General features: G+C 41.1%; 42 protein-coding genes and 2 tRNA genes (2 of these 44 only partly in view). 21 read left to right on the top strand and 23 right to left on the bottom strand.

The window, feature by feature from the left end:
• From FN809_RS09715 to FN809_RS09655, 13 genes are all read right to left on the bottom strand, one after another.
• A protein-coding gene (locus FN809_RS09715; RefSeq protein WP_246095565.1) for a DUF2752 domain-containing protein crosses the window boundary here: on the bottom strand, nucleotides 1-220 show its 5' portion. Its footprint begins 104 nt before the window's first position; the window shows 220 of its 324 coding nt (coding positions 1-220); it begins with the start codon at nucleotides 218-220; its stop codon lies beyond the left edge, outside the window.
• A gap of 41 nt (nucleotides 221-261) precedes the next feature.
• Nucleotides 262-948 (bottom strand): hypothetical protein, encoded by a 687-nt coding sequence (locus FN809_RS09710; protein ID WP_142533324.1) that lies wholly within the window; start codon nucleotides 946-948, stop codon nucleotides 262-264.
• Between the two features lie 35 nt (nucleotides 949-983).
• Nucleotides 984-5,876 carry an nSTAND1 domain-containing NTPase gene (locus tag FN809_RS09705; RefSeq protein ID WP_142533323.1) on the bottom strand — a complete coding sequence of 1,631 codons (4,893 nt, stop codon included), beginning with the start codon at nucleotides 5,874-5,876 and terminating at the stop codon, nucleotides 984-986.
• Nucleotides 5,842-7,170 carry a toll/interleukin-1 receptor domain-containing protein gene (locus tag FN809_RS09700; protein ID WP_142533322.1) on the bottom strand — a complete coding sequence of 443 codons (1,329 nt, stop codon included), beginning with the start codon at nucleotides 7,168-7,170 and terminating at the stop codon, nucleotides 5,842-5,844. Before FN809_RS09700 ends, FN809_RS09705 begins: the two co-directional genes overlap by 35 nt.
• A gap of 57 nt (nucleotides 7,171-7,227) precedes the next feature.
• Entirely contained in the window at nucleotides 7,228-8,892 is a 1,665-nt protein-coding gene (locus FN809_RS09695) for a nucleoside kinase (protein ID WP_142533321.1), read from the bottom strand.
• A gap of 66 nt (nucleotides 8,893-8,958) precedes the next feature.
• A complete protein-coding gene (gene uvrA, locus FN809_RS09690; protein ID WP_142533320.1) occupies nucleotides 8,959-11,814 on the bottom strand; it encodes an excinuclease ABC subunit UvrA in 2,856 nt (951 codons plus the stop codon).
• A 393-nt stretch (nucleotides 11,815-12,207) separates the two neighbouring features.
• Nucleotides 12,208-13,254 (bottom strand): lytic transglycosylase domain-containing protein, encoded by a 1,047-nt coding sequence (locus tag FN809_RS09685; protein WP_142533319.1) that lies wholly within the window; start codon nucleotides 13,252-13,254, stop codon nucleotides 12,208-12,210.
• 192 nt (nucleotides 13,255-13,446) lie between these two features.
• Nucleotides 13,447-14,541, bottom strand: coding sequence for a 4-hydroxythreonine-4-phosphate dehydrogenase PdxA (pdxA, locus tag FN809_RS09680; protein ID WP_142533318.1), 1,095 nt, complete (start codon nucleotides 14,539-14,541; stop codon nucleotides 13,447-13,449).
• Between the two features lie 124 nt (nucleotides 14,542-14,665).
• Nucleotides 14,666-16,102: a leucyl aminopeptidase family protein gene (locus tag FN809_RS09675; RefSeq protein WP_142533317.1), complete on the bottom strand. Its 1,437-nt coding sequence runs from the start codon at nucleotides 16,100-16,102 to the stop codon at nucleotides 14,666-14,668.
• A gap of 197 nt (nucleotides 16,103-16,299) precedes the next feature.
• Entirely contained in the window at nucleotides 16,300-16,704 is a 405-nt protein-coding gene (locus tag FN809_RS09670) for a hypothetical protein (RefSeq protein ID WP_142533316.1), read from the bottom strand.
• Nucleotides 16,704-17,702, bottom strand: a complete 999-nt coding sequence (locus FN809_RS09665; RefSeq protein ID WP_142533315.1) for a DUF4837 family protein — start codon at nucleotides 17,700-17,702, stop codon at nucleotides 16,704-16,706. Before FN809_RS09665 ends, FN809_RS09670 begins: the two co-directional genes overlap by 1 nt.
• A 50-nt stretch (nucleotides 17,703-17,752) precedes the next feature.
• Nucleotides 17,753-18,934: a lytic transglycosylase domain-containing protein gene (locus tag FN809_RS09660; protein WP_142533314.1), complete on the bottom strand. Its 1,182-nt coding sequence runs from the start codon at nucleotides 18,932-18,934 to the stop codon at nucleotides 17,753-17,755.
• Nucleotide 18,935: 1 nt separating this feature from the next.
• Nucleotides 18,936-19,832: a hypothetical protein gene (locus tag FN809_RS09655; RefSeq protein ID WP_246095563.1), complete on the bottom strand. Its 897-nt coding sequence runs from the start codon at nucleotides 19,830-19,832 to the stop codon at nucleotides 18,936-18,938.
• A gap of 163 nt (nucleotides 19,833-19,995) precedes the next feature.
• On the opposite strand from FN809_RS09655, the gene FN809_RS09650 reads away from it, so the two are divergent.
• Together FN809_RS09650 and FN809_RS09645 are read left to right on the top strand one after the other, a co-directional pair.
• Entirely contained in the window at nucleotides 19,996-21,798 is a 1,803-nt protein-coding gene (locus tag FN809_RS09650) for an Ig-like domain-containing protein (RefSeq protein ID WP_142533312.1), read from the top strand.
• Between the two features lie 248 nt (nucleotides 21,799-22,046).
• Nucleotides 22,047-22,892 carry a DUF3108 domain-containing protein gene (locus tag FN809_RS09645; protein WP_142533311.1) on the top strand — a complete coding sequence of 282 codons (846 nt, stop codon included), beginning with the start codon at nucleotides 22,047-22,049 and terminating at the stop codon, nucleotides 22,890-22,892.
• Nucleotides 22,893-23,022: 130 nt separating this feature from the next.
• Here FN809_RS09645 and lpdA read toward each other — a convergent pair whose 3' ends face one another.
• Complete coding sequence (gene lpdA / locus FN809_RS09640; RefSeq protein ID WP_142533310.1) at nucleotides 23,023-24,414, bottom strand: dihydrolipoyl dehydrogenase; 1,392 nt, start codon at nucleotides 24,412-24,414, stop codon at nucleotides 23,023-23,025.
• A gap of 367 nt (nucleotides 24,415-24,781) precedes the next feature.
• On the opposite strand from lpdA, the gene FN809_RS09635 reads away from it, so the two are divergent.
• From FN809_RS09635 to FN809_RS09625, 3 genes are read left to right on the top strand one after another with little or no spacing between them, the layout of a single operon-like run.
• On the top strand, nucleotides 24,782-25,858 hold the full coding sequence (locus tag FN809_RS09635) for a DUF1573 domain-containing protein (RefSeq protein ID WP_142533309.1): 1,077 nt from the start codon (nucleotides 24,782-24,784) through the stop codon (nucleotides 25,856-25,858).
• Nucleotides 25,859-25,897: 39 nt separating this feature from the next.
• The gene (gene meaB / locus FN809_RS09630; protein WP_142533308.1) at nucleotides 25,898-27,013 is read left to right on the top strand and encodes a methylmalonyl Co-A mutase-associated GTPase MeaB; all 1,116 of its coding nucleotides are present in this window, start codon (nucleotides 25,898-25,900) and stop codon (nucleotides 27,011-27,013) included.
• Nucleotides 27,014-27,019: 6 nt separating this feature from the next.
• Entirely contained in the window at nucleotides 27,020-28,117 is a 1,098-nt protein-coding gene (locus tag FN809_RS09625; RefSeq protein ID WP_142533307.1) for a TlpA disulfide reductase family protein, read from the top strand.
• A 119-nt stretch (nucleotides 28,118-28,236) separates the two neighbouring features.
• On the opposite strand, the gene FN809_RS09620 is transcribed toward FN809_RS09625, so the two are convergent.
• Complete coding sequence (locus FN809_RS09620; protein WP_142533306.1) at nucleotides 28,237-29,163, bottom strand: cation diffusion facilitator family transporter; 927 nt, start codon at nucleotides 29,161-29,163, stop codon at nucleotides 28,237-28,239.
• Nucleotides 29,164-29,360: 197 nt separating this feature from the next.
• On the bottom strand, nucleotides 29,361-30,950 hold the full coding sequence (locus tag FN809_RS09615) for a LamG-like jellyroll fold domain-containing protein (protein ID WP_185957522.1): 1,590 nt from the start codon (nucleotides 30,948-30,950) through the stop codon (nucleotides 29,361-29,363).
• Nucleotides 30,951-31,165: 215 nt separating this feature from the next.
• Between FN809_RS09615 and FN809_RS09610 the strand changes: the two genes are divergently transcribed.
• A complete protein-coding gene (locus tag FN809_RS09610) occupies nucleotides 31,166-32,179 on the top strand; it encodes an SRPBCC family protein (protein ID WP_142533304.1) in 1,014 nt (337 codons plus the stop codon).
• 46 nt (nucleotides 32,180-32,225) lie between these two features.
• Entirely contained in the window at nucleotides 32,226-32,888 is a 663-nt protein-coding gene (locus tag FN809_RS09605; RefSeq protein ID WP_142533303.1) for a ferredoxin--NADP reductase, read from the top strand.
• A 9-nt stretch (nucleotides 32,889-32,897) separates the two neighbouring features.
• On the opposite strand, the gene FN809_RS09600 is transcribed toward FN809_RS09605, so the two are convergent.
• Nucleotides 32,898-33,299, bottom strand: coding sequence for an acyl-CoA thioesterase (locus tag FN809_RS09600; RefSeq protein WP_185957521.1), 402 nt, complete (start codon nucleotides 33,297-33,299; stop codon nucleotides 32,898-32,900).
• A 109-nt stretch (nucleotides 33,300-33,408) separates the two neighbouring features.
• On the opposite strand from FN809_RS09600, the gene rlmN reads away from it, so the two are divergent.
• The 3 genes from rlmN (at nucleotide 33,409) to FN809_RS09585 (ending at nucleotide 35,770) form a co-directional block, all read left to right on the top strand.
• Complete coding sequence (gene rlmN / locus FN809_RS09595; protein WP_142533301.1) at nucleotides 33,409-34,452, top strand: 23S rRNA (adenine(2503)-C(2))-methyltransferase RlmN; 1,044 nt, start codon at nucleotides 33,409-33,411, stop codon at nucleotides 34,450-34,452.
• Between the two features lie 72 nt (nucleotides 34,453-34,524).
• Nucleotides 34,525-34,845, top strand: coding sequence for a single-stranded DNA-binding protein (locus FN809_RS09590; RefSeq protein WP_142533300.1), 321 nt, complete (start codon nucleotides 34,525-34,527; stop codon nucleotides 34,843-34,845).
• A gap of 103 nt (nucleotides 34,846-34,948) precedes the next feature.
• Nucleotides 34,949-35,770: a hypothetical protein gene (locus FN809_RS09585; RefSeq protein WP_142533299.1), complete on the top strand. Its 822-nt coding sequence runs from the start codon at nucleotides 34,949-34,951 to the stop codon at nucleotides 35,768-35,770.
• On the opposite strand, the gene FN809_RS09580 is transcribed toward FN809_RS09585, so the two are convergent.
• The 4 genes from FN809_RS09580 to FN809_RS09565 form a co-directional block, all read right to left on the bottom strand.
• The gene (locus FN809_RS09580) at nucleotides 35,762-36,787 is read right to left on the bottom strand and encodes a glycosyltransferase (RefSeq protein ID WP_185957520.1); all 1,026 of its coding nucleotides are present in this window, start codon (nucleotides 36,785-36,787) and stop codon (nucleotides 35,762-35,764) included. The genes FN809_RS09585 and FN809_RS09580 overlap by 9 nt on opposite strands.
• Before the next feature lie 226 nt (nucleotides 36,788-37,013).
• Complete coding sequence (locus FN809_RS09575) at nucleotides 37,014-38,099, bottom strand: HU domain-containing protein (RefSeq protein WP_142533297.1); 1,086 nt, start codon at nucleotides 38,097-38,099, stop codon at nucleotides 37,014-37,016.
• Between the two features lie 92 nt (nucleotides 38,100-38,191).
• Nucleotides 38,192-39,181: a lysylphosphatidylglycerol synthase domain-containing protein gene (locus tag FN809_RS09570; RefSeq protein WP_142533296.1), complete on the bottom strand. Its 990-nt coding sequence runs from the start codon at nucleotides 39,179-39,181 to the stop codon at nucleotides 38,192-38,194.
• Nucleotides 39,168-40,151 (bottom strand): lysylphosphatidylglycerol synthase transmembrane domain-containing protein, encoded by a 984-nt coding sequence (locus FN809_RS09565; protein ID WP_246095562.1) that lies wholly within the window; start codon nucleotides 40,149-40,151, stop codon nucleotides 39,168-39,170. The genes FN809_RS09570 and FN809_RS09565 overlap by 14 nt, the downstream gene beginning before the upstream one ends.
• A gap of 147 nt (nucleotides 40,152-40,298) precedes the next feature.
• On the opposite strand from FN809_RS09565, the gene rsmA reads away from it, so the two are divergent.
• Nucleotides 40,299-41,081: a 16S rRNA (adenine(1518)-N(6)/adenine(1519)-N(6))-dimethyltransferase RsmA gene (rsmA, locus tag FN809_RS09560; protein ID WP_142533294.1), complete on the top strand. Its 783-nt coding sequence runs from the start codon at nucleotides 40,299-40,301 to the stop codon at nucleotides 41,079-41,081.
• Nucleotides 41,082-41,109: 28 nt separating this feature from the next.
• The gene (mgtE, locus tag FN809_RS09555) at nucleotides 41,110-42,474 is read left to right on the top strand and encodes a magnesium transporter (protein WP_142533293.1); all 1,365 of its coding nucleotides are present in this window, start codon (nucleotides 41,110-41,112) and stop codon (nucleotides 42,472-42,474) included.
• A gap of 160 nt (nucleotides 42,475-42,634) precedes the next feature.
• Here the strand turns inward: mgtE and FN809_RS09550 are convergent, their stop codons facing one another.
• Entirely contained in the window at nucleotides 42,635-43,987 is a 1,353-nt protein-coding gene (locus FN809_RS09550; RefSeq protein WP_142533292.1) for a saccharopine dehydrogenase C-terminal domain-containing protein, read from the bottom strand.
• A 160-nt stretch (nucleotides 43,988-44,147) separates the two neighbouring features.
• On the opposite strand from FN809_RS09550, the gene mutS reads away from it, so the two are divergent.
• The 8 genes from mutS to FN809_RS09510 all read left to right on the top strand — a co-directional run bounded on the left by mutS (nucleotide 44,148) and on the right by FN809_RS09510 (nucleotide 55,514).
• Nucleotides 44,148-46,772 carry a DNA mismatch repair protein MutS gene (mutS, locus tag FN809_RS09545; protein WP_246095560.1) on the top strand — a complete coding sequence of 875 codons (2,625 nt, stop codon included), beginning with the start codon at nucleotides 44,148-44,150 and terminating at the stop codon, nucleotides 46,770-46,772.
• A 164-nt stretch (nucleotides 46,773-46,936) separates the two neighbouring features.
• Nucleotides 46,937-47,009: transfer RNA gene (locus FN809_RS09540), tRNA-Gly, on the top strand.
• A gap of 45 nt (nucleotides 47,010-47,054) precedes the next feature.
• Nucleotides 47,055-47,138, top strand: a tRNA-Leu gene (locus FN809_RS09535).
• A gap of 502 nt (nucleotides 47,139-47,640) precedes the next feature.
• Complete coding sequence (locus FN809_RS09530; RefSeq protein ID WP_142533291.1) at nucleotides 47,641-49,203, top strand: cellulase family glycosylhydrolase; 1,563 nt, start codon at nucleotides 47,641-47,643, stop codon at nucleotides 49,201-49,203.
• Between the two features lie 11 nt (nucleotides 49,204-49,214).
• Nucleotides 49,215-50,078 (top strand): alkaline phosphatase family protein, encoded by an 864-nt coding sequence (locus FN809_RS09525; RefSeq protein ID WP_185957519.1) that lies wholly within the window; start codon nucleotides 49,215-49,217, stop codon nucleotides 50,076-50,078.
• Between the two features lie 138 nt (nucleotides 50,079-50,216).
• Entirely contained in the window at nucleotides 50,217-51,977 is a 1,761-nt protein-coding gene (locus tag FN809_RS09520; protein ID WP_221929399.1) for a sodium:solute symporter family protein, read from the top strand.
• 12 nt (nucleotides 51,978-51,989) lie between these two features.
• Nucleotides 51,990-53,165: a glycoside hydrolase family 130 protein gene (locus tag FN809_RS09515; RefSeq protein ID WP_142533288.1), complete on the top strand. Its 1,176-nt coding sequence runs from the start codon at nucleotides 51,990-51,992 to the stop codon at nucleotides 53,163-53,165.
• A 72-nt stretch (nucleotides 53,166-53,237) separates the two neighbouring features.
• A complete protein-coding gene (locus tag FN809_RS09510; RefSeq protein ID WP_142533287.1) occupies nucleotides 53,238-55,514 on the top strand; it encodes a GH92 family glycosyl hydrolase in 2,277 nt (758 codons plus the stop codon).
• Nucleotides 55,515-56,042: 528 nt separating this feature from the next.
• Here the strand turns inward: FN809_RS09510 and FN809_RS09505 are convergent.
• A complete protein-coding gene (locus tag FN809_RS09505) occupies nucleotides 56,043-56,240 on the bottom strand; it encodes a hypothetical protein (RefSeq protein ID WP_142533286.1) in 198 nt (65 codons plus the stop codon).
• Nucleotides 56,241-56,347: 107 nt separating this feature from the next.
• Between FN809_RS09505 and FN809_RS09500 the strand changes: the two genes are divergently transcribed.
• Nucleotides 56,348-57,671, top strand: the beginning of a protein-coding gene (locus FN809_RS09500; protein ID WP_142533285.1) for a SusC/RagA family TonB-linked outer membrane protein. The gene runs 1,763 nt beyond the window's last position; only the first 1,324 of its 3,087 coding nucleotides appear in the window; the start codon lies at nucleotides 56,348-56,350; its stop codon lies off the right edge, out of view.

Genomic DNA, 57,671 nt, shown 5'->3' with positions numbered 1-57,671 from the left:
TTTTAAACGACATCAGTAGTTCGCCACGTGCTAAAAAACCAATGGCATGTCCCAGTCCGCACCCCGGACAAAAGCCTATGCCGCTGTTTTTTATAAGGCATAGGGAGTAATGCCCACTCGCATAGGGGTCGGACCAGGCCATAAGGCCCAGGCCAAGCACCCAGGCGATGGCCTCGAAGTATTTTTTAAAATATGTGATAATTGTTTTAATAGTCATCATTCAGTTTATAATTTCTACATTATTACAAGAATATCAATATATTAAGAATTTGTTTGATGCAGGTATCCTCCCTGCTTTAATTGTTGCTCCAATTTTTCGAGGGCTTTTGCTCCTTTTTTGATGTCTTTGAGCCACTGTCTGTTTTCTAATGATAATTGATAGCGCCTGAAATATTCGAACTTGAGAAGTTGAAGAAAGGTTGGATTAGGAGTGGTATTAACGGGTTTATGATTTATGATTGTTTCAAAATAGTTTATTCTTTCCGTTTCTGCCGTTGCTCTGGTCTCCATCCAGCGTTCGATCAATTTTTCTGTTTTAATACGCTTAAAACACATAAAAGCATAAGTTGTGGCCGCGACTATGCCTAAAGTTATCAGACCAATATATATGTCTTCAATTTTTCCGGCGTAATAGGCATCTGTCGGTAAAAATTTGCTTATTGCACCTGATGTTGTCAGAATAACGGTTAAACATAGCAGCATAAAAACCGACTTGTTTGCATAGGAAGTAAGTTTCTTGTATTTGTTTTGGTAGTCAATGGCATCCCGATCCTTCTGGTTATACATCCGGGCGGCAGATTGCACCGCGCTATTGTTGAGAATACAGGAGAATTCGGGTGCTGTATGCTTATATTTTGCAGCATGCGCTTTAATATCTAAGATATAATCGTTGATCTCTATGTACCCTATTATTTGTATGGCCTTATCTATCTGTTGATTGGTTTCCATAATGGCTATATGTTTCAATGATAAAGTGGTGGGCATCAATCCGGGTCAAGCGTATCTAATAAGTTTGCTGCCATGTGATATTCATAAAAACTGCCTATTTTTGTTGAAAGAACTGTATCTAAGTATTCCCTGCAGGCTTTAATATCGCCATTGGCATACTTATACAGCGCTGCATAAAAAAACGCTTCGCATCGGAGCGATTGATAGGAACTTATGTTGGAGAAGCCGTGCTTTTCAAATGCTGTTTCCTTCGCCAATGGCTCCAAGAGGGTTTTATCATCTACATGTCCCAGGTAATATCCAATCAGCATCTCTCTAAAAACCTTAAAATCATTATCCATCAGGCGGTTACTCCAGGTTGTTCTGTCAATTGATGCCCATCTGTGGTTTAGTTTGTTCTCGGCCTCTTCCTTTTTTCCGTTCTTCATTAAATGAAAGTACCTTAACATCAGGATGTAATCCTTATAGTCATGATCTTCTTCGATGAATTTATTACAGCAGTATTCGGCATCAGGACTATTCAGTAATACTTTAACCATAGCCAGTTGAAAGTAATACCAAGGTTTGTCGTCCGGGTAACGTTCTGCAATGGATGATGCTTTGCTTAATTCTTTTTTGGTTAAATAAAACATGAATTGATCCCTCAATATACCTGTAGTGTCTTTCTCTCCGGATGATTTAATAATCAGTATTTCTTCAGCGGCTTTTGTATTGTTAGTTTGTTGATAAAGGTTGTACAAATAGGAAATTGCATTTAAATTGTCAGGCAAATTATCCGCATTTGCCACTAAGCTTTTTAAAATTCGGATGCCCGTATCCACGTTATTCTTCCAGTCATCTTTGCCTGTGTAAAACGATAACCTGTAATAGGCCTGGCCTCTGTGATAATCTATCCATGCTTTTCTGGCTGTTATGTTCCCGGGAATAGATGCTTCGGCTTTGTCTAAATAGGCTAAGGCAAGTTTAATCATTTCATAATTGTTTTGAGAAGCCAGGTGATACCCCATATAATAATTTACCCAGTAATGGTCGGGATAAAGGTTGGTGAGATCAATCAATAATTCATTACTCCATTTAAAACCATAAAAATGCTGACGAATTAAATCTATAACTTCTTTATACATGATAGAAATATCGTCGGAAGGCCACTCTTCTATGGCCTTTATAAATAGCTTTTTAATATGTGAAATATTTTTTGGCGAAGTGTACCTGACATTATTTCGTAAAAGGAGATATGCAAATAAGTATTCATCCTGAACGGACCACCCAATATTTTTGGGCAGTTTGTTTAATTTATCAATAAGCTCATCCGTATTTTCATAAAAGCTTTTCTGCTGATAATAATTCAATAATAGGATAAGTGCCGATCGGTATTTTTGAGGGTTGTCGGTATAATTGGAGTTGTTAATATATAGCTCCAGGTCTCTTACTTCGCTCCGGTAAAGGAGTGTGGCATCTTCAATCCTGCCGGGCCGAATTTTAAACGACAAGATATTATCAATATCGTACAAAATATTGTCCGGATACATGGATAGGAATATTTTTTCCGCTTCTTTAGGATTTCTGCTAACCGCTTTTTTAAATAATTCTTCGGCCTGATCGATCGCGTTAACGTTTAAATTATTGATACCTTGTTTTATCCAGACGGATATTCTGTTGTTGGAGTGTAGGGATGTTGTATCGAAGCGCGCAGCTTGTGTTTTAATTAGAGATTTTCGAACCATATGAATATCCAAAGGATGAAAATCTGTTTGAAACCAAAAAACCAATGACTTTAACATCCAGTTGGTTTGGTGTATTGTGTTCTCAAGCGGGATTGCGCTTATAGCTTTGTCATACTCCCGCTGGTCGATGAATTCATTCTCCTTCTGCTCTGCCAATAATACCGAACGTAGGATGTTTTTTAAGTCGGTAACAGAATAGGTGTTTTTTAGCCATTGCGAATAGGCTGTGTCATTTGTTAGTAATTCATCATTAGTCCATTGGGGCGTAATCCAATAAGTGCGAAATAAAACGGCACGATTATATAAAAGTTGCGACAGATCAGAAAATATTGCGTCTGGGTTTAGTGCTACAGGGCTGGCCAGCGGGTTTGATGCACTTTGATTTAGAATTTCAATCCGTACTTCGTTTTTGGCCAAGGTTTCACTAATATGAAATTTAACAGGAGGAACGATAAAGCCAAACTTCTGGTTTAGCCGACTCCTAATTCCATCGATAGTGGAAACAAGTTCAGGTTTTAGTGTATAAGTATACGATTCGTAAAAATGGGTGTTTAGATTTTTGGCCGTATAAATTCTTATTTTAAAATTTTTGGCAGATTCCTGCAAGTTTAGGGTTTTTACATAGTGCTTTGGCTCATCTGAAGGTATATGTATGGTGATAGGAGCATGCTTGTTACCATACAATTCAATATTATCCATATGTGGGTTCAGGGTGTGGTTAATGGCACGCTTCGCTGCTGATTGACTGCTATCTTTAGGATAATTGGCCAGGTAGTCGAGATACAAGGGCAAGAATTTTAGTTTATGATTAGAGCGTACAATTTCGATTAAATCCTTAGTTACTCCCTCAATGCCATTTCGAGCCCTGAGAGCTTCGAACGTGGTAACTGAATCTTTTTTGTAGGTTTCAGCAAGTAATAGACGTGTTACCTCATGGTTAATCAGTAATTCGGGATGATCCAGCAATTGATTGGCAAACAGGAATGCCATACCCTTTTCTCCGGGGTAGGTATAATAATGCCCGGCAACAGCAAATACGGGTTGTGTCCACTTGGGAGCCAGGTAATATGGCCCGCCATAGGTAAGTTCATTAACGGGTATCCATTCCTTTTTTCGATCTTTAACGAAAACCTTTAGCCTTGTATCTTTTTTAATGTTTGCAATGCTTATTAATGTCCATCCTTTCTTTAGTAGCGTTTTATAATGATAACCCTTCACATCAGGTGTTTTAATTATCATTTGATTAATATTTAGAGCATTATCTGTAATAAATTTAACTTTATCCGGAACCGGGATCCCCCAAGATTCAGCAAGTTCGTGGGCGTATGTTTTCCAATGAAAGTTGAAAGTCTGGTAATAAAAAAAGTAATCCGGGTGATGACATAAGGTTAATGGCCATTCTGGTTGATCCTGCACTAATTCAATCTTACCTGAAGGGAAGGTTAATCCATATCTGTCCGGGATATATGCCTCATACTCCCTTAATAAAGAAATCAATGTATCGGTGCTGGCTGCACCACCTTTCCACCACAGGTAATTTACTGCACCGGCAATAAATTGTTCTTTCAAATAATTTTTTCCATTAAGATACTGGAGGGTATCGAATTTGCCCCGGGTTCTTTTAAATTCTTCTCTTTGCTCTGCCTCAATTTTTTCTAATCTCTTTTTTGCTAACCTTGCATTTTCTTCCGCAATAATTTTCTGAGTATCGGCTTTCTGTTTCAGCTCTTCTGCTTTTTTTCTTAAAATCATGGCTGTGTTCCGCTCTGCCTCTGCTATCTCTGTTTGCTTATCGGCTTTTTGCTTTTCATCTCTTAGTGATGCGGAAGTAACTTTTAATTCTATGTTTTTTTCTTCTAGTGCCAACTGCTGAGTATCTTCCTTTATCTCCCAAATAATGATTAAGGGGATTGCCACCACGATAATCATACCGGCCACTGCCATGAAAGCCATTTTTATTCTCTTTTTCCGGTCCAGTTTTCTTTGTCGTTCTTTTTTTCTGGTTGCGATGATATGTATTAAACGGTCGTGTATAAGCTCTACATGATCCCTATCCGACCAAATTTCTTTTCTAAGAATCCTACGGTCGATTAATTGCCTTATCTCAGCTTCAGTGATTAGCTCTGAATCTATTAAGTCTGCTATAGGTTGCAGCTTCCTGTGACCATCGGCAGTAAGCATCTTCTCTTCGATTAGTTGTTGTGCTTCGGGCGACAGGGACTTGATATTCTGGAGATAGAATTCTTCCATAATATCGGCTACCTTTATATTTTTAAGCAGTTCATTAGTTATTTTGGGTAACTTATTGTCAAGGCGCTTTTTATTTATCTCGTCACAAACCAGGCTCAGAATAAAGGGCTCATATTTTTCCTGATGTAAACTGCTTGCCTCCGTAGCTTTAACTTCTTTGCCTTTAAGTTGAATTAGCTGCAGTATTTTTTTGGCTTCTTTTTCGTCAATGATGTTTTTTCCCGGCTTAAGGATGGCATCCAATGCCTGTTTTTTGTTCATTTGAACTATGCGAAACCTGCTGCGCTTTAAAGACGGTATCTGCCTGCTTAATGTTTCCAACTGGGGCAAATAATCTTCGCGCAAGCTTATCAGGACTCTGTAATTCTGAGATTTGCCGTCCAAAGATTTTGCTTTATTACGGGTAGTGTTTTGATAAGAAAGCGGTGTTTGATTTTCGATAAAATCAGTTAGCTCGGTAATCAATTCCTGGGTGCTTTGGTCTTTGGAGCTTCCCCGGGTAAATAATTCCTCAAACTGATCGAAAATAAATACAGGTATGGCATAACCGTCCAGGATTTTGTGCGAATGAAAATATTCCCAAAGCGTTTGTGATTCGAATTTAGGTAGTGATGGGTCGATGCTATTAATTTTCTCAATTATTTCATCCTTCAGGCTGTCCACGACACTTTTGCCTTTGATGTCAAAATTAAACCGCAGGTCGATGGGGAAATAGTCAAGTTTTCGAAGCTTAGGCATCAGCCCCGCCTGAATCAATGATGTTTTTCCGAGGCCGGATTGACCGGTTAAAGTGGTTATCGTATTTCTTTCTACTAAATGGAGCAGTTCAGTTATATCGCTGTCCCTGCCAAAGAAATAATCCTTGTGGGCTTCGGCAAACGGAGAAAGGCCAAGGTAAGGATGATCACTATCCACGGCTCTAACCGGAATGTTTTGCATCGCTTTCGTTTTCATCGCTAATCGGTTTTAGTCGTGCCTTGAGCACTTGAATTAATTGAGGAGTGTCAAGGGGAGCGATAGTTAATTGACGGAAATTGGAAGGTATGCCAATGTCTGTAACCTGGGTATCGTCTATTATAATAGGGTGTATAAAGGAGTGGGTGTCGGATTCCTCCTCGCGTGTTTTTCTTCTGGCAATAGCGCGATCCCATTCAATACTATACACATAGCTTTCTTTGTTGGAGATTGAGGATTGCGAGATGACCGGGATAAAGAGATCACATTCTCTTATCTTTTCAATGATTTGCTGCCTGTAATTATCCCCGGAGTGGAGTTGATCTTTATCTAACCAAACGTTAAATCCATGAGCGAGCAGTTCATTGTATAACGCAAGAACGGTATCTTTATCGTGGTGACTATAGCTAATAAAAATGGCACCATTATATCTCATTTGCTGGTTTGTACTGTTTTGTTGTATCCATTTATTGTATAGTTCGTCGATAAACTTAATGGGGTTGTCGTATTTCTCTTGCGACAGACATACAATGCTGGTTTTAAAATGTTGCAAGAAATGGGATAACTTAATGTCTTTGTGGACATAATTATCAGCTATGTATTTTAGTTTGGAATCAATGCTGAATGGTTCGTGGGTTACCGAGCGGATAAAAAACCGCAGTAACCAGTTGGGAAAGTCACAACCCAAAAAAAGCAAACGTTTTCTTTCCAATTTATCAAACAGGTACCTGCCTACATTATTGTCGTCGTTTAACGAAAAAATATACTCTAAAACTTCCTCTTCGGTAATAGCACATGTTTTATTGAAAGAACCTAATATTTTAAATACCGTGGGTCCAACATTGTCAGTATCCTCTTGAATTAATGTTTGCGCTATGGGTGGTTGGGTATAATAAATCGTGTTTACTTTTTTGGGAGGGGTACAGCGTTCACGTTCTAAAATTTGCTCAAAAATGGGATCGAAATTCGTTGAGATAAAAAAGTTAAACCCGGTAATTCTCGCCAACTTTTCAATATGATCGACTATTAAAATATTCTCTTTGTCAATGTCCTCTAAAAAGTCCTCAATCTCATCCATTAGGGTGCTGTTACGTTGGTTTTCCAGAACAAACTCCCTAAAGTTAAGCCCCTTTACATCAATGTTTAGCTTTGTACCCAGCTTTTGCGTTATATACGCATACAGAGGGATGTGTTCATCCCCCTTTTTAATGATAAGTAAATCGTTGCCAATAACCGGAACAACTTTGTTCTTGCTTATTAACTTTAATATCATATCCCAGTCAATGTTGCTCATCACTTTGGTAATTTAACAATCCCTAAGTTAAGTATGATGGCTAACATTGTCAAGGCGTTAATATACAAAACTACTTCCACCTAAAAACTCCCGTATAATGGATGTTGGTGGTATGTTCTCGTCGGGTATTGGTTTAAAATAGCTAAAGAAATTCAGCAAGCGATTGGCTTCGGCATATTCTGCTTTGTTGCGCGTTACTTCCAGCAATATGGGTTCGGCACGTTGTTTTAGCACAGCAAACTCATACAGTAGCGCCGTGTTAAACATCACATCGGCTTCCTCCTGATAGGGAAAGATATGTTTGTCTTCGCCCCGTCGCACACTCTGCCATCGCGATAAAGTTTCCTGCGCCGAATAATTACGGTATTTGTAGTCGCGCACAATGCGTCGTATTAGGCGATTATCGGTTGTTGGTATGCGGTTATGATCGTCGATATTAATAGAGGTTAACGCCGAAACGTAAACTTTAAATTTAACTGAGTCGGGGATATTGCCGGTCAGTTTTGGGTTTAAACCATGTATGCCCTCAATAACCAGTATGTCGTCCTGTTTTAACTGCATGCGCGTATCGTTGTAATAGCGTTTGCCCGTTTCAAATGAAAATAATGGCAGTTGAATTTCTTCCCCTTTTAAAAGAAGGGATAAATCTTCGTTTATTTGTTTAAGGTCCAGCGCTTCCAGTGCTTCATAATCATATTCTCCGTGCGCATCAAGGGGGGTGTGCTCGCGATCTACAAAATAATTATCCAGGGATAAAGTATGTGGTCTGAGTCCGTTTACCATAAGCTGAATAGCCAATCGTTTACTAAAGGTGGTTTTGCCGCTGGAGGACGGACCACTGATAAGGACAATACGGGGTCTGTTTTCGCGCTGTGCGATCATATCAGCGATATGTCCGATTTTTTTTTCGTGGAAAGCTTCAGAAACTTTGATAAGACCTTCGGCCTTGTTATTTTTTTGTAGAATATTCAAATCGTGTATATTGGTAACCCGGAGTACTTTGTTCCAATCGCTGTATTCCTGAAATATCTCAAACATCTTATTCTGAATAATGAGATCTTCCAGCACTTCGGGCTCAAAGCGTTTGGGAATCTGAAGCAACATTCCGTTGTAATATTTATACAGGTCAAATACTTTTAAATAAGCCGTTGATGGTACCAGATAGCCATAAAACGAAGCAATGGTGTCATTAAGCTGATAGTAAGAGGAGTAATTATGCCCCTGACTTTCCAGTAAACCTATCTTATCTATAAATCCCTCTTGTTCAAATTGCTTTATAACAATATCTGTTTCTTTTTCGTGATATTTAAAGGGTATATCTTGTGCAACAAGCATACGCATATAATCTCCCAATTCTGTAATCTGATCGAAGCTGACATCCTGGGCACCATTAAGTTCGCAATACACGCCCTTAGAAACGGAATGCTCTACACGAAGTTTAGCGCCGGGCAACACTTTTTTAACCGCATAATACAATAAAAATGATAAACTACGGATGTACATGCGCATGCCATCGGGATGCGTAATGTCAATAAATTCAACGGTTTTGGGATGGAAGACCTCGAAAGATAATTTCTCCAGGTTATTGTTTACCAAAGCACCCAGTATTTCACTTCGCAGTTGTATGTTGTGGTCTTGGGCAACTTCCTTTAGGGTGATACCCCTATTGTAGCTTTTGTAGGTATGGTTGTTTAAACATTTGATTTCTATTTGCTTACTCATATTTATTTGCTTTAGATTATTGCATGTGATGTGCTGAGCAAATAAAGATAGCGAACATTCATCAAATTATTGGCTTTCAAGTTCAATATTTAAATACTGTGCCGTGTAGCTTTCTTTGTTTTTGGCCACCTTTTCCGGGGTTCCCTGACACAGTATTTCACCACCTAAACGCCCACCTTCTTTTCCAACGTCGATAATATGGTCGGCTACTTTAATTACATCCATGTTGTGTTCAATTACAATAACGGTATTTCCTCTGTTTACCAGCCGTTGCAGTACAGCCAGTAATACCCTTATGTCCTCAAAATGTAGCCCGGTAGTTGGCTCATCAAGAATATAAATGGTGTTACCGGTGTCTTTTTTTGCCAGCTCCGAAGCCAGCTTCACTCGCTGCGATTCGCCTCCCGATAGGGTGGTGGAGGGTTGTCCGAGGGTGATATATCCCAGCCCCACTTCCTTTATTACTCTAAGCTTTTGCACAATTTGCGGAATGCTTTCGAAGAAATCTACCGCCTGGTTGATGGTCATGTTCAACACATCGCTGATAGATTTGCCCTTATAGCGAACCTCCAGGGTTTCCCTATTGTATCGTTTACCGTGACATTCGGGACATTCTACCATCACATCAGGTAAAAAGTTCATTTCAATTACCTGAACGCCACCTCCTTTACATGTTTCGCACCGGCCTCCCTTCATGTTAAATGAGAAGCGTCCCGGCTTGTAATCTCTTATCTTTGATTCGGGCAGGTTGGTAAATAGTTTTCTTATCTCGTCGAATACTTTGGTGTAGGTAGCCGGGTTGGAGCGGGGTGTCCTGCCCAGGGGCGATTGATCCACTTCCACCACCTTATCGACCAAATTAAGGCCGTCAATTTTTTTGTACGGTAAGGGGTCTTTTACCGATTTGTACACATGCTGGTTTAATATGGGGTAAAGTGTTTCGTTTATCAGCGTTGATTTGCCACTGCCCGATACCCCGGTTACACAAATAAAAGTACCCAGCGGAAAGCTAACGGTAACTTCTTTTAAGTTGTTACCACTTGCCTTGTGCAATACCAGTTTTTTTCCATTCCCTTTTCTTCGTTGGCGGGGTATTTCAATGGCTTTTTTATTGTTCAGATAATCGGCTGTTAATGTGCTTTGCTGTATTACCTGTAAAGGTGTACCATGCGCCACCACTTCGCCACCGTGTCGCCCCGCATAAGGCCCCATGTCGATAAGATAATCCGCCTGCATCATCATGTCCTTGTCGTGCTCTACCACCAGTACGGTATTTCCGGTATCGCGCAATTGTTGCAAGCTTTCAATCAGCCTGTGGTTATCGCGCTGATGCAGGCCTATGCTGGGCTCGTCTAATATATACAGTACGTTAACTAACTGTGAGCCTATTTGTGTGGCCAATCGTATCCGCTGACTCTCGCCCCCCGATAAGGTTATGGCGCTTCGGTTTAAGGACAGATAACCAAGCCCCACGTTTAATAAAAACCCCAACCTATTGCGTATTTCTTTTAATATTTCGGTGGCAATGGCCTTTTGTTTTTCGCTCAGGCCGGCTTCTACATCTTCAAACCACCCGGCCAATAAGCTTAAGTCCATGCCCGACAAGTCGGCTATGTTTTTATCCTTAATTTTAAAGTGCAGTGCTTCCTTGTTAAGTCTTTGCCCATTGCACACCGGACAGGGGGTAGAGGAGATGAATTGTCCTGCCCATTTTTTTGCTTTTTTACCCGTATCGCTGCTTTGCTGTTGCAGAATGTATTTGATAACACCATCGAAACTAATAAAATAATTGGCACTTCCCAGGGGAGTGTTTTTTAAGGTGATGGGTTCGCTTGTACCGTTCAGAATGCTATCCAAGGCATCTTCGGGAATTTCTTTGATAGGTGTTTTTAGGGTAAAACCATGTTTTTGGGCTAAAGCTTCTATTTGCCAAAAAATAAGTGTGTTTTTGTATTTTCCCAATGGGGCAATCCCTCCTGCGTAAATAGTAGCAGAATCATTGGGTATTACTTTTTCAATATCAACCAGATTTATACTGCCCAACCCTTTACATTTGTTACAGGCACCTTGCGGCGAGTTGAAAGAAAAGGAGTGTGGGGCAGGTTCGTTATAGGAAATACCCGTTGATGGACACATTAATTTCTGAGAGTAAAATTTGGCTTCGTTACTTTCCACATCCAGCATCATCATTATGCCCTTTCCGTTTTTCATGGCCAGGTGTAAGGAGTCGGAAAGGCGTTTTTCATCTTTATCAGCTACTTTAATACGGTCGATAACCATCTCGATACTATGGTTTTTATACCTATCGAGTTTGTAACCATGCTCCAGTTCTACTATTTCACCATCCACTCTGGCATGCAGGTAGCCTTTTTTTCGGATTTGTTCAAAAAGCTCTTTGTAATGTCCTTTTCGGTTTTTTACCAAAGGAGCCAATACCATCACTTTTTTACCCTTAAAGTTATCTTTTATCAGCGAAAGAATTTTTTCGGTGGTATATTTCACCATTTTTTCGCCGGTGTTGTAGGAGTAGGCATCCGCTGCACGGGCATATAAAAGCCGCAAAAAATCGTAAATCTCGGTAATGGTACCTACGGTGGAGCGTGGATTTTTATTGGTGGTTTTTTGTTCGATGGAAATTACGGGGCTTAGGCCTGTAATCTTATCAACGTCAGGTCGTTCCATGTTGCCCAGGAATTGACGTGCATAGGCCGAAAACGTTTCGATGTACCTTCTTTGTCCTTCGGCATAAATAGTATCAAAAGCCAATGATGATTTACCACTCCCGCTTAAGCCGGTGATTACAACCAGTTTATTTCGCGGAAATACCACATCAATATCTTGCAGGTTATGTACTCTAGCACCCAGCACAGAAACTATTCCGTCCTCAACAAAATCAACTTCGGCTTGTTCCGATTTATTCATTTTCGTACCCATGATAATACTTAACTCAAAAACGGGAATATTGTTTTATATCCCTGACAAATCCATACTTCTATGCTCTTTAAACACATAAAATGTGCCTCAAGCGTTCAACTCAATTTGTTTTAAAATAATATGCCAGCTAATAGTAGACCTTCTTATTGACTGAACTATCCATGAGTTTTAGGAAATAAGAATAAAGCGCAGAGCTTTGTTTCGTCCCAGGTGATTAACCCACAATCTGTAGATCAGGCAGCAGCTACTGCCGAACTATACTTTATTGATAAAAAACAATAGGGAATTACGAGTCGACAAGCTGAGCTCTCAATTGATTTCAGGTTGTCAAACTTCGTTGTTACCGGGGTAAATATAGTTCTGTAATCATTCAATTTAAAATTATTGCACCTGTAAGCCGGAGGTTTTTAACGGGATGTTGTTTCCACTAATTTTGTTGGGGACAAAAGTTTCGGCAGGCACAATATTAGGTTCTATTTTTTGTTGGGTTGCGATTTGTACAGGTAAATCAATTTCGTATTTCGTTTTACGACTATTGCTTAACTTATTTTTCCGCAGCCAGGGATTTAAATCTTTAAACTCTTTATAGGATATGCCGTTGCTTTTGGCAAAATCGGCAATATTATTTATTGTGCTGTCCACAACTATTTTGGTTGTTTTTAGGTTAGGGTATAAGTCTTCTTCATCAACATAAAATCCGTACCGGTTGGGATGGGATAAAATTTCTTTCAGGGCAATTATCCTATACACATATCTACCGGTTTCCTCGCCTAAAAGTAAATCGTAGTAATTGTTGGCTTTTTGTAAGTTTAATTGTCGATTGATACCCGTTTTACCTGCATTGTACGAGGCGGCCACTAAACTCCAGTTTTGATAGCTTGCATACGATTTTTTAAAATACTTGCATGCTGCTACCGTTGCTTTTTCAAGGTGATAGCGTTCGTCTACTTCGCTGTTTACCTCCAGGCCGTATTCGCTTGCAGTTGATCTCATAAATTGCCATATTCCGGCAGCACCGGCAGGCGAAATAGCACGAGGCATCAAACCACTTTCGATAACGGCCAAATATTTAAAATCGTCGGGTATATTGTGCTCTTTTAAAATAGGCTCAATGATAGGAAAATATCTGTTACAACGCTTAATAAAAAGTACCGTTTGCGATTGCCAATAAGTGTTTACCAATAATTCACGATCCAGACTTTCTTTCACCCAATGTTTCTCAAAAGGAATCTTTTCACCCGCAAAATTTATTCCCTCCGGGATCTTTAAACTAAAAATAGAATAACTATTTTTAAATGTAGGTGTTTCATTGGCGGAAATACTTGGTTCCGTAGAAAAAGTAAATAATTGTGTGACTATATAAATGGCAATAATACTGCTCGATATAGATAAAAACTTAATATAAGCTGATGTTTTTTGATTTTTCATAATCTCTCCCGCTGTTAAATCCGTTCTGTTGAAGGTGTAAAGGTATTCAATTAATTTGATAAAGTAAATAATGCTCCTGCACGTTAACTATGAGCAATACGTGTAAGTTATCCTTTTGTTGCAGTAAACCTGTTTATAATACAAATTTATCTGTTTTTTGTATGTGCACAATGATGCTTCGCCATCAAAAGTTTATTCTACTTTCTTCTTCGATCCTCTGTCGTTATACTTGTCATCCATTTTATTGATATCGTACGATTTAAGCGGATTTTTTGCCAAGTCTTGGTTTCTGCTTCTGTTCCTGAAAATATCGATGGCGGCGTACACGGCTTGTCTGAATGATTCCTCGTCGGCCATTCCTTGTCCAACAATATCAAAGGCCGTTCCGTGATCGGGTGATGTACGGACAATAGGTAATCCGGCGGTAAAATTAACCCCGGAGGAAAACGAAATAGTTTTAAACGGAATAAGACCCTGATCGTGGTACATGGCTAGTACAGCATCGAACTTGGCCAGGTTGTTGGATCCAAACAAGCCGTCGGCAGCATAAGGTCCCAGCGCCATTATTCCTTTGTTTTTAGCTTCTTCAATGGCCGGGATGATGATTTCCTGTTCCTCTTTGCCTATCAAACCATCGTCACCCGCATGCGGATTAAGACCCAGCACGGCTATACGTGGTTTGCGTATGGTAAAATCCTCCTTTAACGTTTGGTTGAGCGTTTTTAACTTCGCCAGAATTTTTTCTTTGCTGATGTTGTTCGAGACTTCGGTGAGTGGAATATGACCTGTTACAACACCTACTTTTAATACATCGCTTATTAACAGCATAAGTGAACCACCTCCGCCAAATTCAGCTTCGAGATATTCAGTATGTCCCGGAAAATTGAATTCCTCCGATTGAATATTGGCTTTGTTGATGGGGGCGGTAACCAGTACGTCTATTTTACCTGCCTTTAAGTCGGCAACGGCTTGTTTTAATGCTTTGTAGGCACTCTCGCCTCCCATTTTTGTTACTTTGCCTAACTCTACGCGCACATCGTCGTTAACACAATTGATAATATTCGCCCGTTTAGGGTGAGCTTCTTCGGCGCTCTGGATGTTGTTAAGATTAAAGTTGCTAATGTTTAATGTTTTACGGTGGTAGGCAGCTACTTTCGAAGAGCCATAAACGATGGGTGTGCACATATCGTACATCCGGCTATCGCCAATAACTTTAAAAATAATTTCATATCCTATACCGTTTATATCGCCGTGGCTAATGCCTAATCGGATTTTATCTGTCGTCATCTATTATCTGTTTTTTGTGCCGAATTTACTTTAGACCGGTTAATGCTAAAATAGTATTCGGATAATTTATTTTGCATAACAGGGTTAAATATCGCCATTTTTATGTAACTATAGCCTGAAACGATTACATTTTTATTTTTGATTTCAGAAACTGGTAAAGTAAACGCACCCCTACACCCGAAGCTCCTTTACCACGATAACTGCTTTGTTTTAGATGAAAGGCCGGTCCGGCTATATCGAGGTGAATCCAGGGGTATTTTACAAATTTCGACAAAAACTTACCGGCTGTTATTGCGCCTGCTTCTCTTCCGCCGAGGTTTTTCAGGTCGGCAATATCCGATTTTATCAGCTCGTCATAATCACTCCAGAACGGAAATTTAACGATACGTTCGTGGGTTGCGAATCCTGATTTTTCGAGTGCTGCAAAAGTTTTGTCATCTGCCGTTCCCATGGCTACGGTGCCATAATCGCCAATGGCCATTACAGCAGAGCCGGTGAGTGTGGCCAGGTCTATCACCAATTCCGGTTCATATCCGTTGGCATAGCTCAGTGCATCGGCCAACAGGAGTCTACCTTCGGCATCGGTATTGATTACCTCTACGGTGAGACCATTGTGCATCGTAAGCACATCGCCCGGTACATAGGCATTTTTACCCGGACGATTGTCGCTGGCGGGCACCAATCCGATAACATGTAGGGGGAGCTTGTTTTTTGCAATGGCCACCATTGTTCCTATAACAGAAGCAGCACCGCCCATATCACATTTCATGCTGTCTAAGCTTCCGGGGGGTGTTTTCAGGTTGATGCCACCAGTATCAAAAACCACCCCCTTACCCACCAATACATAGGGTTTAGTGCTGACGGTATTTTCGGGTTTCCACTCCATCACCGAAAATGTAGGTGGATCTACGCTGCCTTTGTTCACCGCCAAAAGTCCGCCAAACTTAAGTGCCTCTATCTTGGCCTTATTAAAAACTTCGGCTTTTAAACCGTCTGTTTTTGATTGCTCTAATATAAAATCGGCCAATTGTTGTGCGTTTAGTTTATCCACGGGTTGGTTAACTAAATCGCGCGTAATAAAAACTGCATCAATTAAATTATTCAGCTCATTTATTTCGCACCCGTCAACAGCAGCGCTTACTATATTTATATCCGTCAATTGAAATTCGTCCTCTTTCTTTTCGGTTTTATATCTCAAAAAGCTATAGGCGCTCAGTGTTATACCCTCGGCCAAAGCAATGGTTTTACGATTGTTTCCGATGATGTCAATCAACGAAAGCTGGCTGGCTTCCTCACTCTTCAACTTGCTAAAAATACTGTTTCCATCTTTTCTAATCTTCTCGTTTTCATCGTCACCCTCTTCGTTTGTAAACCGTATAAAAACTTGTTGCGAAAGTCTGTTCAGATGAATCAGGGTATGCTTCTTGCTGGTTTTACTTTCGATATATTTAATTTCCTCTTCAGAAAATTTAAAGTCCTTTAAAGCTTTTAACTCATTCACCAAAAAAACCAAATGGCCTTGGTGGTTTATATTTATGGATTTTTTTATTATTGGACGCATATTTTTGTTTTTATATAGATTTTAATGTGTTTATATCTTAAATATCAGGTATGCGGTATGTTTTTCTGTCTGGTGTTTTTTTTATTTTATATGTAGTTCAGGCTAAGGTGATTCATACCTTCAGCTGCCCCTTATTTTATTGTAATGCCTGACAGCTTAAAAGTGCAAAATCTTACATAGAATCATTGCTTGTTTTTTTACCCTTCCAGCTCCCCTTGTTCATGATCTTTATTTGCTTGCTGCCTAAAGTAATCGCGGGTGATTACTTTTTTTAATTCGCGGTGGATAATCAGTTCCGTTAGCACGTGGTCGTACTCCTTGTTGGGCATTTGGCTTTCGTACAACTTTATGTCGTTTTCGTTAATGTCGATACGGTACAAAAAGTGCATAAACCGATCTAATTTATCGGAGATAAGGTAAGCGACATGATCTTTCATTTGTTCAAACAGCTCTTCGTAAAACAGCTGGGCGCTGCCCGTAAAGTGAATTTCCAGACCAAACTCGCCAAAATCTTTTTGTATCTGTCTTCCTGTTTCAACTATCAGCTCGTTACGACGTGAAGCTTGCACGAGATCTTTTCGCGAAGTAGCGGGAAAGGCCATTACTTTTCTTTTTTTAGGGGTTCGTAGGAACGTAAAATAGCTTCCAGCTGACGAACCATATTTCTCTTCTTAGGTTTTTCGGGGTTGTAGGAATATCCCTCCGTAATTATCATGGTGTTGCGTTGTTTGTTATGATGAGCCATGCTGATAAAAGGGCCGCCCATCATATCGCCCTGTACTTTCCAGAGGCCACGTAATACAACCACATTGGTGTCAGAGGGAATTTTAATAGTCTGGTAGTTAACCGGAAATTGATGCTCGGTAGTCATATACGATCCTTCGGAAGGACCGGGAATCCTGTTCATCAATACCTCGTCTCTTTTATTTAAGAGGTACTCTCTTGAAAAACTTCCTTCGCCCACATAATCTATCTCGTAAACTATCAATCCCAAACTTGAGTTGTGTGTTTCGTGCGACATCCATAAAAAATCATTCTCCTCTTTCCTCAGTTTAAAATCACGTGGTACGGTCATGGAGAAACCAAACTTATCTTCTATTTTTGTTTTTAAGTTTTGGTTAAAAGTGCTTTTAAAGTAAGTTGATAGGCGTTCCTGCTCCGCTTTGGCAAAGAATCCTACCAATTTAATTTCGTTTTTTTCAACCATCTTTTCCATGCTGTCGGTATCCTTGGCATATATCCGCACCAAGGCCTGCTGTTTGGCCCACGTTCCTTTGAAAAACTGGATGCCTTCTTCCTTTATATTCGCTCCTACTTCAACAATAATCAGGTTACGATAGGTTTTTAAAAAATCGGATAGTGATCTGTGTGGGATAACCGACACATCGAACATGGGCTCTTCCTGCGGCAGACCAATCATGGGCTGAACCATCATGTCCCACAATTTTTTGCCTGCATCCGTTTTTTTAACAGCATCGTTCATTACAATAACCATTACTCCTGCATTTCCCGAGGGGTTGGGTTTATCCGAATTGGGTTGCGTTTTGCAACTTATCCCAACTATCGATAACAAGCATAATAAATAAACGTATGGCTTCATGTTTTATATTTTTTCGAGGTTAATATTTTTGTAAAGCAGTAGCGACCACGCTATTTGCGTTCGGCTAAATTATCAATTTCGTCTTTGATAAAAAAGAACTTTTGCGGGTTCTTTTGTTTCCAGATAATTAGTTCCTGACCCGGATGCAAATTCCTGCTTGTTATACCGTTCCATTTTAGAATATCGTTGATGGTACATCCATGCTGAATAGCTATTTTATGAAAATATTCTCCTTTGGCAACAATATGCACCGTTTTTTCTGAAAAAGCACTTTCCTTAGGTGTTTTTTTGCGCTCGGGCATTTGATATAAAAGAGCTTCGTTTTGTACAAATGCCGTGATGTACTTTATTGGTAATAGTAAGCGGACAGGCTTGTCACCTACGGGGATGGTTTGCTTTATAAAAACGGGGTTTAAAAAGGTAAGATCGTCCATGCTTATGCCCACCACGTCTGATATATGCTGAAAAGTGAGGCTTTGCTGAACCATAACTGTATCCAAATCGCGATAGCTGTATTTCGGAGCTTGTACCTCAATATCGTAGTTAGCATGGTAATGCATCACATAATTGGCAGCGATAAAAGCAGGTACGTACCCTTTAACCTGATCGGGCAGGTAGGGGCGCAACTGCCAATAATCTCTTATCCCACCCGAGCGCTTAATGGCTTTTTCCACCACGCCGGGGCCTCCGTTGTATGCGGCCAGCGCCAACTGCCAATCGTTAAAAATACGGTATAGATATTCCAGGTATTGGCAGGCAGCTTCGGTGGCCAAAACCGGGTCGCAGCGTTGATCCATATAGGTGCTTACGTTTAAATTGAACATGCTGCCGGCATGATACAGAAACTGCCATAAACCCATAGCGCCTGAAGTTGACTTGGCGCGCGGATCCAGCGCGGACTCGATGACTGCCAAGTATTTTAATTCGAGCGGCAGGTTGTATTTGTCGAGGTATTCTTCGAATAGTGGGAAATAGAGTTTGGAGCGACTGATGATATTGGCCAAATGCTTACGCCGCTTAACTGTATATACATCAATATAAGCCTGTACGCTAGGGTTATAGTTTAACAGAATGGGTGTTTGGTAATTGAGCACATGTATCCTTTTTTCTATCATCCATTCCGGAAACTGAGGAATAGTGCCGGGCTGCGCTTGTACACCGCCAATGATGAAAAAGCACACGTAACAAAGCACCCTTGTTTTGTTACGAAAATAACCGATAACATTCCTCATTTTAATTGAGATTGAAATGGAGTGTGCCTATGTTGCGGCCATCGGCAAAAACGTCGGCAATATACTCACCACCGGTTAGTTCGCCTGCATCTACCTGATAGTACAGGCATACATCCAGCTCCTGGCCTCCGTACTCTATGGTGCGCATGGCCGAATAATTAATCTTCTGGTTTTCGTGTTCAAATAAATCGTCTTTACTATGATACAACAAGGCTCCATCGGGGCGTAATATCCGCAGATAAATATTTTTTTCGCCCACCTTGGCCGTTATGTTTTTCTGTATCGAAAAGCATATTCTAATTTTTGAAATGCGCGATGTTCTTCTTGTTGAACGCCCTTTTGAGTTTAGGCCCTCGGCTTCCATATTAAAGGTTTCCAGTTTAGAGGCTATCTCCACCTTTTCTTGCAGCGTTTCCTTCACTACCTCCAGTTTGCTGTAGGTACTTTGCATTGTAGTTACCTTTTTTTTGTATTGCTGGTTTTCTTCCTGAAGTGCTTTGTTACTTTGATTGAGCGAATCAATTTGCACTATGTAATTTTTCATTACCCTGCGCAAACTTGTAAGTTCTTTTTTGTATTCTCTTATTTTGGAAGCATTGGTTGCTTTTATGGTCTGAATCTCCTCGATAAGGTGCGATATTTTTTCGCGCTCCCTCTCCAACATGGTGTTAAGCGTGTCGCTGCTGGTTTGTAGCGAGTCGTAATCCAAGGCCAGATTTTCAAACTCATAGGTCAGCATTTCCTTTTCTTGTACCATTTCATCTACCAGCACTTTCATTTCGCTCCGGTTTTTGAAATAGAGTATGCCTAAAATTACGATAAGGGCTAATGATACTGCACCAATAATTAGGGTGGTTCGGTGCAATTTATGTGGCTTGTTGTTTTCTGTATTGTTCATTGTTAAAATTGTGCTTTGTTGATTAATAACGGCAAATTTAGAATATTTAGTGCATTACCAATAATGGACCACTAATAATATCATATTATTTTAATCATTTGGCCTTAAGAATGTATAATTGAATTAAATTTGTGCCTTCATCTAATTTAGATATTATTGTAAGATGCGACATTATATTTTTGGTCTTCTGGCTATGCTGCTACTCCTGTACTCTTGTGCTAACCCCGGATATCCCACTGGCGGCCCTAAGGATATGGACCCTCCCAAAATAAAAAAGTCCACGCCTAAACCCAATGCTTTAAACTTCAATAAAAAGCAAATCACTATTGAGTTTGACGAAATTATAAAGCTGAATGATGTATATCAAAAATTTGTAGTTTCACCACCCTTAAAAAAAAGACCCACTATTGTAGAAAGGGCGAATAAGCTTTCTATTGAATTCGACGAAGAGGAGGTATTGCAAGAAAATACCACCTATACGCTGGATTTTGCCGATGCCGTTGAAGACAATAACGAAGGCAACGCTATTGAATCCTTTGTGTTTTCGTTTTCAACTGGCGAGGTAGTTGATTCGTTTGCTATTATGGGCAATTTATGGGAAGCATTTGATTTGGCACCCGTAGAAGGAGCTTTGGTGATGGTGCATAAAAACCTGAACGACACCGCCTTTACCCACGATGTGCCCGTGCGATTAGGAAAGACGAACAAAGAGGGGCGTTTTGCTATTCGTAACTTAAGCCCGGGTAATTACCGGGTTTACGCTATTGAAGACGGTAATCGTAATTATATGTTCGACCAACCCGGAGAATACATCGCCTGGTTAGATACCATTGTTTCGCCTGCCATGGAATATGTAGAAATGCCCGACACTATAGCACCCGACTCGGTTATTTATAGCGAGGAGCTGGTTTATACGCCCAACGATTTAAAGTTGTTCCTGTTTAAGGAGGAGAGCACCCAGCAATATCAACTGGGCGAAGAAAGAAAGGACTCCAATACCTTAGCCTTCTTTTTTAACCTTCCGTTGGAGGATTTTTCTTTACAACCGGTTTTAGACGAACCCTTTGACGAAGACTGGGCCGTGTTTGAACCTACCGCTAAAAATGACACCATGTTTGTTTGGATAACGGACAGTGCATTATACAAGAGGGATACCTTAACGATGGCATTTTCGTATTTAGGATTGGATTCCTTAAACAATCCGGCTCAAATCAACGATACGGTCAGAATGTATTATTTTGAGCTTCCTAAAAAGAAAGAAAGCCGCAGACAGAAGAAGGGCGTTCCTGAGAAAGTAAAAACATTACAACTGGCCAGATCCCCTTCTACGGTAGATGTATATAGCAGTTTCGACTTTATAATGCCTACGCCGGTAAAACTGATGGATGAAACAGCTATCGGCCTCCTTGAAAAAGTGGATACCCTATGGGAAGAAAGAGATTTTGTTTTACGTCAGGATTCCACTTTCAAACGCCGCTACTCGGTAAGTAGAAAATGGACCCCGGGTGCGAATTATCTTTTAAGCGTTGATTCGGCCGCCATAGAAGATGTGTATGGCCTAAAAAACGATTCGATAGGAAAAAAGTTTAGCGTAAAAACCCTGGAGTCCTACGGTGTATTGTTAATTGACCTGGGGTATGGCGAGGACGATTGGTTGTTGCAATTGCTGGACAACTCCGAAAAGGTGGTGCGTCAAAAATATGTACCCAATTCAGGGAAGGTGGGTTTTGAGTATCTTAATGTGGGTAGCTACAGCTTAAAACTGGTACTGGATAGAAATAAAAATGGCAAATGGGACACAGGCAACTACGCCCGGAAACTGCAACCCGAACAGGTGTTTTATTATCCTGAAAAAGTGGATGTCCGAGCCAATTGGGAGGTGGTAGTGAAATGGGAGCTGGAGAAATTTGATATATACGATTTTGTAGAAAAAAACAGAAGACCCAAGAAGCGGGATGAACTGTAGTTATGTGTTCAGTTTGGAGTAATCATTGAAGAGTAACAAGCTGAATCCTATGATTTCCTTAGGCTTTTAAAATAGCTTAACCACTATTTTAGGCGGGGATGTTGTGTAGTAAGTGTACCTCTAAAGAGGTAAAGCATGATTATGCGGTATGTAATGTAAACCGGACGCTCCATAGTTCTCGTTATTTACTTAGTAACAACTTTGTGTCGGAACTGAAGAATTAATAAGTAGGATTATTTTATAACTAGATGAGAAATTGGAAATGTGTAGTTTATAAACAAGGTTATATGGTGATATGGGCCATTTTGCTTGGTGTTTTGCCGTTTTCGGTCAAGGGGCAGTGCGAAGTGAAAAACTACACTTTTAAGGCGGGCGAAACGGTTACTTACCATGCTTATTACAATTGGCATTTTATATGGCTCAATGCAGGTATTGTTCACTTCTCGGTACAGAACAAAACCTATAACGAACGGGATGCCTGGTTTTTATCGGCTTATGGCAGAACCTACAAGGGCTACGATAAATTTATGAAAGTGCGCGATACTTTTGAGGTGTTTGTGGATAAGGAGCAGTTCGCCCCCTTGTATTTTAATCGGGTAACCAATGAAGGAAGTACCAAAGCCCACCATAAATATTGGTTCAATCACGACAGTCGGACCATTAAAACCCAAATAAAAAAAGATGACTCCTCAATTTTTAAGGAGGGAACAATTGCACTTGAAGATTGCACAGCCGATTTACTTTCGATGGTGTACAAGGCCCGGAACATTAATTATAGCACTTATAAAGTCAACGAAAAAATACCCATCACAATGATTGTTGACGGTAAAATTCACCATTTATTTATTCGTTATCTGGGTAAAGAGATCATCAAAAACCGCGACGGTAGGAAGTTTCGATGCTTAAAATTTTCACCGCTTCTGGTGCCCGGAACCATCTTTAAGTCGGGCGAAGATATGGTTGTTTGGGTAAGTGACGACAATGCCAGGGTTCCTATCATTGTAGAGGCCAAAGTGCTTATTGGTTCGGTTAAGGCCGTTTTTGTGGATGCCGTGGGGCTGCGTAATCCGATAGAGGCCGAAGTGTTAGACTGAAAAATGGGATTATCCAAAATAAAAAATCAGGGTTGCACGTAGGTGCAAAACCCTGATTAAATGATGGGCCGACTGCTGTTTTTGTATTGTGTCTGCAGCTATATCTCCAATTTTGTCCGCCTTATAAACTTTAGATATGAATCACCTCGCCGTAGGCTGCAGCCGCTGCTTCCATAATGGCTTCCGATATGGTGGGGTGGGGATGTATCGATTTAATTAATTCGTGTCCGGTGATTTCTAATTTACGGGCTACAACCAATTCGGCCACCATCTCCGTTACGTTTGCCCCAATTAAATGCGCACCCAACAGCTCGCCATATTTGGCATCGAAGAGTAATTTCACAAAGCCATCTTTGTGTCCGGCAGCACTTGCCTTGCCTGAAGCCGAGAAGGGAAACTTGCCGATTTTGAGCTCGTAGCCGGCCTCTTTGGCTGCCGCTTCCGTCATGCCAACCGAGGCCACTTCGGGCGATGTATAGGTACAACCCGGTATGTTGTTATAATCAATGGGCTGGGGGTTTTGTCCTGCTATTTTTTCCACACAGGTAATGGCCTCTGCCGAAGCAACATGGGCAAGTGCCTGACCGGGAACAATATCGCCAATAGCATAAACACCTTCTACCGAAGTGCGATAAAATTCGTCTACCTTTATTTTGCCTTTTTCCACTTCAACCCCTACTTCTTCCAGTCCTATGCCTTCCAGGTTGGGTGCAATGCCCACTGCCGAAAGCACAATGTCCGCCTCAAGGGTTTCTTCTCCTTTTTTAGTTTTAATAATAGCTTTTACCTTGTTGCCACCGGTATCCACGCTAAGCACTTCTGAAGATACCATCACGTTAATGTTGGCCTTTTTAAAAGAGCGTGCCAATTGTTTCGAAACTTCCTCATCTTCCAAGGGTACAATATTGGGCAAGTACTCTACCAGGGTAACTTTTGTGCCAATGGAACTGTAAAAATAAGCAAACTCACTTCCAATGGCGCCTGAACCTACCACAATCATTGATTCAGGTTGTTTTTTAAGGGTTAATGCCTTACGGTAACCTATCACTTTTTCACCATCCTGGGGAAGGTTGGGCAGCTCGCGGCTACGGGCACCGGTTGCCAGCATGATGTGTTTGGCAGAAACATTTTCGGTGCTTCCATCTTCTTTTTTAACTTCAACGGTTTGCTTGTCTTTGAGCTTACCGGTTCCATTAATAATATCTATTTTATTTTTTTTAAACAAAAACTGGATGCCCTTACTCATGCCATCCGCCACATCGCGACTGCGTTTTACCATGGCTTCAAAATCGGCTTTGGATTCACCTTCTATTTTAATTCCGTACTCTTCGGCATGTTTAATGTATTCAAAAACAGCCGCGCTTTTAAGTAGCGATTTGGTTGGAATACACCCCCAATTTAAACAAACACCGCCCAGTTCTGCTTTTTCTACTACGGCTACCTTTAATCCTAATTGCGAAGCGCGTATGGCTCCAACATAGCCCCCCGGGCCACTTCCTATAACTACTAAATCGTATTGCATATCGTTTTAAATATATAGTTGCGTAAAAATTTACTTATTTTTTATTTATAACAACGATACTTGAACAATGTACGTCCAAAAAGGTTGTCGCTTGGTGAAAAATGTAATTGGAATTATAAAGTAATAGATTAAAAATTGCCTAACAAAAAATAAAGGTATGATTTTATGCGAATTTTCGGATAAAGAAACTTTTTTATATAGTTTACGTTTAAAGGCAGTGTTTAATACAGTAAACTGCTTTTGGACTAACTACATATGGCGTTAAATTGATGTTAAATCATATTGAACCGGCTCGTGCGCTTCATATGTTTTGCTAAATTTGTCGCAAAATGATACAAAAATAGAACTTTCAAAAATATTAAGTAAGATGAAGAAAATTATTTTATTCACGTTTGCAATGCTTTGGGCAACAGTTTCTTGGGGGCAGCACACCAAACCCTCCTTTTCGTTTGCAGAAACAATTTTCGATTTTGGCGCGATAAAAGAAGAAGCAGGAAAAGTTTCGCATTCCTTTACATTCACCAATACGGGCAGTCTGCCTTTGGTAATTCATAATGTGAGGGCTTCATGTGGATGCACATCGCCCGAGTGGAGCAAAAAACCTATTGTGCCCGGTGGCAAGGGCTTTGTAAAGGTAACCTTTGATCCGGCAAACCGTCCGGGAAATTTTAATAAAACCATTACCGTTACCGCCAATACCGAAAATGCCAACACGGTGCTGCGTATTACCGGAAATGTGAGTCCACGGCCTAAAACGCTTAAAGATTTATACCCGCGCAGCGTGGGACCTTTGCGCTTTAAAAGCACCCACATTAGTTTTACGCGCATCGGACCAAAAGAAAGCAAAAGCGAAGAGGTTGATTTGGTTAACACTTCGGACAAACCGGTGTCAATCGACTTTGAAAGGGTGCCAAAGCACCTGGCCATACAAGCGCAGCCAAAAACTTTAAAGCCGGGCGAAAAGGGTAAGATAACGGCTATCTACGATGCTTCGGCCAAAAATGATTGGGGCTTTGTTTACGATCAGATTTTCTTAAAACTGGACGGTGAGGTCAACTACAAAAACCGATTGAGTGTAAATGCCAATATTCAGGAGGATTTTGCCAGTTGGAGTAAAGAAGAAAAAGACAAGGCAGCAAAAGTCAGCATCGACAATAAAGTTTTTAACTTTGGTGAAATTAGTCAAGGCGAAAAGGCTACCCATACCTATTCTATCGTCAATGAAGGGAAGTCGAACTTAATTATCCGGAAAGTAAAGGCATCATGTGGCTGTACGGCTATCAAGCCGGATAAAACCGTTATTGCACCCGGCGAAAAAACAGCAATAACAGCAGAATTTAATTCGGCAGGCAGAACAGGCCGACAAAATAAATCGATAACCGTTATCACTAACGATCCTTTGCAAAGTAATATATTGTTGAGGATTCAAGGTACGGTTAAGTAAATTAAATTTGTAAATTCGCATAAAAATTTACAAGAAGCAATGCGTAATAAAAACCATCATCATATCGAAAACGATCAAAACTTTAAAAATTTAAAAGTCAACAAAGGTATTTCCCACTCGGAAACGGTAAATGAGGCTGCAGCTCAACGTTTTTTGAAAAAAAGTAGAAAGATGCCGGGCATAGATGCTTTTTTTGAGGGAATCAGGAAGGGTGATATTACCTTGTTGAGCCAGGCGGTTACTCTGGTTGAGAGTTCGCTCCCCGAACATCAGCGCATAGCACAACAAATAATTGAGCGGTGTTTGCCCTATTCAGGTAAATCTATACGCCTGGGTATTACGGGTGTTCCGGGTGCAGGAAAAAGTACCACTATTGAAGCATTGGGAATGCATATTATTAGGCAGGGGGGTAAGCTGGCTGTATTGGCCATTGACCCCAGCAGCGAAAGATCCAAAGGAAGTATTTTGGGCGATAAAACACGAATGGAAGAGCTGTCGGCCGAAAAAAATGCCTACATACGTCCTTCACCTTCGGCGGGTTCCTTGGGAGGAGTGGCACGTAAAACACGCGAAACCATTATCCTTTGCGAAGCAGCCGGGTTCGATACCATCTTTATTGAAACAGTGGGAGTGGGCCAATCGGAAACAGCGGTGCATTCCATGGTCGATTTCTTTTTATTGATTATGCTATCCGGAGCCGGCGATGAGCTGCAGGGAATTAAACGGGGTATTATGGAAATGGCCGATGCCATAGCTATTAATAAAGCCGACGGTGACAACGTGGAACGCGCCAAGCTGGCCAAAAGGCAATATACAAATGCTTTGCACTTATTTCCTCCAACAAAATCGGGCTGGGTTCCACAGGTAAGCACCTGTTCGGCGCTGAATAAAACCGGTATCCCGCAAATTTGGGACATGGTGAACGAGTATGTTAAAAAAACACAGGCAAATGGCTATTTCGCACATCGTAGAAATGAGCAATCGCAATACTGGATGTTTGAATCGATAAACGAAAACTTAAAATCAAACTTCTACAACAATCCCCAAATAGCAAACCTTACTCAAACGTATAAACAAAAAGTGCTGAATGAGGAAATGAGTTCCTTTACGGCAGCAAACGAATTATTAAACAAGTACTTTAAAACAATTAAATAACAAAAGATGAAAAAATTATTATGGATGGCGCTTGTTGCCATTACTTTTGCAGCGTGCCAGCCATCAACCTTTACCATCAATGGAACCGTTGAAGGAATAACAGATGGAAAAGCAGTATTAAACAAACTAACAGAAGGGCGACCCGTAGCCATAGATACGGCTGAAATAGTTGAAGGAAAATTTACTTTTACAGGTTCGGTAGATGAGCCACAGTTGTACCTTATTTTTATTGATAATAATCGTAACCCCATTGTGTTTTTCGGCGAGAATGCGAAGATGAATATTGTGGTTAACCCTGAAAAAATGCAGGAAGCCGTTGTAACAGGATCTACTATCAATGATATTTATTCTTCGTTTGTGAAAAATGTTCCGGGACAAGCGCGATTGGAGCAGATAAATCAAGAGTACCAAAAAGCAAGTGGTACGGGCGACGAAGTAAAAGTGGAAGCACTACGCGAAGAGGTGTCGGAGTTGATGGAAGAGCAGAAAGCGTATTTTCTTGATTTTATCAAAAATAACACGGATAATGTGGTGGGTGCACACATGGCCTTGCAGGCTATGAGCGAATTTGAGATGAGCGAGTTTGAAGAGCTTGTAGCTGAGTTTGAGGCAAGTATTGGTGATAGTAAATATGTTACCGACCTTAAAAACGCTTTGGAACCGATGCGACAAGCAGCGGAGGCCGAAAAAGCGACCAGCATTGGGGCCAGTGCTCCTGATTTCACTTTAGAGTCCGTTGAGGGTAATGACGTAGCTTTATCGTCGCTGCAAGGAAAATATTTATTGGTAGATTTTTGGGCTTCGTGGTGTGGGCCTTGCCGTCAGGAAAATCCTAACGTGGTAAAAGCTTATAAGAAATATGCCGACAAAGGCTTTGATGTACTTGGCGTATCGTTGGATCGTGACTCTGCAGCCTGGAGAAAAGCCATAGTGGATGACGGATTGACCTGGACTCAGGTAATAGATGGCGATGGTTCTGTTGCCAACACTTATGGGGTAACGGGTATTCCTTTTACATTGCTGTTAGATAAAGAAGGTAATATTATAGCAAAAAACCTTCGCGGCAAGCAGCTCGAAGAAAGATTAGCCGAGCTATTGAATTAAAAGCATAAAATCATTAACAAAAAAAGGCGTCCCGGGATGCCTTTTTTTGTTTTCCCCAAAATAAGGAATAGTGTTTTCTACTCTTTCTCCATGCGGTGAGTTGGTGGGGCTTTTCTTATTTACCCATTCGCAATCAGTGATTTATCATCGCACACACGAAACTCAGGCTGTAAGGTGGAATGGTGGATGTTGAAATCGTGTTCTAATATTTCCCTTATCTCATTCAACACTTTATCTACCTCGGATATTTTTAAATCGTCGGCACAATCAACATGCGCTTCAAAGTGTATTTCGTGGTCGGTGAGTTGCCATACGTGCACATGATGGATATTCTTTACTCCCGTCACCTTACCAATTCTTTCTGTAATCTTATCCAAATCAATACCTTTGGGCGTAAATTGCATCAATACCCGAAGGGCTCCAACCACGAGGCTCCAGCTGGATACAATTAAATAAACGGCAATGCCCACAGATAAAAGGCTGTCGACCCAAAACCAGGCAAAACGGCTCATTAAATATCCCCCTATCAAAACCGCAATGGATGTAAGCATATCTGAAAATAGATGCAAATAGGCAGCTCTCATGTTCATGCTGTTTTTGGCATCTTTTTGTATCAGTAGTACGCTTAAACCATTGGCCACAATGCTAAGGCCGGCCAGCCACATTACTAATTCTCCGCCCACTTCCACACTTTTGGAGGTGAAGAGGCGTTCGGCAGCTTCAATAATTAAATAAAGCGATATACCCAAAAGAGTGGATGCATTGATAAATGCTGCCAGTATTTCGGCACGCTTATAACCGAAGGATTGTTTTTGGGTGGGTTTCCTCCTGGCCAACCTGTTCGCCACATAGCTGAGTCCCAATGCCATTACATCCGATAGGTTATGCAAAGCATCCGTCATCAGGGAAAGGCTATGGCTAAATATAGCGCCAACGACTTGTGCAACTGTTATGAGCACATTTAGTAAAATGGCCAAAAATAAATTCTTCCCTTTTAATTCCGGATGATGGTGTCCGTGATGTGAGTGCTCATGTGTGTGTCCCATGTTTTTTTTAGAACAAAAATAGCCATTTTACTACAATTGAGTCAGGGAATCATCAAATTATCATGCTGCTGTTATAATTAATTGTAGGACAGATCTTTATAAACCCGGAAAGATGGTGGCTTAAAAAATCGCCCCCCCTATGGGTAACTCTATAAGCCTTGTAGTTACGTGAACGCTCTATCTTTAAAAAATAATGCTTACTGCAAACCAAAAGTTACCATTACCGCCGCATGGTCAGATGGAAAGAGTGGGGTTGATGTACTGTCGATAATTATCGCTTCAATGGCTTTGAGGTGCTTGCCCTTATAAAATATAAAATCGATTCTATCGTTATAATCCTCTTTGAATATGGGCGAAAAGGTGTTGCCAGGTTGCTGAGAGGGGTCAGGCCATATGTGCCGATAAGCATCTGTAAAACCGGCCTGTTCCATTTTTAAGGTGGCCGGAAATGGAACTACTTTGTTGTATTTGTTGGCTTTGTTTTCTTCCGTCCAATCTAAATGGGAGCCGCTGTTAAAGTCACCCGCCAAAATTAATGAGCTGGAGTTTAATTCATTACTGAGTTTACTTATTTCGCTCAAAATAAAGGTAGCTTCGTTTGCTCGGGTGGCATTTTCAATAAGCAGGATAGTGTCGGAGCTTATTTCTTCGTTCATTAGCAGCCCTTTGATGTTGGGCTTAAAACTGAGCCAAACCGGACATACCACTATTTTTTGATCTTCGCTAATCAACACTTCTACACCACCGGCATTGATGGGTTTGTAAATATTATAACTTTTTCCAAGGGGGTAACGGCTCAATAAACATAAATTGAGGCTGCGTCGATAAAAATAGTAATCCAGGACATCGGCGAGATATTCCCCCGAACCAAACTCCTCCTGAAGAGCCACGATATCGGCACCGTTGTTTTTTATACATTGGGCAATTCTGTCCAGACCCACTTTTTTGCCTTGTTGCTTGCCTCCATTCCAAATATTCCATGTCATTACCTTTATTGTTTCGCCCGACTTGGGGTTGGAGCTCAATCGTTCTTTTTTAACAAAACGGAAAGCATCGGCAAAATGATGGTCACTTAGGCGTTGCGACCAAATACCTACCTCGTCTATCATTCCGTTAAAGGTGTCCTTGGTATAATCTATCGATCCGGGGTTGCAACCGATATACAAATTGTAATCGGCATCGAAACTTTGGATATCGTTCAGATTGAGTACGCCCACGAGCTTTCCGTCGAAATAGCAACGGGCTACCTGCTCACTTTTATCCATCATAAACCCGAGTTGATGCCATTTGTTGTCGTTTATTTTTTGACGAACAGGTGTTGCGGTATATTTTTGATTCTGATAGCCGTCTGAGACCTCCAGTTGCCACGACCCCGATATTGTTTTAGAGATAATCCATCCTCTTTCCGATTCGATTCCCAAACTTTTGTTTCCGATAATACCATAGCTTTCATGGTCGCTGGATTCCATTTTTACCCACACCATTACCGAAAACGCACTCTGTTCTCCCGGAATAAACTTACCTTTTGTTTCAAGAACCAAAGGTTTACGATAAAACGAAGTGATATCAAGGTTTAAACAGGAATCTATAACACCTGTAGCATATGACATTTTTTGGTTCCCGTACACTTTAAAGGGCTCTATGCCGGATGACACGTTGTTGCCGTTAAAGTTAAAGTACAGCAAGGGAACCGATGGTAACCTGGGCACAGGCTCAAACAAGGTACATGACGACAATAATAGCATACAAGCCAGTAAATGAGATGCTATTTTGAAAGATAAATTCATGATTTGCAGAATGTGTGGTTTATGATTGTTTATCGTGCAAACCGAGTATAAGGTTACACAATTTACCATTGTTTTTGACAAAATAAAATAGTACCACCCTGTTTGGGCATGCAATTTTTTTATCTGTAAAGATAAAAAATTGAGCAATTAATGTTTTTTGCTTAAATTGAGGCAACATTATTTCAGTATCGTATAGACACTAAAAATTTTATGTCATGAAAAAAGTGCTCATCATTATTGCCATTGTTTTAGCCGTTGTCGTAGGATCTGCCGCCATATGGCTGTGGACACTGGAAGGGGCTTATGATGTAAAACGATCTATTACGGTCAATAAAGCCAATGCCGATGTTTTTTATCTGGTGCAGGATTTTAATGAATGGACTTCCTGGTCGCCCTGGTTGTGCATGGAGCCTGATGCCAAGGTGATAATTACGGGTAAGGGAAACAAGGTAAACGACCAGTACACATGGTCGGGCGAATTGGTTGGCGAAGGAACCATAACGCATTTAAAAGTTGAACCGGGCAAAAGCATTGAGCAGGATATCACTTTTATTGAACCTATGGAGTCAAGTGCTTTTGTTTATTGGGAGTTTAATAGTGTAAACGATTCTACCACCAGCGTAACCTGGGGCATGAAAGGTGAAATGCCGTTCTTTTTTCGATTTATGACCAAAATGATGGAACCCTTAATTGGTATGGACTACGAGCGTGGCCTAAAGATGTTGAAAGAACTCGCCGAAAAGGGATATGTGGCTTCAAAGGTCGAGATAATAGGTATTGTAGATGCACCGGCGATCAAATATATGGGGCAAAAGGTAACTTGTACCACGGATGAGGTGAGCTCCACAATGAAAGCAACTTTTTACGACCTTAGCAACTACGCAACGGATAAGGCGCTGGAACATAAAAGTGCTTTGACGATATATCACGAATTCGATTTTATATATGGTAATGTAGAATACACGGCAGCGATTCCGTTTAATGACGAAATACAGGTGGAAGCGCCATATTATGTTGCAGATATACCTACGTGCAAAGCCCTTAAAATTAGGTTTTTGGGCGATTACGAACACATAGGCAATGCCTGGGCAACCGGCATGAGTTACACCCGTACGCATAAAATAAAAGAGAACAAAAGCATTGCGCCTTATGAGCTTTATCTAAACAGCCCCGTGGAGGAACCGGATGCCCGAAAATGGGTAACAGAGCTGTATATGCCTGTCGAATAGCTTAAACAAATAATGTATAATCGTGTTTGATTTGAAAACATGATTCATGTCCCGAAAAAGAAAAGAACTGTTCCCGCATAAAATAACATCGGTTACCGAAATTTTACCCGGATATTTTACTATTGAGTTTCAACGCAGGTTTGATTTTATCCCCGGACAGGTGGTTGCCATATCGCTTAACCTTGAAGATGAGCCAAGGCTTTACAGTATTGCCAGTGATAACAAACAAGATACCATGCGTATTTTATTCGATGTACTCCCCCAGGGCCTGCTGACCCCGCCTTTGTCGAAGATGAAACCCGGGGATGAATTGCTGGTGTCCGCTCCTTTCGGCAGGTTTACACCTTCAGATAAAGAGGAATGGTGGATTGCCACAGGTACAGGTATTGCCCCTTTTGTGTCGATGGTAGAATCGGGTTTAGAACTTCCCCGGCAACTTTTGCACGGCTCGCGTACTTTGTCTCATTTTTTGTTCCAGGATATTTTTCAGGAACGTCTGGGCGAAAGGTACCTGAGATTTTGTACCAAGGAGCAAGCTAAGGGTATAGTAGAAGGAAGGCTGACCAGTTGGCTAAGAGAACAAACAGAACTGCCTTGTCAGGTGAATTACTTCCTTTGCGGCAGCCCCGAAATGGTGGTGGAGGTGCGTGATATTATCCTGAGTAAAGGGGTGGCATATGAGCATATTATGGCCGAGATATATTTCTGATTGGTCCGCCTACGAAGTACCATTAACATATGTATCGATAAACACTTTTGGGATAGCCACAGGGCGGTTTTTGGCTTCGTTAATCATTGCAAGCCATGTTTTACCCACAGCGTAAATTTCGCCGTTTTTCTGATTTTTAAAAGTATAGGTAACGGTAAACTCTACGGCACGTGTTAGCTCGAACACCATTTCGCAAACAACCTTATCGCCCAGATGCATTGGTTGATAATATCTGCATGTAGCCTCTGTTACAACAAAAGTAAGCCCATGTTTTTTGCACCGTAAAAACTCATCCATCAATAGCTCGGTACGGGCATTTTCCATGTAAGTAAAATAAACGGAGTTGTTAACGTGCTGGTTCATATCAATATCGAAAAAACGAATATCAATAGCTTGAAGAAATTTTTTCATAGCAATAAAATTAATATTAAGATTTTCAGCTGTTTGGATTAAAACCAAAATTAAAAGAAATATTACCTTTGCTACTATAAAAACTAGCATTATTTGCAAATTGAAGAATATGGGAAAAGAAGCATTGTTCGGAAAAACCTTGAGTGAGTTGCAGGGGATATGTAAAGAATTGGGCTTTCCGGGTTTTACGGCAAAGCAAATGGCCGATTGGCTGTATAAAAAAAAGATAAACGGCATTGATGATATGTTGAATATATCGAAAAAAAACCGTGATATCCTTAACGAAAAATATAAGGTGGGATTAATTGCCTACGATAAAGTACAGGAATCTGTAGATGGAACAAAAAAATATCTTTTCCGCTCCGGAAATAATCAGTTTGTAGAAGCGGCTTACATCCCTTCCGAAAACCGCAAGACACTATGCGTAAGCTCGCAGGTAGGCTGTAAAATGGCCTGCCTTTTTTGCATGACGGGGAAGCAGGGATTTCAAAAAAACCTGACGGCGGGCGAAATAGTAAACCAAATGGTTAGCATTGATGAAAAAGATGAACTGACCAATGTGGTTTATATGGGAATGGGTGAGCCAATGGACAATATTGAGCAAGTGCTCAAGAGTCTTGAAATTATCACTTCTGACTGGGGTTTTGCCTGGAGTCCGCGCCGGATCAATGTTTCTACCATTGGAGTGGCACCTGCCTTACGTCGCTTTATTGAAGAAAGTGACTGTCATTTGGCCATTAGTATGCACAGTCCGTACAATAATCAGCGCAAAGAGCTGATGCCCATCGAAAATGTTTATCCCATAGAGCTAATCATCGATATATTGAAAGAATACGATTTTGGACGGCAACGGAGAATATCCTTTGAATACATTATGTTTGAGGGGGTGAATGATACAGCGGAACATGCCAAAGCATTGGTTCGATTGGTCAGTGGGCTCAGGTCAAGGGTTAACCTAATTAAGTTTCACCCTATACCTGATACACCTTTAAAAGGTTCATCTCAACAAACTATGGAGGCATTTAAAGATGTACTTGAAAAAAAGGGAGTGATTGCTACCATCCGTAAATCAAGAGGCGAGGATATTTATGCAGCATGTGGCTTGTTGAGTACCAGGAACATGGTGCAAAAGAATGAGGAGAAGGATTATTAAAAAATACGCCTATTGACATTCTGTTTGTTTTTATGTACATTGTACATATGTTAAACAAACAAATGTCTTGATATGTTAAAAATAATCTTAAGTGGAAATGTGGGCAACGATGCCACTGTTACCGAAACGGCCAAAGGAAAAGTCATCAATTTTGATGTGGCTGTATCTAAAAACTACAAAAACGCCAAAGGCGAAAAGGTGGAGAGAACCGAATGGGTACGCGCTGCCATCTGGCGCAGTAAAGATTCGGATACCAAGTTTGCCGATTACATTAAAAAAGGTAAAAAAATGCTCATCGAAGGCGAACCGCACAGCTCAGCTTACAAAAATAAAGAGGGTGAAATTCAATCTTCGTTGGAGGTTACCGTAAAAGAATTTGAGTTTTTGAGTTAATTCCTTTAATCATCAACCACCACTAACTTATTGCATATAAAGCCGGCGTTTATGGTCGGTTTTTTTATTTTTGTATTTTGTTGAAATGTAAAAGAATATGACAATGCATATACAAGTAAATAATAATATTAATTGGTTAACGGTGAGTGTCTTATTGTTGTTGCTTGCCGCCTGTGGCCCTTCAGCAGAGCAAATAGCCAAAGAGAAATTCGACAGAGCCCAAAAGCTTTTTACACGGGAGTTGCACAACGACGCTAAATTGGTGCTGGACTCCATTATAGAACAAACGCCAAATGAAATTGAATACGTGACCCGAGCCGAAGATTTGTTACGCACCATAAAAATTGGCGAGCAGGAGCGCAACCTGGCTTTTTTTGATAGTGCTTTGGTGAAAAAGGAGGAAGAGTTGAAGGTGCTGATGAAAAATTTTACCGTAAGCAAGGATTATGGCCCAAAAGAAATACTTATACATAAGCGCCAGAGACCGCAAAATTCATATAGCAGAACCTACCTGCGTGCACATTTGAATATGGATGGCGATTTTTATATTTCGAGCCGTTATGTGGGTAATAAATATATTTACCACAATAAAATAAAAGTGTATAATCAAGGACAGTCGGTTACCAGTAGTGAAGTGCAGGAAGATGGTTTTGATAACAGAAAGTTTGAGGATCAGGGCACTTATTGGGAAGTGGTGAATTATAAGCATGGGGCCGATAATGGCATCATTGATTTTATAGCCCAAAACGTTGATAAACCATTAAAAGTGCACTTTATGGGTAAGGGAAATTATTATATTGTAATGGAGAAGTTTGATAAAGAAGCGATTAGTGATGGATATGAAATGGCATTTGTTTTAAAAGATATTGCAAAAATTAAAACGGAAATAGCAAATGTAAAGCAAGAGTTGAATAGGTTAAAGTAGATAAATAATCTGGTTAATTTTTCGATTTTTCCAGGTGTTATTGCCAAAGAAAGCCCACAACACAGAAGCAATAATATAAAGGGGGTAAATAAATGCAATACCCAAGTAGCTGCCCGTATTCAATTTCATTTTAAAAAAATAAGCACCGCGTTTTATAAGGTGGTAATCCAGGGTGATTTTTATAATGTACAAAGCGAGCAGGCCAAAGCTTAACGGAATGTACAATAAGAATAACAAAGGTAAGGCCAATATAAACAGATTAACCAACAGTACGGTCCAGGCCACCAGTAAGGTAAAGTTATCGGTATAACCCTTGCTTTTGGATGCCCAGCGCGCACGCTGCTGTAAAAAAGCCGACAGTTTTGGTTCGGGATAGGTTTGTACAATGGCATGGTGAGAATTGACAAAAGCTATGTTTTTTTTATGCGCCTTACAATATTGCAATAAAAAAATGTCATCCCCACTGGCCCATTCTTCTTTTAAAGATGATTGAGCCGCTAACCATAAGTCTTTGTAAACTGCTAAATTGGCACCATTGCACATGATAGGGCGGCTGGCACCGATGGCTCCGGCAGCGGATGTTACAAGACTTAAGAAGTCGAAGGCTTGAAAGTATTCAAAGAAATTGGTGGGTTTTGTAAGGCGCACCGGACCAACCAACAGTAGGGCAGAGGAAGAATTAAAATAATGGGCCATATTAGCCAGCCAGTTTTGTGGGTGTATACAATCGGCATCCGTAAAAACAAGGTAATCGAAACGCGAAGCTGCCACGCCATTGGCAAGCGCAGCCTTTTTACCCCACCCTTTATTTTTTAGCACTGTAAAAGTCGGCAAATCGGCCGTTAGCTTATTGGCCAATGCAAAGGAGTTGTCTGTACTATGGTCGTCAATCAGCACAACCTCAAAACTAACGTTCTGCTGCTTTTTTAATCCTTCTATGAGCTTGGTAAGGTGGGCTTCCTCGTTTCGGAATGCTATTACACACGAAAGGCTGGTTTTTTCGGTAGAAGGTGACAATTCAATTTTTTTTAATTTTTTCCACCCTTGACTAAACCGGAATATAAGCCAATAATAGCAGGCAAATATAACAAGTGTAATAATTGAAACCGCTGTTGTAACCATGCTTTGAATCTGAAAAGTAAATTTACATTTTTACCGGAGGAGATAGTTTTTAAAAACAACCCCTATCTAAAAAACCCGGATTCATATTCTGAACCCGGGTCAATGTATAATTTGCGAATACTTATTTTACCTTGTAAAGCCAGCTTTCTATTTTTTGGTTGAGTAGCGCTTGTTGCCGTGCTTCCATCTTTTTGTAAGAGGTATCGGAATCAATACTCACCAAATGCATGTTGTTTAATAAAAATGTTTCGGCATTGTTGTATCCCTCACTTTTTAATTTACTCAGCATTTTTTGGGCGTTTACTTCGTCTTTAAATCCACCTACGATAATATAGATTCTTCCTTTTTTTGCTCCAGGGTTTATCATTTCCTGAGGGATATCAGCAACCGATTCCTTAATGTTGGCTACAACTAACGTTGTATCCTTAGCTACTTCCTTTGTGATGTTAGGTTTCAGTATTGCCTTTTTTGCTACCACAGGCTCAGGCTGCTTGGGTTGGTTGTAGAAAATATAATAAATGCCAAAAAATAGAATTATTATAGCCGTAGCTATTAACAAAAGAATCGGAACCAGATTTTTCTTTTTCTTTTCAGGCTTGGGTGATGGTACTGTTTTTTTTAATTGAACTTTTCCTTTGTCCGTATTTTTGGCATCTGTATCTAAACCTGCTGGAGGTGTTACGGTAGTTTTTTCGGGGCTGGCAGCCTTATCTTTAATTGTATTCCGGGTTTGGGTTTCATTAGAGCCAACGGTCGGTTCTACGGCTGGAGAATCATCATCTTCAATATCCAGAACAAATACTTTTTTTGCCGGCTCATCTTTCTCCTTTAGTTCTGTTTTCGGGGATATTTCATTTGTTTGATGGGTATCCTGACCGAGTAATTCGTTCACATCATCGGACTGTTGAAAGCGCAAAATGCCATTGTCATCTTTTCTAAAGGTACCCAACTTATCAATTATATAGGTGCCCACCTCTTCCAGTTCTTTTTTTAAGTTGTCGGCATATTCAAAAACCTGTTCAGTAGCTATAATAGTATCAATTCCTTTTTGCTCGGCAATGTAATTTACCAACAATCCATCGTTAAAGCTCAAGAAGTTATTAAATAAAACACTTGTACCGTGTTCTTTTGAAACAATGAAAGCTCCAAAGTTGGGAATGATAACTCTGTTATTTTCTGAAAGGAGTTCTTTTATATATTTTTCCATTACAAGTAAAGTAGGATTTTGAGGTTAATACCCGAAAAATTGAACTAAAGATAATGAGTTTTTGAGAATTACGGATAATTTACTTTAAAACTTTAATTACGATAAGGTTCAATCCTTTTTTTCAACATACCAACGCGCCAAATTACAACAATCCCGGAAAGGGCAGGTATCACCTGATTTATTACCCATAATGCCGAAACTGCTACTACGATAGACACATCAGAAAGGCCAACTCCGGTAAAAATAAACAAAGCCACAGACCCCCGTATACCGAGCTCGGCCAAAAAAAAGGAAGGCGCTATGCTAATGAGCAAAAAATATAATGGAACCATTGCTACAATAGCCGGCTCGAAGTTGGCTCCCAACAACCATAGTATAATAATTAGCTGTGCACAATACACCGTAAACCGCAAAAAGGTATATCCGGCAACTAAGCCAATAGTATTTTTGGGTATACGGCTTATTTGGTACAGCAACTGTTGTAAAGTTTGCAACGGTTTAAAACGATGGATGTATTGATAAAGCCTTTTTTTTTGGTGCCTTAGTAGCATAATAGTAACCGTAAGAAGCAATAGGAACAGCAGGTAAACAAGTAGCATGGATGGAGGTGTACACCATAGTACATTATGCAATAACAGTAAGCATGGCAAAGCAACGATAATAACTATGGCATTGCTTATCATTCCGCCTAAATAGGTTAATACCGTAGCATGAGGCCAAAATTTATGCTTTAGGAATAGGGCACGTCCTAAGGGCTCACCCATTTTGGCAGGTGTTATTATCCCGGAAGCGAAACCTGCCATTACCATTTTTAAGGCTTTGCTAAAGTTTACTGTTGTAACGGTTGTGATTAGTAGTTGCCATTTTTTCGATTCGAAAAACACATTAATACACAGCATAATAGCTTGTACCAGCAATACAATCAGTAAATTTTGATTAGTAAAATGTGGAATATCCGAAAGTGAAAATTGTTGTTTGTATTGAAGAAGCCGAAAAACAATGTATGAAAAACTCAAAGTGGCCACAAGCAAGGATATCCATCTGCCTTTTTTGAGTATGAGGTGCATCTTAAGTTTTTTCACGATTAATGAGAGGCAGCACAATAAGGGATATTAATCCCATTAAAACGATCATGGCATTTACCGAACTCCATACGATAAGCGCAAAGGCGGCACCCTCGTTTTCAACGATACCATACATCTGTAAGGTGGCTATTACCATAAAATGCCAGGGTCCCATACCTCCTTGAACAGGGGCAACCATTCCTAAGCTGCCTAATACAAAGGTGGTGAGTCCCGCTATAAGGGATAAATGTGAGGTGAATTCAAAGGCAAAAAAGCTCACATAAATCATAAAAAAATACATGAGCCAAATAAATAAGGTGTGTAGTACAAAGGCCCATTTATTCTTAATATTCTTGACCGCCAAAAAACCCTCGGAAAACTTGGCCCACAAACCTTTAAGCTTTTTGTAGGGCGAAGTTTTGGCAAACCATTTTTTTAACAGTCGCAGAGCCAGCACAATGGACAACAGGATGACATAGGTCCACACCGATGTAAACAATTGTGCGAAAGAACTAAAGTCGGTATTTTCGGATAAAAAGTCGGATACCAGATTAAATTGTAGCCCAAGTACCAGAGCAATACAAAACAGCAGCATTATCAAATCACTTAAACGCTCCACTACAACGGTACCTATTAGCTTAGATACAGATATGTTTTCGTAACGGCTAAGTACCCCGCAGCGCGATATTTCGCCCATTCGTGGAATAAGCAGATTGGCAAAATACCCTATCATCACAGCGAAGAAAGTATTGGATAATCTGGTTTTTTTTTCGATGGGTTCTATAAGCATCTGCCAACGAATAGTGCGGCTAAAATGACTAAGTAGTCCAATTACCATCGAAAGTAAAAGCCACCAATAGTTTATACCCTGACCTAATGTGGCCTTGATTTCCTTCATATCGTAGTTGCGATATACAAACCACAATAGAAAGCCTCCTATACACAGGTATATAACAAATTTTACAATGTTAAATATCGTCTTTTTCAATATTAAAATTTTACCTTTGCCGCAGATTTTTGCGAGTGCAATTTTACAAAAGATTATCTGTTTACGCAACCTGTTTTTAAGATTAGTTAGAAAAGGGGAATTATATGCGCCTGAATGGGCACATAACAGATAAAAAATAATTGAGGGATGAAGAACGTTAGGGCAAAAAAGCATCTGGGACAACATTTTTTAAACGACGAAGGTATCGCAAAAAAAATAGCCGGCAGCTTAATGAATAATAATACCAATGTATTGGAAGTGGGGCCGGGTATGGGCGTATTGACCAAGTACTTATTAGATAAAGAAGGGATTAATTTAAAGGTGGTGGAAATAGATGTGGAATCCGTTGCCTATCTGAAAAAGCATTACCCTCAATTGAACAACCATATTATATCCGACGACTTTTTGCAGATGGACCTTAATAAGTTAAGTAAAGAGCAATTTAGCATCATTGGTAATTTTCCGTACAATATATCGAGTCAAATATTTTTTAAAGTACTTGAATACAAAGACAAAATACCCGAGGTGGTTGGCATGCTGCAAAAAGAAGTGGCCGAACGCTTAACGGCACCTCCCGGAACAAGAGCCCAGGGAATACTTAGTATTTTTTTACAGGCCTATTATAACGTCGAATATCTTTTTACCGTACCAGAACATGTTTTTACGCCTCCGCCCAAAGTAAAATCCGGCGTTATTAGAGTTACACGTAACAATGTCCAAAAACTCGACTGCGACGAGAAACTTTTTGCGCGTATTGTTAAAACAGGTTTTAATCAACGCCGGAAAACGCTGAGTAACTCCCTAAAGTCGATTCCTTTTAACCGGGAAAAAGTTATGCAAATGGAGGTTTTTGGAAAACGACCGGAACAGTTAGGTGTTAAAGAGTTTGTAGCACTTACACAATTTATTCAAGCGAATATGTTGCATTAATTATCCATTCCTATATAATTCACCGTTTATGCCCAAGTTTACGTTAACCAGAGGCTTTGTAGATAAGGTTCGACATGCCATTGAGCACAAGGAGGAAAAAAAGCTAAAGCAAAAGCTGAGCAAACTGCATCCGGCCGATATTGCTGACCTTTTTAGGGAGCTTGACCTCGAAGAAGCTAAATATATTTATCTGCTGGCTGACGACGAAACGGCCGCCGACGTTATTCTGGAATTGGAAGAAGATGAACGTCGTCGTTTTCTGGAAGCACTACCCAGTGAGGTCATAGCGAGGCGATTCATCGATCAGATGGACTCCGATGATGCGGCCGACGTGTTGGGCGAGATGGATGACAACCGGCAGCAAGAAGTACTCTCGCACCTTGAGGATGTGAAGGTGGCCGGTGATATTGCCGATTTACTTAATTACCACGAAGATACGGCCGGGGGCTTGATGGCCAAAGAGTACATCCAGGTAAAGGAGTCGTGGAATCTGCCTACTTGTTTGCGCAGTATGCGCAGGCAAGGCGAAGATGTGAACGAGGTATATTACGTGTATGTGGTGGACAACGATGGTATTTTAAAAGGAACGCTCTCCTTAAAACGTTTGCTGTTAAGCCCCGAAAATGCTACTGTAAAGGATATTTATAACGATAAATTAATATCTGTACGTACGGATGCGCCTGGTGAGGAGGTAAGCGCTATCATGGAAAAATATGATTTGGTTGCCCTGCCGGTAGTGGATGGGATAGGCCGTTTGGTGGGTCGCATTACCATCGACGACGTGGTGGATTTTATGCGCGAAGAAGCCGAAAAGGACTATCAGCTGGCTTCCGGTATTACCGAGGATGTGGAATCGTCGGACAGTGTCTGGATTCATACACGTGCACGTATGCCCTGGCTGTTGCTGGGTATGTTGGGTGGTATACTCAGTTCGCGTGTGGTGGGTGGGTTTGTTAGTTTGCTTTCGGAACATCCTCAATTGGCCTTTTTTATGGGTTTGATTGCTGCCATGGCCGGTAATACGGGTATGCAGTCTTCGGCCATTATTGTACAATCACTGGCTTCGGGGAGTATGGGCCTGGATACTACCTGGAATAAGCTTATAAAAGAGCTGTCCATCGCCCTGCTCAATGCCACGGTGCTGGCGGTTATTATTTTAACTTATAATTATATAGTGGGTGCTGGTGTGGCACTAACCTACACGGTGGGTATCGCCATGTTTTCGGTGGTGGTGTTTGCCTCTTTATTGGGTACTTTTATCCCCCTTTTGATGAAACGTTTAAAAATAGATCCGGCCGTTGCCACCGGTCCCTTTGTTACTACCATGAACGATATTATAGGTATGTTTGTATATCTCACCATAGCCACGATATGTTATGCATGGTTGGTATAAAGAGGTGATGAATATGTTTTAGCTAGTATAATAAAATCCGGCACTGTTTGAGCGCTATGAATTAAATTAAAGGATGTGGTCTTTTGTAGCGTGTGGTGCAGCAAAATGGATGTAATGTAGAGGTTTTTGCTTAAATCAACTTACGGTCAACTGTTATTTATCACCAGCCTTTCGGCCATTTTTCGCCGTCTAATTCGGTTTCTTTAAATCTAAATTTAAAATTTTCCCTCAATTTTTTAAGTATAGGTTGGTAAATGTCGGGGTAAACCGGGCGGATAACACCCTTGTGTTCAATACTTTTATGTAGCAACATTTCAGCAGCCAGGGCTGTGGGTAACGAAACCGCATCGGCAATGGCAGTTCTTTGATCGTCTCTGCCCATCCGAGTCAATACAGCATTTATCATTTTTTCTTTTCCATCGGGTAGGGTAAACAATATTTGTTGGTTTAGTACTACAACATCTTTATCCGAGGGCAACATTTTTATTCTGCCTGCCATTCTGTTGGTTAGCACCTCAAAGGGGCTTGACAAATTGGTGTTGAAATGTGACCTGGAAAACAAGCCAATCCATTCCATGGCCATAATGGTGTTGGAATGCGTTTTTATATTGAGTTTCCGTGCAAAACTATCCCTCAAATTGGGAGTGTTCTCCATACCACCCAAAAATGCAGTTAAATCGCCATAGTTGCTAATGTGTTCCGGAAAGGGTTTTTCAGAAAGGTAGCCGGTTTCTATTAAAGCATCTATCACCTCGCACCATCCTTTGTACCTTAACGTTCCCCTAAAAAAGGTTTCTACCTGAGGTATTTGGTATAAACTAATGTATGGCAGGGCGTTGCGATTGGCGTGTGCTTCCAGTTTACCTAATCGTCTTATTTTTACGGCAACAATGTTCTTCATCAATTGGGATGGTTCGAGCTCAACCATAATATTGTTTTTCAGATAACTGGCCTTAGCGGAGCTGGCCCGCATCACAGCTTTTGGGCTCCACGAAAATTTATACCGGAAAGGATTATCAAGGGATTCGGGAGAGGGCAAAGCACCACATGCCGAAATAAACTTTTTAACCTTGCCTCCTCTTGCCTTAATCTCGGCAATAATTTCGGATGCCCACATGTGATCTATCCCCGGATATAAGCCCATTTCGTTTAAAATGGTAATGTTGCTTTTGCAGGCATCAGAATGCATCAAACTAATTTCGGGCTGCTCGTATGAGGGGGTAAGCAAACTGCGTTTTTGCCGGATGCAAGCTTTGCACACCAAATGATGAAATTTATTGGGCAATAAACTCACCACCACATTGCTGTTGCGGACCAAAGAATTAAGTTTAGCGCCATCATTGGCACAGCATTCAACGGCTTCGCCGAGTGGGTTGTTTTCAATGATTAACTCTCCTTCATAAAGATATTGCGAGGCAACAGTTACGCGATATTTCTGACGTAAAAAATATTGTACAATCGGTCCCGCTACTTTGCCTGCACCCAGAATTAGTATGTTTTTATTGTTGCTCATTTGGATTATAATATACTGTTAATTATTGTGATAATCAATAATCTAACTTCGTCTTTCACTTATCCTTATCTTTACGGATTATTAATTTTATATTTGCACGGTTAATAATAAAGTTAAAAGCTAAGCCAGCCGGATTAGTACCACAGTAAAGCAAAAAGTAGTGGCCAAAAAAGAAGGAAATAAAAAGGTGGAAACACCCTTGATGAAGCAGTATTATGCAATTAAGCAAAAACACCCCGATGCTATTTTACTTTTTAGGGTGGGCGATTTTTACGAGACCTTTTCGGATGATGCAGTTAAAGCCGCCGAAATATTAGGAATAACCCTTACCCGACGAGCCAATGGTGCCGCTTCGTATGTTGAGTTGGCCGGTTTTCCGCATCATGCGCTGGACACCTATTTACCCAAGTTGGTGCGAGCCGGTCAAAGGGTAGCGGTTTGCGATCAGTTGGAAGATCCAAAGCTTACTAAAACTATTGTTAAACGAGGTGTCACCGAACTGGTTACCCCCGGAGTGGCGATGAGCGATAATGTGCTTGAGCATCGCGAGAATAATTTTTTGGCATCGGTACACATGGATAAGAATGGTGCCGGGGTGGCTTTTTTAGATATTTCAACCGGCGAATTTATGGCCGCCGAAGGCCGCTTTGAATATATTGATAAACTGTTGAATGGATTTAAGCCCAAGGAAGTGTTATTCGAGAAAAGCAAGCGTAGCCAATTCATCGAGCATTTTGGCGATAAGTTTTATTCCTACGGCCTGGAGGATTGGGTTTTTACCGATGAGTCGGCCCGCAACAGACTGCTGAAACATTTTGAAACCAAGTCTTTAAAAGGGTACGGCGTCCACAATTTAAAATACGGGATAGTGGCTGCAGGTGCCGTGATGCACTATCTCGACCTCACACAGCATCATAAGGTACAGCATATTAACGGACTATCGCGAATTGAGGAGGATAAATACGTTTGGTTGGATAAATTTACTATCCGCAACCTCGAACTGTTTGGCACCGTAAACGAAGGAGGCAACTCCCTGGTTTCGGTTATCGATAAAACAGTATCGCCCATGGGTAGTCGCATGCTTAAGCGATGGGTGGCCCTGCCACTGAAGGAAGTTAAATTGATAGAAGATCGCCTGGAGGCGGTGGAGTGTTTTTTTAAGCAGCCCGATCTGAAAGAGGATCTGGAGGATTACTTACGTCCGGTGGGTGATCTGGAGCGTTTGGTTTCAAAAGTTGCCGTGGGTAGAGTGTCACCAAGAGAAGTGGTGCAAATAAAGATGGCGCTGCGGGCAGTGGAGCCTATTAAAAAAGGTTGCGAAGAGAGCGGAAACAGCACGCTAAAAGGTATTGGTGAGCAGCTGAACCCATGCAGCTCCATACGTCAACGGATAGAAAATGAAATAGCAACCGATCCACCGGCTCAAATTAATAAAGGAAGTGTGATAGGGCAGGGGGTGAGCTCCGAGTTAGATGAGCTGCGTAAGATTGCGTTTTCAGGAAAGGATTATCTCGACAGCATGGTACAACGCGAGATAAAACAAACTGGCATCCCTTCTCTTAAAATAAGTTTCAATAACGTTTTTGGGTATTATCTCGAAGTGAGGAATGCCCATAAAGATAAGGTGCCACAGGATTGGATACGCAAGCAGACACTCGTAAATGCCGAAAGGTATATCACAGAGGAACTAAAGGAATATGAATCGAAAATATTGGGTGCCGAAGAAAAAATTCTGACACTCGAAACACAACTGTTCAATGATCTGGTGATGAGCTTGGGTGAATATCTGCCCGCCATCCAACTAAATGCAAATCTATTGGCAAAATTGGATTGCCTGTTGTCATTTGCCACTGTGGCGGCTCAAAATAAATATGTACGCCCCATTGTTGAAGATAATCAGGTGATAGATATTAAATCGGGGCGTCATCCTGTGATAGAAAAACAATTGCCAGTGGGCGAAGAGTATATCCCTAACGATGTTTATCTCGACAACGAAAAACAACAGATCATCATCATTACCGGACCTAACATGGCCGGTAAGTCCGCCTTGTTGCGTCAAACGGCTTTAATTGTGTTGTTGGCGCAAATCGGAAGTTTTGTGCCCGCAGAATCGGCCAGAATTGGCGCTGTTGACAAGATATTTACCCGCGTGGGGGCTTCGGATAATATCTCGGCGGGGGAATCTACTTTTATGGTGGAGATGAATGAGGCCTCCAGTATATTGAACAATATATCGGCGCGTAGTCTTATCTTATTCGATGAACTTGGTCGTGGTACAAGTACTTATGATGGTATATCCATAGCCTGGAGCATTGTAGAATACATACACGAAAACAAACGAGCCAAGGCCAAAACCTTGTTTGCCACTCACTATCACGAACTCAACGAGATGGAGCGTACCTTCGATCGTTGTAAAAATTATAATGTTTCGGTAAAAGAAGTGGATAACAAGGTGATATTTCTGCGCAAGCTCGTGCGTGGTGGTAGCGAACACAGCTTTGGTATTCATGTGGCACGCATGGCCGGTATGCCCAAGAGCGTGGTGAATCGTGCCAACCAAATATTGGCTGAATTAGAGGGTGCCAACCGAAAGGGAGGGCTGTCGAAACCGGTGAACGAAATGGGGCAGCACCGCGAAGGATACCAAATGAGCTTTTTTCAGTTGGACGACCCTGTGCTAAAGCAAATCCGGGATGAGATAGCCAACACCGACATTAACAATTTAACCCCCATGGAAGCCCTGAATAAACTGAACGAAATAAAAAAGTTTGCGGGTATTCGATGATATTTTATTCTGATAATCAGAGAGCTAAAAATGTAGGTCTGAAAAAGTTTTGGTAAAAGCTAAAAAAAATTTGTACGTAAACGAAAATGCCCTATATTTGCATCCGCAATCACGAAATATCATATGCAAGTAACGATGCGCATTACATGATTGCTGCACTTAATGCGAAAATAGCTCAGTTGGTAGAGCACGACCTTGCCAAGGTCGGGGTCGCGGGTTCGAGTCCCGTTTTTCGCTCTCCGTGAAAAAAGAACACAATGCGTGTTCTTTTTTTTTCAGGATGCTCGAGTGGTGGAATTGGTAGACACGCAAGACTTAAAATCTTGTGTCCATTAGGACGTGCGGGTTCAAGTCCCGCCTCGAGTACAGGTATTAATAAACCATCCAAATTATCAGAAACCTTAGCCAAACATGGCTGAGGTTTTTTCGTTTTAAAGGAGGTGAGCGGGAGTTTACGTTTAGATACTACTTACTTTATTCGCTGAATGGCCTATTCGTGCTTCCTAAGCATTGTGTTTTTTAGCTTTCATCCTAAAATTCTACCCTTATTCCAGTTATGCTGTCAATGGTCTTTTTTGTGGCCAATATGCCCTATTTGGGATAAATGTTTCCCGATGTTTAATCTTTTAATCAGAATTTAGTGCTGGTACTTGCCATACGTTTCATTCGTGTGTTCGGGTATGCTCACACCTAATAAATTGATTTTACACCAAAACACAAATAAAATAAGGCGGATGGCTTTATTCAATATAGGTTTGTGTCCGGAATTTTGTACGCAATCATTTATGGGCCAGCCCAAATAATTTATGAATAGTTCAGGTTAAAATTCCAAGGATTGGAAAATTAAAACACTTTAAAATTATAGGGAATGAAGAAAGTTATTATTGCATTGTTAAGCTGTTGTTTTATTATTGGGTGCAGTACCGATACTACAGTTGTTTTTCCTAACAAAATTACGGTTGAAGGAGATGCCTTTGTGGATGAATATGGCCGCGAGGTAATCCTGCACGGCATTAATGTAGTTAATAAAAATCCAAAAGATCAATACCTTTATAAAGGTGGACCGGAATTTTATAAATTATTGAAACAGCAAGGATTTAATAGTATCCGCTTTGTTATTATTTGGGATGGTGTTGAGCCGGAGCCTGGTGTTTACAACGATGACTACCTTGCCGAGATAGATAAACGTATTGAATGGGCGGCGGCCAACGATTTGTTTGTCGTATTAGATATGCACCAGGATTTATTCAGCATCAAATATGCGGATGGAGCACCGGAATGGGCCACCATTACCGATGGAAAGGAACATACTACCGGCGCAATTTGGAGCGATGCATATATGCTCAGTGAAGCCGTTCAAACGGCCTTCGATCATTTCTGGAACAATACCCCCGCACCGGATGGTATGGGCATTCAAGATCATTACGCCAAAGCATGGAAGCACGTAGCCAAGCGATATGCCAACAATCCGCATGTTATTGGGTATGATATAATGAATGAGCCCTTTGCCGGGTCTTCGGCAAAAATGGTAATGGAGGCCATGTTAACCGCCTATGGTGAATTGGTTTATAAAACGCAAGGCAAAACCCTTAGCGAAGAACAAATCATGATGATTTGGGCGGATCAACGCAGTCGTACCAAAGCACTTGACTTACTGTCGACAGAAGAAAACTATGCATATGTTATTGATGCCCTGTATGCGTTTAACGCGGGTTTTGAATCAACGCACCTGCAAGCCATGTATCAAAGAGTGGCCAACGAAATTCGTGAAGTAGATCAGAAATCCATTTTGTTTCTGGAGCATAGCTATTTCAGCAATATGGGAGTTCGCAGTAGTATTGAACGCGTAAGGCTTAAAAATGGGCAGCCGGATCCGCTAGTTGCCTATGCACCGCATGGTTACGACTTGGTGACGGATACGAAAGATGCGGCTGGAGCCAGGTCGGAACGTGTAAATTTTATTTATAAGCGGATTAAGGAAAAGGGCGAACAGCTTAAAATGCCGGTGTGGTTAGGCGAATGGGGAGCTTATTACAGTCATGGCGAAGAAATTGTCCCGGTTGCGCAATATGCGGTTAGCCTTATTGAAAAGTACAAGTTTGGCCAGGCCTACTGGTCGTACGATCCGGGGACTGAAAAGAAAGCTTATTTCACCCATGCATTGTTACGGCCCTATCCCGCTTATACCAATGGAAGAATATTGTCCTATGGTTTTAATCGCGAAACAGCTGTATTTGAAATGGTCTGGAAGGAGAATGCCGGCACTAAAGAGGCGACCATGGTTTTTATTCCTGAGGTGGAGCGTATTAATAAAAGCGAATTACCGGCCGGATCTGTACTTAAGGCGCTGAAAGGAACAAGGCATGGCTGGTTGCTTATTCAGCCAACCGGAAGAGTAGAAACACGCACGCTTAAGTTAAATTTAAACTAATGAGCTTCGTTATGAACAGAAAAATTTATGCAATAATACTGATGTTCGGCCTTCTTTCCACCATCTCCTTAGCGGGGAATAAGAAGGTATTGATTTTGGGCATTGATGGGTGCAGACCCGATGCCTTGCTGGCAGCCAACACACCAAACATTGATAAACTATGGCAAAATGGTGCCTATTCGTTTACTACACAAACCGACGAGATAAGCAGTAGCGGGATTTGTTGGACGGGTATGTTAACGGGGGTTTGGCACGATAAGCATAAGGTGGTATCTAATGCTTACAAAAACCCAAACATTGAAGAATACCCACATTTTTTCCGTCGCATTAAAGCGCAATATCCTGATTTAACAACAGCTTCCATTGTTAATTGGAAACCCATTCACAATATACTGCAAGAGGGCGATGCCGATATTCAAAAAAGGCGTCTTTTTGATTGGTGGGTGACGTGTAAAGCTAAAAGGACGGTTAAAAAACAAAATCTGGATGTTTTATTCGTAGCACTCGATGCCGTTGATCATGCCGGCCATGTTAATGGTTTTTCACTGGATAGCAGTAAGTATTTAAAGCAGATTGAAAAGGCCGACAAACAGCTTGGAAAAATTATTAAAGCACTAAAAACACGAAAGAACTACCAGAACGAAGACTGGTTGGTAATTGTTACAACCGATCATGGCGGCAGTGCTTATGGGCATGGAAAGAATATCCCGGAGCACACCACTATTTTTTACATCGCCCACGGGCCAAGTGTATCAAAAGGTAAGATAATGGAAGATGTAAATGTGGTTGATGTGGCCGTAACGGCACTACATCATTTGGGTGTTGAAGTAAGGGAGGAGTGGCAGTTGGACGGCAAATCAGCCGGATTAAAATAAGTAGTGCATCTAAGAAAACTAGGATGTTCTTATAGCCACTAAGTAGTAAATTACTAAAGAATTAAGATAATGGTGTTGCAGACGGTCGATTTGTCAATTGTCCTCGGATATTTGCTGATAACGATTATAATTGGGCTGGTGCTTAAGAAAAGAGCCCAAAGTGATATTTCTTCCTACTTACTGGGCGGAAAAAAAATACCCTGGTACATGCTGGGGCTCTCAAATGCATCGGGTATGTTTGATATTTCCGGTACCATGTGGCTGGTGACTCTCATATTTGTTTATGGCTTAAAAAGTATTTGGATTCCCTGGTTATGGCCTGTCTTTAATCAGGTTTTCCTGATGATGTACCTGTCTGCCTGGTTGCGTCGTTCTAACGTTACAACAGGTGCCGAATGGATTAGTTTTCGTTTTGGAAATGCGGGTGACGGACGACTATCGCACGCCGTAGTTGTGGTGTTTGCGCTGATTATTTGTCTGGGCTTTTTGGCCTATGGTTTTATAGGCCTCGGCAAGTTTGTACAGATATTTATTCCCTGGGAGTTATTTTCCGATTTTGTGCCATTTGATGTGCCGCCGCACTATGTGCCTCATATTTACGGTATTGCATTTACGTCTTTTGCTGTTTTTTACTCCATAATGGGAGGTATGTCCGGTATTGTTTGGGCCGATGTTGTTCAGTACCTTATCATGACGGTTTCAGCCATTGTGATTGCAGTTATCGCTATTGCTGCATTGGACGGTCAAACATTAAATGTGCCTGATGGCTGGATGAGCCCATTTTTTAAATGGAAATTGGATTTGGATTGGAATGGGATTATCCATGAAGTAAATGATAAGATAAAAGCCGATGGGTACTCGCTTTTCAGTGTCTTTTTTTCGATGATGTTATTTAAAGGAGTCCTGGTTAGTCTGGCTGGCCCGGCACCCAACTATGATATGCAGAAAATCCTTTCAACCGGTTCGCCTAAAGAAGCGGCTAAAATGAGTGGTTTTGTAAGCGTGGTCTTACTTCCGGTTCGTTACTTAATGATAGCAGGTTTTGCTGTTTTGGCCATTTTACATTACGATAAACTGAACCTGTTGGTCGCCGGAAAAATCGATTTCGAACAGATATTGCCCTCGGCCATCAGTGCCTTTGTACCTGTTGGCTTTATGGGTTTATTGTTGGCCGGGTTATTGGCGGCATTTATGTCAACCTTTGCCGGAACCCTGAATGCGGCCCAGGCCTATATTGTCAATGATTTATACCTGAAGTACTACAATAAGAAGGCCACCAACAAGCAAATTAAAACAACCAATTACGTAACCGGACTCCTTGTGGTCGTTATCAGTATTGTGTTCGGTTTTTTTGCAGGTGATGTTAATTCTATCTTGCAATGGATTGTATCTGCCCTATTTGGAAGTTATGTGGCATCCAATGTGCTAAAATGGCATTGGTGGCGCTTTAATGGTTCGGGTTTCTTTTGGGGGATGGTAGCAGGTCTTGTACCGGCTTTGCTTTTTCCTTATATCTTCAGCGAAACTTTAGATTTGTACTATTTCCCTTTGCTGCTGTTGCTTTCAGTTGCCGGATGTATCATCGGCACATACCTGTCGAAACCAACTGATGACGAAACATTAATGAACTTTTACAAGAAAGTACGCCCCTGGGGTTTTTGGAAACCTATCCATGATAAAGTGGTAGCAGAAGACCCTTCCTTTACCGCTAACAAGGATTTTGGAAAGGATATGTTAAATGTTATTGTTGGTATTGTTGCACAAACCTGCCTGGTCGTTATCCCTATTTATTTAGTACTCGGGAAGCACCTGCCAATGGCGATAACAATAGGAATAACCATTGTCTGTGCAGTTATCCTCAAAAAAACATGGTGGAATAAATTAGACGAAAACGCATAAACACGTGATAAGATGATTAAAAAAAGAATAGAGAAAGTTAAAACACAATTTAAAGACTTGATTGGTAGAGTTAACCCGGAGGAAGATATTTCAAATGGGGTGTACACACGATTTGTTAATCCAATATTAACGCCTGCACATGTTCCATTAAATTGGCGGTATGATTTTAACCGCCAAACAAATCCTTTGTTTTTAGAGCGAATTGGGGTTAATGCTGTTTTTAATGCCGGAGCCATCAAGCTAAACGGAAAATACATTGTTGTGGCCCGTGTAGAAGGCGCAGACCGTAAATCTTATTTTGCCGTGGCAGAAAGTGATACCGGGGTTGATGGCTTCCGGTTCCGGGATAAGCCAATCACGATGCCGCAAACCGAGGAGCAGGATACCAATGTGTATGACATGCGTTTAACACAGCACGAAGATGGGTGGATCTATGGTGTTTTCTGCACCGAACGCAAGGATCCCAATGCGCCTGAAGGGGATACGAGCAGGGCCGTTGCAAAGGCCGGTATTGCCCGTACCAAAGACTTGATCAAATGGGAACGTTTGCCCGATTTGATTAGCCATTCGGGTCAACAACGTAATGTAGTGCTACATCCCGAATTTGTCAATGGTCTGTACGCCCTTTATACCCGACCTCAAGATGGTTTTATTGACGTTGGCGGCGGGGGAGGCATTGGCCTTGGCTATGTTAAGGACATGACAGTTCCGGCGCTCGATGAGGAAATTATTATCAATGCGAAACAGTATCACACAATTTATGAACTTAAAAATGGTTTGGGACCCGCTCCTTTAAAAACGCCACAAGGCTGGTTGCACTTGGCACATGGCGTACGTAACACCGCCGCCGGATTGCGCTATGTCCTTTATCTGTTTATGACCGATTTACAGGATATAAGCAAGGTAATTCATCAGCCGGGCGGTTATTTTATGGCCCCTGAAGGTAACGAGAGAGTTGGGGATGTCTCAAATGTATTATTTTCAAACGGTTGGCTTGCCGATGACGACGGGACGGTGTATATTTATTACGCATCGTCAGACACACGTTTGCATGTAGCCAGGTCATCCCTAACGCAACTGGTAGATTATGTAACAAGCACGCCTGAAGATGACTTATTTTCACATTTGTCGGTTAAAAAAATTAATGCGTTAATTGAGCATAATAGAGAGCATTTCAGAATTAACTAGTACTTCAAATAAAATCCGTATATTATCGCATTTCCTTAAAATCATTAAATAATAACATCAAACAAATTCCTTATGTATCGCAGCAAAGTTTTAAGCCTATTTCTCGTAGCTCTGGTATTACTTGTAGCATCATGTTCTGGTAAGATCGAAAAAAAACCGGGCAATGCTTTAATCGGGTATGTTGACCCATTTATCGGAACCGGATTCCATGGACACACTTTCCCTGGTCCGGTAATGCCGCATGGCATGGTTCAGCCCGGACCGGATACGCGCTTAAATGGATGGGATGCGAGTAGCGGTTATCATTATAGCGACAGTACCATTTATGGCTTTTCGCAAACACACCTTAGCGGCACTGGCATTGGCGATATGGGCGACCTGTTGCTATTGCCTTTTACCGGAGAAGAAGATGATAAGCCGATAGCCTTATTTGACAAGAAAGATGAACATGCCGAAGTGGGGTACTATAAGGTTAGGTTTAAAAACTTTGATGTGGAGGCCGAACTAACAGCCGGTATGCGGGTGGCTTATCACCGGTACATGTTCTCGGGAAAGGAAACTAAAAGGGTGCTGTTGGATGTGGGGCACATACTTCAGCGCACTTGGGGGCATTCAAATATGGCCAATGAGTTTGAAATTATTGACCGGCAAACTATACGCGGACTGAAATATTCAAAAGGATGGGCGCAGGATCATAGGGTGTATTTTTACCTTCGCTTTTCAAGCCCATTTATCCTGAACGAAGTTAATATCAATGGCGATGATGTAGATGCCTCTGCCGAATCCTATCAGGGGAAGAATGTACATGCCTACCTTCAGTTTGAAGAACTTAAAACCGATGAGGCACTTGAAATTAAAATTGGTATATCCGCAGTAGATATGGAGGGTGCCGAAAATAATTTAAAATCCGAGATGCCAAATTGGGATTTTAAAGCCTTGAAAGAGCGCAACCAAAAAGCCTGGGAAAAGGAGTTAGAACGGATTAAGGTATTTACCGGGGATAAGGATAAAAAAACCACATTCTATACGGCCCTTTATCATTCGTTAATTGCACCAATGATTTATCAGGATGCCGATGGCCGTTACCGGGGCATGGATTTGCAAATTCATCAGGCAAAGGAAGGTCATACCAACAACACGGTTTATTCATTGTGGGACACCTTTAGGGCCTTACATCCTTTAATGACTATTATTAATGAGAAAAAATCAGTGGATTGGGTGAATAATCTACTGGTTAAATATCAGGAAGGCGATTTTTTGCCCAAATGGCCTTTGTGCGCTAATTATACGGGAACCATGGTGGCCTATCCGGCGGTAGCCAATATCGCCGATGCATTATCTAAAGAACTGCCCGGTATCAACAAACAGCTTGCGCTTGAGGCGTCGGTCAATAGTGCCAGGTATAAACCGGAGTTGATAGCCAATGTTACACATATAGGTAAACGGGAGCTAATGCCGCTGTATAATAAATTTGTGGATGCAGGCACTTACATTCCGGCCGACTCCATTGCCAAATCCGTTTCGTACGGATTAGAAATGGCCTATTACGATTGGTGCATTGCACAAATTGCAAAGCTTACGGGCGATGAGGAATTATATCATGAGTTTGATAAAAGGGGGCAATACTATCGTTTTTATTTTGATAAAGAAACAGGCTTTATGCGCGGTAAAAATGCGGATGGAACCTGGGTTACCCCATTCCATCCCAGATATTCGAGCCATGATGAGTCGGAGTATGTGGAAGGGAATGCCTGGCAATGGACTTGGTTTGTGCCCCATGATTTAAACGGTTTTGTGGATTTGTTTCCGGATAAAGCACATTTCATTCAAAAGTTAGATTCGCTGTTTACAACTTCATCAGAGGTATTAGGCGAAGATGCCAGTGACGATATTACCGGTTTAATCGGTCAGTATGCGCATGGCAATGAGCCCAGCCATCATATTGCATATTTTTACACCTATCTGGGCCAGGCATGGAAAACGCAGGAGTTGGTTGATAAAATCCTGCATGAGTTTTATCCACCAACCCCCGAAGGCATAATTGGCAATGAAGATTGCGGTCAGATGTCGGCCTGGTACATTCTCAACGCCATGGGCTTTTATCAGTTAACTCCGGGTGATCCTACCTATGTTATTTCGCGGCCTTTATTCAATAAGGTGGAGATAGCGCTTGAAAACGACAAGGTTTTCACTATCCAAGTCGAAAATAATTCAAAAGCCAATAAATACGTCCAACATGCCAGTTTGAACGGAACGCCTCTTCCAGAGCTCTTATTTGGGCATAAGGATATTAAAAAGGGAGGATTGCTAAAAATCATAATGGGCGATAAGCCTAAGTTCAATAACTAAATTATTGGTGTCCGGTAAACCTTTTTTAATTAACTCTCAAACGTAATGTTTTGTTGGTGTAGGGAGGTCTTTAATTAGATTTGGGCTTGGCTTCCGCCTCAGAGAATTTCCGTTAATAAAATCAGGTTAGGTGGCGTTAAAAAATCCGGGCTGTTTGAGCGCAGCGAGTTTCCGGATTTTAGCCAACTAATATGATTTTTAGTCCCGAAATAAGTTTTTGTTGCTTTTTTTTCAAAAAAGCTTACAAAACTATAATCGGGATGCAGCGGCGGCCTTTTTTTGCTAACTTTTTGGGGCTGTAGCCAAAAAGTTAGAGCCCGTGCGGCTAGAGCACTAAATTAAGATGCAAATGTTTTACCGGACAATAGTGTAACTAAATATCGAAACCCTATCCTCACTGTTTGGTAGCCCGGCCAATAAGGGGATAGGCTTTAGCGGACGTTTTATTTGGCACCAATACTCCATCGGCTTGTTAGTAAGCATCGGCTAATAATTTGTCTGGTTTTTTAAAATTAGCAAGTAAAAAACTTACCTATCGTTATTCCAATGGCGATAATGTAATACCCATTTAAATATACCGTACCCCGGATGGGGATTTCCAGCGGACTTAATTCCTGCAGGCAATGCTTTGTTATATCCTAACTTGAGCGAGCCATAAGCCATTTTGGTTTTGGCTTGCCCACCCCACATACCCCACATTTCATATTTGGGAATAAAGAAGCGCATAGTTTTTTACCCCAAATAGTCTACATTCATACCAAGTATGGCTTATTTATGTAGTAGAGCGTATTCACTTAATATATTTGTGATGCAGTTTTATTAAATCAGTTTTTATGAACAGGTCATATCTATTAGTTGTACTTCTCTTATTTTCCGTGGCAGGCTATGGTCAAAAGACCATTAGCGGAAAAGTAACCGAAGAAGGAAGTAATCTACCTCTTCCGGGGGTGAGCATTTTAATCGAAGGAACCCATGTTGGCGCCATCACAGATATGGATGGGAACTATCAATTAAAGAATATCCCTGATGATGCCCTATTGGTGTATTCTTTTATCGGTTTTATAACTCAAAAAGTTGCCGTTAAAGGAAGAAAAATTATTGATGTTACTTTAGTACCTGACGTTACTAACCTTGACGAGGTAGTTGTTGCCGCCTTAAATATTAAGCGGGACAAAACATCACTGGGATATTCCGTTTCGCAATTGGGTAGCGATGAGGTGAATATAGCCAAAGAAAACAATGTGATGAACTCCTTGAGCGGCAAGGTTTCAGGCCTGCAAATAGCACAAAATAAGAGTGGGGTCGATGGTTCGAGCCGTATCTTACTTCGCGGTGTTACAACCATTGAAGGGGCAAACCGCCCTTTGATTGTCATTGATGGCATTCCGGTTAGTAATAACGCAGGAGGTACAGAACAATGGTGGGGTGGAGTCGATCAGGGCGATGAGCTTTCTGACATTAATCCGGATGATATTGCTTCTATAAGTGTACTTAAAGGGGCAGGTGCTTCGGCTGCCTATGGTTCGTTGGGTATGCACGGCGTCATTCTGATTACGACAAAATCAGGGACCAGGAAGAATGGGATTGGGGTTGCTTTTAATAGTTCTCTTACAACATCGCACCTCATGCTGACACCTGATTTGCAAAATGAATATGGAACCGGTGCTTATGGCCAGTTTGCACCCATTGGCAGCGATGGCAGGCCCGTACTCGATTATCCTTTTTCGTGGAGCTGGGGACCAAAGATGGAAGGGCAACAGTACACCAATTGGTTAGGCGAACAAGATACTTTTACTCCTCAGGGAAATCCATACAAGGAATTTTATCGTACGGGAGTATCATTCACCAACTCGCTTGCCTTGCAAAATCAATCCGACAAATCGTCTTTCCGCTTGTCAATTACGAATCAGGATACCGATGGTATATTGGAAGGTAATACCTTAAGCAAGCAAACATATAACCTAAGGGCTTCTACTAAACTAACCGATAAGCTCAATGTCGATGGTAAGGTGACTTATATTACTTCAGAGGTTGAAAATCGTCCGGATTTGGCCGAAGGCGCTGCTAATACGTCGCTAATGTTATCTCTTATGCCTCGCGATATCGAATTGATAGATGTTAAAAACAACACGAAAAATGCAATGGGCAACGAGCTGA

Source organism: Saccharicrinis carchari, from assembly GCF_900182605.1.
In the GTDB taxonomy this organism is placed as follows: Bacteria; Bacteroidota; Bacteroidia; order Bacteroidales; family Marinilabiliaceae; genus Saccharicrinis; species Saccharicrinis carchari.
This window is presented reverse-complemented; position numbering and strand designations above follow the sequence as displayed.

Excerpts from the sequence above, each read along its gene's own strand:
- meaB (WP_142533308.1), top strand. The coding sequence starts at position 25,898 with ATGCGTAATAAAAACCATCATCATATCGAAAACGATCAAAACTTTAAA.
- FN809_RS09615 (WP_185957522.1), bottom strand. The coding sequence starts at position 30,950 with ATGAATTTATCTTTCAAAATAGCATCTCATTTACTGGCTTGTATGCTA.
- FN809_RS09650 (WP_142533312.1), top strand. The coding sequence starts at position 19,996 with ATGCGACATTATATTTTTGGTCTTCTGGCTATGCTGCTACTCCTGTAC.
- FN809_RS09665 (WP_142533315.1), bottom strand. The coding sequence starts at position 17,702 with ATGAAGCCATACGTTTATTTATTATGCTTGTTATCGATAGTTGGGATA.
- FN809_RS09585 (WP_142533299.1), top strand. The coding sequence starts at position 34,949 with ATGCATATACAAGTAAATAATAATATTAATTGGTTAACGGTGAGTGTC.
- FN809_RS09625 (WP_142533307.1), top strand. The coding sequence starts at position 27,020 with ATGAAAAAATTATTATGGATGGCGCTTGTTGCCATTACTTTTGCAGCG.
- FN809_RS09610 (WP_142533304.1), top strand. The coding sequence starts at position 31,166 with ATGAAAAAAGTGCTCATCATTATTGCCATTGTTTTAGCCGTTGTCGTA.
- rlmN (WP_142533301.1), top strand. The coding sequence starts at position 33,409 with ATGGGAAAAGAAGCATTGTTCGGAAAAACCTTGAGTGAGTTGCAGGGG.
- FN809_RS09550 (WP_142533292.1), bottom strand. The coding sequence starts at position 43,987 with ATGAGCAACAATAAAAACATACTAATTCTGGGTGCAGGCAAAGTAGCG.
- FN809_RS09710 (WP_142533324.1), bottom strand. The coding sequence starts at position 948 with ATGGAAACCAATCAACAGATAGATAAGGCCATACAAATAATAGGGTAC.
- mgtE (WP_142533293.1), top strand. The coding sequence starts at position 41,110 with ATGCCCAAGTTTACGTTAACCAGAGGCTTTGTAGATAAGGTTCGACAT.
- FN809_RS09620 (WP_142533306.1), bottom strand. The coding sequence starts at position 29,163 with ATGGGACACACACATGAGCACTCACATCACGGACACCATCATCCGGAA.
- FN809_RS09590 (WP_142533300.1), top strand. The coding sequence starts at position 34,525 with ATGTTAAAAATAATCTTAAGTGGAAATGTGGGCAACGATGCCACTGTT.
- FN809_RS09605 (WP_142533303.1), top strand. The coding sequence starts at position 32,226 with ATGTCCCGAAAAAGAAAAGAACTGTTCCCGCATAAAATAACATCGGTT.
- FN809_RS09685 (WP_142533319.1), bottom strand. The coding sequence starts at position 13,254 with ATGAAAAATCAAAAAACATCAGCTTATATTAAGTTTTTATCTATATCG.
- FN809_RS09660 (WP_142533314.1), bottom strand. The coding sequence starts at position 18,934 with ATGAGGAATGTTATCGGTTATTTTCGTAACAAAACAAGGGTGCTTTGT.
- FN809_RS09515 (WP_142533288.1), top strand. The coding sequence starts at position 51,990 with ATGATTAAAAAAAGAATAGAGAAAGTTAAAACACAATTTAAAGACTTG.
- FN809_RS09530 (WP_142533291.1), top strand. The coding sequence starts at position 47,641 with ATGAAGAAAGTTATTATTGCATTGTTAAGCTGTTGTTTTATTATTGGG.
- lpdA (WP_142533310.1), bottom strand. The coding sequence starts at position 24,414 with ATGCAATACGATTTAGTAGTTATAGGAAGTGGCCCGGGGGGCTATGTT.
- FN809_RS09635 (WP_142533309.1), top strand. The coding sequence starts at position 24,782 with ATGAAGAAAATTATTTTATTCACGTTTGCAATGCTTTGGGCAACAGTT.
- FN809_RS09670 (WP_142533316.1), bottom strand. The coding sequence starts at position 16,704 with ATGGCCTTTCCCGCTACTTCGCGAAAAGATCTCGTGCAAGCTTCACGT.
- FN809_RS09600 (WP_185957521.1), bottom strand. The coding sequence starts at position 33,299 with ATGAAAAAATTTCTTCAAGCTATTGATATTCGTTTTTTCGATATTGAT.
- uvrA (WP_142533320.1), bottom strand. The coding sequence starts at position 11,814 with ATGAATAAATCGGAACAAGCCGAAGTTGATTTTGTTGAGGACGGAATA.
- FN809_RS09695 (WP_142533321.1), bottom strand. The coding sequence starts at position 8,892 with ATGAGTAAGCAAATAGAAATCAAATGTTTAAACAACCATACCTACAAA.
- FN809_RS09655 (WP_246095563.1), bottom strand. The coding sequence starts at position 19,832 with ATGAACAATACAGAAAACAACAAGCCACATAAATTGCACCGAACCACC.
- FN809_RS09705 (WP_142533323.1), bottom strand. The coding sequence starts at position 5,876 with ATGAAAACGAAAGCGATGCAAAACATTCCGGTTAGAGCCGTGGATAGT.
- FN809_RS09505 (WP_142533286.1), bottom strand. The coding sequence starts at position 56,240 with ATGCGCTTCTTTATTCCCAAATATGAAATGTGGGGTATGTGGGGTGGG.
- FN809_RS09645 (WP_142533311.1), top strand. The coding sequence starts at position 22,047 with ATGAGAAATTGGAAATGTGTAGTTTATAAACAAGGTTATATGGTGATA.
- FN809_RS09700 (WP_142533322.1), bottom strand. The coding sequence starts at position 7,170 with ATGAGCAACATTGACTGGGATATGATATTAAAGTTAATAAGCAAGAAC.
- rsmA (WP_142533294.1), top strand. The coding sequence starts at position 40,299 with ATGAAGAACGTTAGGGCAAAAAAGCATCTGGGACAACATTTTTTAAAC.
- FN809_RS09575 (WP_142533297.1), bottom strand. The coding sequence starts at position 38,099 with ATGGAAAAATATATAAAAGAACTCCTTTCAGAAAATAACAGAGTTATC.
- pdxA (WP_142533318.1), bottom strand. The coding sequence starts at position 14,541 with ATGACGACAGATAAAATCCGATTAGGCATTAGCCACGGCGATATAAAC.
- FN809_RS09675 (WP_142533317.1), bottom strand. The coding sequence starts at position 16,102 with ATGCGTCCAATAATAAAAAAATCCATAAATATAAACCACCAAGGCCAT.
- FN809_RS09525 (WP_185957519.1), top strand. The coding sequence starts at position 49,215 with ATGAACAGAAAAATTTATGCAATAATACTGATGTTCGGCCTTCTTTCC.
- FN809_RS09510 (WP_142533287.1), top strand. The coding sequence starts at position 53,238 with ATGTATCGCAGCAAAGTTTTAAGCCTATTTCTCGTAGCTCTGGTATTA.